47 protein-coding genes, 5 tRNA genes, 1 pseudogene and 2 riboswitches are annotated in these 52417 nt (G+C 58.8%); of the genes and pseudogenes, 23 read left to right on the plus strand and 30 right to left on the minus strand.

The genetic code is table 11. The features are described 5' to 3' along the window. Nucleotides 1-393: 393 nt before the first annotated feature. A complete protein-coding gene (gene murA / locus ADB08_RS10860; protein WP_224433880.1) occupies nt 394-1656 on the minus strand; it encodes a UDP-N-acetylglucosamine 1-carboxyvinyltransferase in 1263 nt (420 codons plus the stop codon). Nucleotides 1657-1703: 47 nt separating this feature from the next. Between murA and ADB08_RS10865 the strand changes: the two genes are divergently transcribed. Further along, complete coding sequence (locus ADB08_RS10865) at nt 1704-2303, plus strand: cob(I)yrinic acid a,c-diamide adenosyltransferase (protein ID WP_049173053.1); 600 nt, start codon at nt 1704-1706, stop codon at nt 2301-2303. Nucleotides 2304-2374: 71 nt separating this feature from the next. Here the strand turns inward: ADB08_RS10865 and ramA are convergent, their stop codons facing one another. From ramA to ADB08_RS10890, 5 genes are all read right to left on the minus strand, one after another. Further along, entirely contained in the window at nt 2375-3211 is an 837-nt protein-coding gene (gene ramA, locus ADB08_RS10870) for an acetate metabolism transcriptional regulator RamA (protein WP_005511953.1), read from the minus strand. Nucleotides 3212-3672: 461 nt separating this feature from the next. Then, nucleotides 3673-3943: riboswitch (cobalamin riboswitch) on the plus strand. A gap of 195 nt (nt 3944-4138) precedes the next feature. Further along, nucleotides 4139-4963 (minus strand): energy-coupling factor ABC transporter ATP-binding protein, encoded by an 825-nt coding sequence (locus ADB08_RS10875; RefSeq protein ID WP_049173055.1) that lies wholly within the window; start codon nt 4961-4963, stop codon nt 4139-4141. Nucleotides 4964-4965: 2 nt separating this feature from the next. Next, nucleotides 4966-5703: a cobalt ECF transporter T component CbiQ gene (gene cbiQ / locus ADB08_RS10880; protein WP_049173057.1), complete on the minus strand. Its 738-nt coding sequence runs from the start codon at nt 5701-5703 to the stop codon at nt 4966-4968. After that, on the minus strand, nt 5700-6077 hold the full coding sequence (locus ADB08_RS10885) for an energy-coupling factor ABC transporter substrate-binding protein (protein ID WP_049173058.1): 378 nt from the start codon (nt 6075-6077) through the stop codon (nt 5700-5702). Before ADB08_RS10885 ends, cbiQ begins: the two co-directional genes overlap by 4 nt. 38 nt (nt 6078-6115) lie before the next feature. Next, entirely contained in the window at nt 6116-6898 is a 783-nt protein-coding gene (locus ADB08_RS10890) for an energy-coupling factor ABC transporter permease (RefSeq protein ID WP_049173077.1), read from the minus strand. Between the two features lie 67 nt (nt 6899-6965). Next, a riboswitch (cobalamin riboswitch) is annotated at nt 6966-7234 on the minus strand. 303 nt (nt 7235-7537) lie between these two features. On the opposite strand from ADB08_RS10890, the gene cysK reads away from it, so the two are divergent. Continuing rightward, nucleotides 7538-8470 carry a cysteine synthase A gene (gene cysK, locus ADB08_RS10895; protein ID WP_049173059.1) on the plus strand — a complete coding sequence of 311 codons (933 nt, stop codon included), beginning with the start codon at nt 7538-7540 and terminating at the stop codon, nt 8468-8470. 115 nt (nt 8471-8585) lie between these two features. Continuing rightward, complete coding sequence (gene epsC / locus ADB08_RS10900; RefSeq protein WP_005511963.1) at nt 8586-9179, plus strand: serine O-acetyltransferase EpsC; 594 nt, start codon at nt 8586-8588, stop codon at nt 9177-9179. A 100-nt stretch (nt 9180-9279) separates the two neighbouring features. Here epsC and ADB08_RS10905 read toward each other — a convergent pair whose 3' ends face one another. The 6 genes from ADB08_RS10905 to ADB08_RS10930 all read right to left on the minus strand — a co-directional run bounded on the left by ADB08_RS10905 (nt 9280) and on the right by ADB08_RS10930 (nt 11095). Further along, nucleotides 9280-9561 carry a GNAT family N-acetyltransferase gene (locus ADB08_RS10905; protein WP_049173078.1) on the minus strand — a complete coding sequence of 94 codons (282 nt, stop codon included), beginning with the start codon at nt 9559-9561 and terminating at the stop codon, nt 9280-9282. Nucleotides 9562-9668: 107 nt separating this feature from the next. Continuing rightward, nucleotides 9669-10124 (minus strand): hypothetical protein, encoded by a 456-nt coding sequence (locus ADB08_RS10910; protein ID WP_048733759.1) that lies wholly within the window; start codon nt 10122-10124, stop codon nt 9669-9671. A 157-nt stretch (nt 10125-10281) separates the two neighbouring features. Next, nucleotides 10282-10354 (minus strand) — tRNA-Phe (locus ADB08_RS10915). 19 nt (nt 10355-10373) lie between these two features. Continuing rightward, nucleotides 10374-10450: transfer RNA gene (locus ADB08_RS10920), tRNA-Asp, on the minus strand. A 481-nt stretch (nt 10451-10931) separates the two neighbouring features. Beyond that, a tRNA-Asp gene (locus ADB08_RS10925) sits at nt 10932-11005 on the minus strand. 14 nt (nt 11006-11019) lie between these two features. Further along, a tRNA-Glu gene (locus ADB08_RS10930) sits at nt 11020-11095 on the minus strand. Nucleotides 11096-11295: 200 nt separating this feature from the next. On the opposite strand from ADB08_RS10930, the gene ADB08_RS10935 reads away from it, so the two are divergent. Next, nucleotides 11296-11826: an NUDIX hydrolase gene (locus tag ADB08_RS10935; protein WP_016421372.1), complete on the plus strand. Its 531-nt coding sequence runs from the start codon at nt 11296-11298 to the stop codon at nt 11824-11826. Between the two features lie 75 nt (nt 11827-11901). Here the strand turns inward: ADB08_RS10935 and ADB08_RS10940 are convergent. Beyond that, nucleotides 11902-11974 (minus strand) — tRNA-Lys (locus ADB08_RS10940). Nucleotides 11975-12190: 216 nt separating this feature from the next. Here ADB08_RS10940 and ADB08_RS10945 point away from each other — a divergent pair. The 6 genes and pseudogenes from ADB08_RS10945 (at nt 12191) to phoU (ending at nt 20249) form a co-directional block, all read left to right on the plus strand. Then, nucleotides 12191-13780, plus strand: a complete 1590-nt coding sequence (locus tag ADB08_RS10945) for a cytochrome ubiquinol oxidase subunit I (protein ID WP_016421373.1) — start codon at nt 12191-12193, stop codon at nt 13778-13780. Between the two features lie 19 nt (nt 13781-13799). After that, nucleotides 13800-14815, plus strand: a pseudogene (gene cydB / locus ADB08_RS10950) (cytochrome d ubiquinol oxidase subunit II). A 29-nt stretch (nt 14816-14844) separates the two neighbouring features. Beyond that, entirely contained in the window at nt 14845-16395 is a 1551-nt protein-coding gene (locus tag ADB08_RS10955) for an ABC transporter ATP-binding protein/permease (RefSeq protein ID WP_080969598.1), read from the plus strand. Further along, nucleotides 16392-18131, plus strand: coding sequence for a thiol reductant ABC exporter subunit CydC (gene cydC, locus ADB08_RS10960; protein WP_049173060.1), 1740 nt, complete (start codon nt 16392-16394; stop codon nt 18129-18131). Before ADB08_RS10955 ends, cydC begins: the two co-directional genes overlap by 4 nt. A 132-nt stretch (nt 18132-18263) precedes the next feature. Next, nucleotides 18264-19421, plus strand: a complete 1158-nt coding sequence (gene dusB, locus ADB08_RS10965; RefSeq protein ID WP_049173080.1) for a tRNA dihydrouridine synthase DusB — start codon at nt 18264-18266, stop codon at nt 19419-19421. A gap of 90 nt (nt 19422-19511) precedes the next feature. Beyond that, the gene (gene phoU / locus ADB08_RS10970) at nt 19512-20249 is read left to right on the plus strand and encodes a phosphate signaling complex protein PhoU (RefSeq protein ID WP_080969597.1); all 738 of its coding nucleotides are present in this window, start codon (nt 19512-19514) and stop codon (nt 20247-20249) included. A 444-nt stretch (nt 20250-20693) separates the two neighbouring features. On the opposite strand, the gene pstB is transcribed toward phoU, so the two are convergent. From pstB to mshD, 5 genes are all read right to left on the minus strand, one after another. Then, complete coding sequence (gene pstB, locus ADB08_RS10975) at nt 20694-21470, minus strand: phosphate ABC transporter ATP-binding protein PstB (protein ID WP_016421380.1); 777 nt, start codon at nt 21468-21470, stop codon at nt 20694-20696. 48 nt (nt 21471-21518) lie between these two features. Next, entirely contained in the window at nt 21519-22412 is an 894-nt protein-coding gene (pstA, locus tag ADB08_RS10980) for a phosphate ABC transporter permease PstA (RefSeq protein WP_049173081.1), read from the minus strand. A gap of 77 nt (nt 22413-22489) precedes the next feature. Then, complete coding sequence (pstC, locus tag ADB08_RS10985) at nt 22490-23533, minus strand: phosphate ABC transporter permease subunit PstC (protein WP_049173061.1); 1044 nt, start codon at nt 23531-23533, stop codon at nt 22490-22492. A gap of 237 nt (nt 23534-23770) precedes the next feature. Next, nucleotides 23771-24868, minus strand: coding sequence for a phosphate ABC transporter substrate-binding protein PstS (gene pstS / locus ADB08_RS10990; RefSeq protein WP_016421383.1), 1098 nt, complete (start codon nt 24866-24868; stop codon nt 23771-23773). 341 nt (nt 24869-25209) lie between these two features. Next, the gene (gene mshD / locus ADB08_RS10995; RefSeq protein ID WP_049173062.1) at nt 25210-26118 is read right to left on the minus strand and encodes a mycothiol synthase; all 909 of its coding nucleotides are present in this window, start codon (nt 26116-26118) and stop codon (nt 25210-25212) included. An 81-nt stretch (nt 26119-26199) separates the two neighbouring features. Here mshD and ADB08_RS11000 point away from each other — a divergent pair, with 81 nt between their 5' ends. After that, nucleotides 26200-27057, plus strand: a complete 858-nt coding sequence (locus ADB08_RS11000) for a DUF2993 domain-containing protein (RefSeq protein ID WP_049173063.1) — start codon at nt 26200-26202, stop codon at nt 27055-27057. Nucleotides 27058-27158: 101 nt separating this feature from the next. Then, nucleotides 27159-27839 carry an FABP family protein gene (locus ADB08_RS11005; protein ID WP_049173064.1) on the plus strand — a complete coding sequence of 227 codons (681 nt, stop codon included), beginning with the start codon at nt 27159-27161 and terminating at the stop codon, nt 27837-27839. 77 nt (nt 27840-27916) lie between these two features. On the opposite strand, the gene ADB08_RS11010 is transcribed toward ADB08_RS11005, so the two are convergent. Next, on the minus strand, nt 27917-28804 hold the full coding sequence (locus ADB08_RS11010; protein WP_049173065.1) for an aminodeoxychorismate lyase: 888 nt from the start codon (nt 28802-28804) through the stop codon (nt 27917-27919). An 80-nt stretch (nt 28805-28884) separates the two neighbouring features. Here ADB08_RS11010 and ADB08_RS11015 point away from each other — a divergent pair, with 80 nt between their 5' ends. Both ADB08_RS11015 and ADB08_RS11020 read left to right on the plus strand, forming a co-directional pair. Next, nucleotides 28885-30039 carry a YgfZ/GcvT domain-containing protein gene (locus ADB08_RS11015; protein ID WP_049173066.1) on the plus strand — a complete coding sequence of 385 codons (1155 nt, stop codon included), beginning with the start codon at nt 28885-28887 and terminating at the stop codon, nt 30037-30039. Between the two features lie 260 nt (nt 30040-30299). Continuing rightward, nucleotides 30300-30482 carry a DUF3073 domain-containing protein gene (locus ADB08_RS11020; protein ID WP_049173067.1) on the plus strand — a complete coding sequence of 61 codons (183 nt, stop codon included), beginning with the start codon at nt 30300-30302 and terminating at the stop codon, nt 30480-30482. Between the two features lie 370 nt (nt 30483-30852). Here ADB08_RS11020 and purM read toward each other — a convergent pair whose 3' ends face one another. The 3 genes from purM to ADB08_RS11035 all read right to left on the minus strand — a co-directional run bounded on the left by purM (nt 30853) and on the right by ADB08_RS11035 (nt 34135). Continuing rightward, the gene (gene purM / locus ADB08_RS11025; protein WP_016421389.1) at nt 30853-31917 is read right to left on the minus strand and encodes a phosphoribosylformylglycinamidine cyclo-ligase; all 1065 of its coding nucleotides are present in this window, start codon (nt 31915-31917) and stop codon (nt 30853-30855) included. Nucleotides 31918-32075: 158 nt separating this feature from the next. Further along, nucleotides 32076-33644 carry an amidophosphoribosyltransferase gene (gene purF / locus ADB08_RS11030; protein WP_049173068.1) on the minus strand — a complete coding sequence of 523 codons (1569 nt, stop codon included), beginning with the start codon at nt 33642-33644 and terminating at the stop codon, nt 32076-32078. 50 nt (nt 33645-33694) lie between these two features. Beyond that, nucleotides 33695-34135 carry a sterol carrier family protein gene (locus tag ADB08_RS11035; RefSeq protein ID WP_016421391.1) on the minus strand — a complete coding sequence of 147 codons (441 nt, stop codon included), beginning with the start codon at nt 34133-34135 and terminating at the stop codon, nt 33695-33697. Between the two features lie 29 nt (nt 34136-34164). Here ADB08_RS11035 and ADB08_RS11040 point away from each other — a divergent pair, with 29 nt between their 5' ends. Next, nucleotides 34165-35172, plus strand: coding sequence for an acyl-CoA thioesterase (locus ADB08_RS11040; RefSeq protein WP_016421392.1), 1008 nt, complete (start codon nt 34165-34167; stop codon nt 35170-35172). On the opposite strand, the gene ADB08_RS11045 is transcribed toward ADB08_RS11040, so the two are convergent. Then, complete coding sequence (locus ADB08_RS11045) at nt 35169-35876, minus strand: hypothetical protein (protein ID WP_048732105.1); 708 nt, start codon at nt 35874-35876, stop codon at nt 35169-35171. The two genes, ADB08_RS11040 and ADB08_RS11045, sit on opposite strands and share 4 nt — an antisense overlap. Nucleotides 35877-36010: 134 nt before the next feature. Between ADB08_RS11045 and ADB08_RS11050 the strand changes: the two genes are divergently transcribed. Further along, nucleotides 36011-36949 carry a hypothetical protein gene (locus ADB08_RS11050; RefSeq protein ID WP_224783816.1) on the plus strand — a complete coding sequence of 313 codons (939 nt, stop codon included), beginning with the start codon at nt 36011-36013 and terminating at the stop codon, nt 36947-36949. Nucleotides 36950-36955: 6 nt separating this feature from the next. Here the strand turns inward: ADB08_RS11050 and ADB08_RS11055 are convergent, their stop codons facing one another. The 5 genes from ADB08_RS11055 to ADB08_RS11075 form a co-directional block, all read right to left on the minus strand. Continuing rightward, on the minus strand, nt 36956-37447 hold the full coding sequence (locus ADB08_RS11055) for a glutathione peroxidase (RefSeq protein WP_049173070.1): 492 nt from the start codon (nt 37445-37447) through the stop codon (nt 36956-36958). 46 nt (nt 37448-37493) lie between these two features. Next, nucleotides 37494-38303: a polysaccharide deacetylase family protein gene (locus tag ADB08_RS11060; protein ID WP_222865562.1), complete on the minus strand. Its 810-nt coding sequence runs from the start codon at nt 38301-38303 to the stop codon at nt 37494-37496. A 133-nt stretch (nt 38304-38436) separates the two neighbouring features. After that, nucleotides 38437-39108: a 5,6-dimethylbenzimidazole synthase gene (gene bluB / locus ADB08_RS11065; RefSeq protein ID WP_049173072.1), complete on the minus strand. Its 672-nt coding sequence runs from the start codon at nt 39106-39108 to the stop codon at nt 38437-38439. Between the two features lie 4 nt (nt 39109-39112). Beyond that, on the minus strand, nt 39113-41344 hold the full coding sequence (locus ADB08_RS11070; protein ID WP_414630015.1) for a S9 family peptidase: 2232 nt from the start codon (nt 41342-41344) through the stop codon (nt 39113-39115). A gap of 5 nt (nt 41345-41349) precedes the next feature. Next, entirely contained in the window at nt 41350-42243 is an 894-nt protein-coding gene (locus ADB08_RS11075) for a phosphoribosylaminoimidazolesuccinocarboxamide synthase (RefSeq protein ID WP_049173073.1), read from the minus strand. 296 nt (nt 42244-42539) lie between these two features. On the opposite strand from ADB08_RS11075, the gene ADB08_RS11080 reads away from it, so the two are divergent. From ADB08_RS11080 to ADB08_RS11110, 7 genes are all read left to right on the plus strand, one after another. Further along, the gene (locus ADB08_RS11080; RefSeq protein WP_016421400.1) at nt 42540-43862 is read left to right on the plus strand and encodes an acetyl-CoA C-acetyltransferase; all 1323 of its coding nucleotides are present in this window, start codon (nt 42540-42542) and stop codon (nt 43860-43862) included. A 47-nt stretch (nt 43863-43909) separates the two neighbouring features. Further along, nucleotides 43910-45268 (plus strand): 3-oxoacyl-ACP reductase, encoded by a 1359-nt coding sequence (locus ADB08_RS11085; RefSeq protein WP_049173074.1) that lies wholly within the window; start codon nt 43910-43912, stop codon nt 45266-45268. Between the two features lie 53 nt (nt 45269-45321). Next, complete coding sequence (locus ADB08_RS11090; protein WP_016421402.1) at nt 45322-46284, plus strand: MaoC/PaaZ C-terminal domain-containing protein; 963 nt, start codon at nt 45322-45324, stop codon at nt 46282-46284. A gap of 351 nt (nt 46285-46635) precedes the next feature. Continuing rightward, a complete protein-coding gene (gene nrdI, locus ADB08_RS11095; RefSeq protein ID WP_080971522.1) occupies nt 46636-47100 on the plus strand; it encodes a class Ib ribonucleoside-diphosphate reductase assembly flavoprotein NrdI in 465 nt (154 codons plus the stop codon). After that, nucleotides 47097-48101 carry a class 1b ribonucleoside-diphosphate reductase subunit beta gene (gene nrdF, locus ADB08_RS11100; protein WP_080971523.1) on the plus strand — a complete coding sequence of 335 codons (1005 nt, stop codon included), beginning with the start codon at nt 47097-47099 and terminating at the stop codon, nt 48099-48101. Before nrdI ends, nrdF begins: the two co-directional genes overlap by 4 nt. A gap of 42 nt (nt 48102-48143) precedes the next feature. Beyond that, the gene (locus ADB08_RS11105; RefSeq protein ID WP_016421405.1) at nt 48144-48719 is read left to right on the plus strand and encodes an NADPH-dependent FMN reductase; all 576 of its coding nucleotides are present in this window, start codon (nt 48144-48146) and stop codon (nt 48717-48719) included. Between the two features lie 120 nt (nt 48720-48839). Then, complete coding sequence (locus ADB08_RS11110) at nt 48840-49535, plus strand: VOC family protein (RefSeq protein ID WP_049173075.1); 696 nt, start codon at nt 48840-48842, stop codon at nt 49533-49535. Nucleotides 49536-49537: 2 nt separating this feature from the next. On the opposite strand, the gene ADB08_RS11115 is transcribed toward ADB08_RS11110, so the two are convergent. Together ADB08_RS11115 and ADB08_RS11440 are read right to left on the minus strand one after the other, a co-directional pair. Next, on the minus strand, nt 49538-51514 hold the full coding sequence (locus tag ADB08_RS11115; protein WP_049173076.1) for a vWA domain-containing protein: 1977 nt from the start codon (nt 51512-51514) through the stop codon (nt 49538-49540). A 192-nt stretch (nt 51515-51706) separates the two neighbouring features. After that, nucleotides 51707-52417, minus strand: a 711-nt coding sequence (locus tag ADB08_RS11440) for an IS30 family transposase (protein WP_049170654.1), incomplete at its 5' end; no start/stop codon positions are given.

Raw genomic sequence — 52417 nt, forward strand, 5'->3', positions numbered from 1 at the left:
TTGAGTTCTCACACAACACACACCCACGAAGACAACCACCCCAACCAGGGCAACCACCACATGAGCAGCGAGAGAAAACATTAACAAACAATTAACCAGAAAGTCAAACCAACGACTCCCAGCGGCTAACCGCACGAAAACATTTCCCCCACATCAGCCAACCAAACACATAAACTGCCTAGCCACGCTGACCTCCAGATACATTACACACACCCCACCAAAGACACAAAACCCCAGGTAAAATAGCGAAAACCACCACAAGCCACCACTGGAGAATCACTCCCTACGGTTCTGAAGCATCCAGAACCGAAGACTTGCGATGGTTTTCCGCACCGCGTGTTTAACTAGCACCGTGCGCTTAGCCGTTAGCCATTGACCAGAGGCCAACAATCACTAGCTAACCCGTTCAACCGATGCGCCAAGAGAATTGAGTGTCTCTACGAAGCCCGGGTAACCACGGTCGATGTGATAGACATCGTGCACCTCAGTGACGTCACCTTCTTCAGTACACAGCCCAGCAAGCACTAGTCCCGCTCCGGCGCGAATGTCCGAAGACCACACAGGTGCGGAACTCAGCGTTTCCTTTCCGCGAATCATCACGTGGTGGCCATCGATAGTCGCGTCCGTGCCGAGGCGAATCATCTCGTCGACAAACCGGAAGCGCGATTCAAAAACGTTCTCGGTAAGCACTGACGTCCCTTCGGACACCGCGGACAGAGCAATGGCCATGGGCTGCATGTCCGTCGGAAAGCCTGGGTATGGCAGCGTTTGATAGTTCACACCCTGCGGACGCCCGTCCATACGCACGCGGAAGCCCTGCGGGTAGGTCTCGACCTGAGCGCCTGCGTTCTTCAGTTTTTCCAGAGGAAGGTGCAGGTACTTAGGGTTAATGCCAACGACCGTAATATCGCCGCCGGTCATCGCTGCAGCATAAGCCCAGGTCCCTGCGATAATTCGGTCGCCGACAACCTTGTGCTCAGTCGGGTGCAGCTTCTCTACGCCCTCAACCGTGATGGTGTTAGATCCCGCACCCGAAATCTTGGCGCCCATCTCCACGAGCATCTCGCACAGGTCGACAATTTCGGGCTCACGGGCGGCGTTATCCAGCACAGTCGTACCTTCCGCTAGTACGGCCGCGGTCAGAATATTCTCGGTCGCGCCGACGGACGGGAAGTCCAGCTTGATGTTCGCCCCCTTGAGACGCCCCGCCTCAGCCACCACGCAACCGTGGTGAATATAGGTGCGCGCGCCCAATTTCTCCAGGCCAGCCTGATGCATGTCCAGCGGGCGGGAACCAATAGCGTCACCACCGGGCAGTGCGACAATCGCGTTACGGGTACGCGCCGTCAGCGGCCCGAGCACACAGACCGAAGCGCGGAACTGGCGCACGGCATCGAAATCGGCGTGATGCGAGAGTTCTTCGGGCACCGTGATTTCAATCCGGTCGCCCTCGCGCGTCACGGAGCAGCCGAGCCCTTCGAGGACCTTTTGCATCAATGGCACGTCGTCAATTTCAGGGCAGTTCGTCAGTACTGTCGTGCCCTCGGCGAGAAGCGCCGCACCCATCAGTTTCAGAACCGAGTTCTTCGCCCCGGAAATCTGAACCTGACCATTTAGCGTCGCTCCGCCTTTAACCAGAAATCGCTCATTTCCCACTCCCCCAGCCAACCACATTTCGCAATATCGCGCTTAGGCTTGAAGCTATGAGCGTTCATCTAACTCGCATTTACACTCGCACCGGCGACGACGGCACCACTGGATTATCCGATTTCAGCCGCGTTCCCAAGGATGATTCTCGCCTTATCGCCTACGCCACGTGCGAGGAGGCCAACGCCGCACTCGGCCAGGCGCTCAGTTTCGGCACGCTTGACGACGAAATCTCGGCTGTCATTCGCTACGTGCAGAATGACCTATTTGATGCCGGAGCCGACCTGGCAACACCTATTGAAGAAAACCCGAAGTACCCGCCGTTGCGTATCGAGCCGGATTACATCGAGCGACTCGAGCACTGGTGCGACCAATTCAATGAACAACTGCCGAAACTGGATTCCTTCATCCTCCCGGGAGGCACACCAGCCGCAGCACTGCTACACACAGCTCGGGTGATTACTCGCCGAGCCGAGCGTGCAGCATGGGCTGCCTGCCGCGAATTTCCCGAAACCACCTCAGTCCTACCGGCGAAGTATCTCAATCGCCTGTCTGACCTGTTGTTTATTCTTTCGAGAGTGGCCAATGACGGAAACGACGTTAAGTGGATCCCCGGTGGTGAGCGCGAAGCCCAGCGGCAAGCAGGGGGTAAGTAGCGGAGCAAGTAGCAGAACTGACTACCCCAATACCCGCGGGTTTGGGCGCAAAGGAACCGTCGTCAAGCGGTTTACGGCAGTGCGCCGATGCGACGGGCCGCGTTGACGGCCTCGTAGCGAGTATGGGCGCCCAGCTTGCGCATTACGGAGCGGAGGTAGGACTTAACCGTCTCGGCACCGATGCCCATTTCCTCTGCGGCCTCGACGTTGGTGTGACCGAGGGCGACACAGGCGAGAACATCGAGCTCACGAGCCGACAGCTTGGTGGTCTGCTTGACGCGAACCGGGGTGACCATCTGGTCACAGAGCACCTCGAGTTCCTGGCGCAGCTTCTCGTCATCCACACGGTTAGCGAGCATGCGCAGCTTGGAGTGCGTGGAACGAACCTGCTCCCACTCAGCGCCATTCATGATGCGGCCGCCCTTACCGTTGCCAGAACGATCCATGTTGCGGCAGGCATCGACGACAGCGAGGTCCTGCTCCAGGCAACGGGCGGTCATTGTGACCTCTTCAAGAACCTTGTCCCCCAGGCGCACCGAGGAGTGCACGCCACCGTAGAGCACGCCACGGACAAGACGCGAAACGATCACCGGCACGGCGACCAGCGAGTGCAGGCCTTCGTCACGAATCTTGTCGTCATACTCATGGGTAATAACCTTGGCGCGCAGGTAGTCACTGACACCCACCGGGCGGCGCGTGGCCAACACGCGACCACCGACACCCGCACCCGATTCCACAGTCAGATTCTGCAGGGCCGGAGTACGCAGGCCAACCCAGTTGTTGATCTGCATCTTAGAGTTATCGGTGACTTCCGCATACATTGTGACCGGAATACCAGTCGCATTCTTTAGGGCGACCAAGGACGACTTAATAACCTCATTGTCGTCCAGAATGCGGTGGGGATCCATCTCGCGTCCTCCTGCGTAACGGGCAAATTGCTTCACTGGCACCCACAGAGGCACCATCAGCCTGTGACTTCGCGCCGACTTACACTCCTACGAAATGGCCAACTACCGCTCAGCGGCCACTGACCCTTTCGGGGGCTGTAAACCGTACAAAGTAGATAGTACCCTCCGAACGGGTACACCTGCATTAAGGCATCCGTCACACAATCTTAGGAAACAACTAGGTTTCTCTACAAGTACGTAAAGAAAATACCAGGATAAATCCTGTCATTAGCCCCGCCTCGGCCGAATAAATACAAGGCAGGGGGTAGCTATTTTTCCGCTAACAAACTGCGTGAATGTTAATAACAGAGGGTAATGAACGGCGTTTTACCCCCAATGCGGACATTTTCGAAAAAGACCTTCGCTTATTTTGCATCGTGCGCTATTGTCATACATGCAACAGGTTTTGTTGAGCTCCACTTTCAATGCTACGTCCTCCACGTGGTTGTCCGAAGGTGGTGCACAGCAAACGCAAGAGGGAATCCGGTGCAATTCCGGAACTGTCCCGCAGCGGTAATCTGGAACAAAATTCGCCAACGGCACTGAGGTTATTTCAACCTTGGGAAGCGGCGAAAAGTAGGAAAATTGATAATAAGGATCTGCACGTAAGCATTGAAGCTTGCGGCAGTCGTCATCCCCTTATTGTCGGTCACGCCAGAAAGTCCGAATACCTGCCTGATGCGCCGAGGGCACTGCAAAGTGTCACGGCCACGGAGATCGCCCGCGGACAGGTGTGACGTGAAATGGAAGCGAAGAAATGCGACAGCTTCGCCTATATTTCTAGGCCTATTTTCATAGGCATTACGCCCTGCCCGCGGGCGTTTTTCTCATTTTTAGCGCGGTTTAGCTGCACATATCGATGAGCTATTCACCAACCAAGCCACTCGCCTAAACATCCTCTGGATGGCACACATCTCGCCCAATCGCCTTGGAGACCACGGGCGCCCAGGGCAAAGCCAGTCGAGCATGTTCGACCAACCGTCGATCGGCCAAAATTTCTTCCTTGGCGCCGACGCGCAGTTTGCCGTCGGCAAGCACCGCTGCCCTATCGGCGAAATTCCACGCGAAGTCGATGTCGTGCGTGGCGACGACGACGGCAGTGCTCTGATCGCGCAATTGATTGAGCGTGTGTGCAAGCTTTCGGGTCGCCTGCGGATCGAGGCCGGCGGAGGGTTCGTCGAGAAGCAACACACGTGGGTGCATCGCCAGCGCGCCTGCGAGAGCGACGCGCTTGCGCTGACCATAGGAAAGCTGGTGCGGAACGCGTTCGGCGAGATCGGTGATTTCGGCGGTACCTAGGGCCTCCCGGACGCGCCGCTCGACTTCCTCGTTCTTAAGCCCCAGGTTGACGGGACCGAAAGAGACGTCTGCAAACACGCTAGCCGCGAAGATTTGCTCATCCGGATCCTGCGTGACCATCTGTACTGAGCGGCGGACCGTATTGCGGCCGTGCCGGGAGTACTTGTAGGCGGTGCCGTCAAGGCGAACCTCACCACTATTGGGCTTAGACGCTCCCGCGAGCATACGCAACAGCGTGGACTTGCCAGAACCGTTTGCCCCCAACAGCGCTAGGCGCTCGCCACCCGAAATTGCCAGATCCACGCCTTTCAGAACGTGGGTTTCGTCGTAAGCGTATGCAACTGCAGCCGCTTCGACAATGACACCGTTGGCACCATGTACGTGATCAGCGCGATTTTTCCTGCTGATCGACATCCCTATACACCCCATTTCAGCAGCGCCCAGGCCGCAATCAACGACAAAAGTAAGGCACTGGATACCGCGAGGAATTTCGGCTGCCTCGGCCGCGAAATCACCAGTACTTTCATTGCGCTCGGATTGGCGCGCAGCTCAATTCCCTCTTGCATCTTGCGGGCTCGAGTAAAAGCGATGACAAAGAGGCTGGCGGACTGCGCCGCGACATCCCGGATCATCGCTCGGCGCGTGGAGTGCCCAAGACGTCGTGCTTGAGCCTCTGTCATTGAGCGCGCGGAGTGAATCAGCACGCCAGTCATCCGATAAATCACCTCGGCGAGGTAAGTCAGGTACCGAGGCATGCCGTGCTTGTCGAGCCAGGCAATGAGCTCCGAAATCGGAGTGGTCAGCGCAAAGACCATCGTGCAGCTGATACCCGCAAACGAACGCATCACAACCTGCGTCATTCGCTGCGGGCCATCCGGCGACCACGCGAGACCGTCGGGAGTAAGCGCTACCAAAAGCGGAAACGCGCCGACGAGCACAAAAGCCGCCGGTGCCAGCACCATTGCCACATACAGCTTGCGGGGCACCCGGGCTATGTACGCAATAGACCAAGCAATGACCGCAATGACCGGCGCAAAGGGAATTGGCGGTAGCGCAACCGCCAGAATCAGCAGCCCACCGAGCAGCAGAATCTTTTCACCCACGTTGCGGCGTGCCCAAGCGCTGCGCGCCGCTGCAGCTTCTAGCGCATTCACTGCTCTTTCTCGCGCTTGTCCGAACGCGCAGCAGCCTTCCCTCGGTAGAAGCCAATAACGTAGAACAGGACGCCAGCACCGATAACGGCCTGGAGCGCGAACAGCCCCGACTCGACCTCACCCGGCAGCTCGCCGACGAGTGGCTCGAACCACGGCTCGTAGTTCGGGTCGATTTCCTGAATTGTCTCCGTAGCGGTGGCATCAGTGCCGGCGAACGGCTCCTCGGCGTCGTCGTCCCCGTAGTTGAAGAACAGCGGGAACATGGCAATTACGACTACCAGGACAATGAGACCGACGCTGACCCACACGGAGTTCTTCTTCGGCTGGCTAGCTGCCTGTGCGTCGACAATCTGCGCGTTGTTTTTTGCATTCATAATCGTGCTCTCTTTCGCTTCTTTTCGCTTGACGACGGCTACTGCTTCTGGCCGGATACGGATGCAGCTGAAGCATTCTGCGAAGTGGCAGACCCTGCAACAGCGTTGGTAGTGGTGTCTGCAGCTTTCGCCTCCAGCGCCGGTGCTGGCGCATCGCCGAAGCGGGACAGGAAGCCGAAATCGAGGAGCTCAGTGTGTGCTACTGCCAGCAGGGTGCGCATGAGAATGACGGTGACCAGAGCCTCGATGATTGCCAGCGGAATTTGCGTGATAGCGAACAGGCCGAGGAATGTAGCCAGCGCGCCGCCAACACCGCCCGGGTTTGCCGGGTGCGCAAGAGCGAGCTGCATGGAGGTCACGACGTAGGTGGAGAGGTCAGCGAAGAACGCTGCCATAAACACACCTGGCAGCAGGCCTCCACCGAGCTTTCGAGTCAATACGTAGAAGGCGTAGCCGACCCACGGGCCGACGATTGCCATGGAGAAGATGTTCGCACCGAGCGTCGTAATGCCGCCGTGAGCGAGCAAGATTGCTTGGAAGAGCAACACGATGGAGCCAAGCAGCGCCATCACCGGAGGTTTGAAGATTACAGCACCAAAACCTGTACCTGTCGGGTGCGAAGTGGAACCCGTCACAGATGGAATCTTGATTGCGGAGAGCACGAAGGTAAACGCACCAGCAGCACCGAGCAGCATGCCGCTACCGGGATGTTCTTTCATAGTGCGCTTGACTTGAATTGCGCCGTGAATGACAAAGGGAGCGGCAGCTACACCCCACCCAATGCAATGAGTGACTGGGAGAAATCCCTCAGCAATATGCATGATGTAAATCATCTTTCTACGGCGCTATTCACCTCGACAGCACCGCTCGACCGCCAATCCGCGGACGCGAATTGGATGATTTACAGTCGGTCTCCTGGCTGATGGGCTGAGGAAAGCTTCACACTTCTATTAATGCCTCGCCTCCTTCCCCAAAGGTTTGAGTCCCTCTGAGTGGCTTCGACGAAGCACCGCAATCGCTGAGTCCATTGTCTGCGTTTTTCGGTTATCACATATAACCGCTGTGCAGATAAGGGCCGCAATCGCACCCAATCACAGTGGCGAGGGCCGCTGCCTATTCACAAGGCATTCCCGTGCACTGTAAATCACGTCTCAGAATAGTGGATTCTAAGAAACTTTAATGCTCTTTACCCTCACAATGGAGGTAAGGACGAGCGAGGCAATGAGACAGCGTTAACGTGGCAATAGCAGGGGCATTGCGAAAATAGCGGTGCGACTGCGACGGCGCCGGCCGCGGCGACTATGACGGTGGCGGCACCGGAACTGACAGCTTCCACTTCCCTACGCAAGCCATAAAATAGACGAACTGGTCTGTACTAATTGCAGGATCAGGCGTACACTACGGCTACACGCGAAAACTCATTAGGAAGTCCTCTGTGATTTCCGGAATGGATAAGATTAATGACTATTTATAACGATGTCACTGAACTGATCGGCAACACCCCGCTGGTTAAGCTCAACCGTGTTACCGAGGGCCTGCCGGGCAACGTGATTGCCAAGCTGGAGTTTTACAACCCTGCCAACTCGGTCAAGGACCGCATCGGCAACGCAATTATCGATGCCGCCGAGCGCTCTGGCGAGCTCAAGCCGGGCGGAACCATCGTCGAGGGTACCTCGGGCAACACCGGTATCGCGCTGGCAATGGTCGGCGCAGCCCGCGGTTACAAGGTCATTCTCACTATGCCGGACACCATGAGCCAGGAGCGCCGCGTCGTTCTGCGCGCATTTGGCGCTGAGCTTGTACTCACCCCGGGCGCGGATGGCATGCGCGGCGCTGTCGATAAGGCCAACGAAATCGTGGCTAACACCGACAATGCAATCCTGGCTTCCCAGTTCGCCAACCCGGCCAACCCGGCTATCCACGAGGCAACCACTGGTGAAGAAATCTGGGAAGCTACCGACGGCAAGGTTGATTACTTCGTGGCTGGTGTCGGCACCGGCGGCACCATTACCGGTGCTGGTCGCACGCTGAAGAAGCACAACTCGGACATCAAGCTGGTTGCCGTTGAGCCGAAGGCCTCCCCGCTGCTGACCGAGGGCACCGCCGGCCCGCACAAGATTCAGGGTCTGGGCGCAAACTTCGTCCCAGAGGTTCTCGATCAGGAGCTTCTCGACGAGATCATTGCGGTTACCAACGAGGACGCTATTGAGGTCTCCCGCAAGGTCGCTGCAGCCGAGGGCATCCTCGGCGGCATTTCTGCCGGTGCAAACATCAAGGCTGCTCTCGAGATTGCAGCCCGCCCGGAGTCCGAGGGCAAGAACATCGTCGTGATTGTTCCTGACTTCGGCGAGCGCTACGTCTCCTCCATCCTGTACGAGGATCTGCGCGACTAAAGCCGAGCACTATAAGCGCCCGTAACCTTCTCTGCAGAGCCCGCTAGCTGGCACTTTCCGTCGGCAAGCGGGTTTTTGCATTGCCCACACCTCCGACCAGATAGAATTGACGCCCATGAGTGACTTTTTCCGAATCCTCAAAGAGGATCTGGACAATGCCCGTGCGCATGACCCAGCTGCGCGCAGTGATGTAGAAAATGCCATTGTCTACTCCGGCCTACACGCAATCTGGATTCACCGATTCTCGCACCGCCTCTGGAAACGAGGCGGGATTTTCAAGGGCATTGCACGAGTACTCGCACAGTTTTCCCGTTGGCTGACTGGTATTGAGATTCACCCGGGCGCTCAAATTGGCCGAAGGTTCTTCATCGACCACGGTATGGGCATCGTCATTGGCGAAACCGCAGAAATCGGTGACGGCTGCATGCTCTACCACGGCGTGACGCTTGGCGGCCGCTCACTGGAGAAGGTAAAACGCCACCCCACCCTGGAGGACAACGTCACCGTCGGAGCAGGTGCGAAAGTCCTTGGCCCCATCACAATTGGTGCAGGCTCATCAATCGGCGCCAACTCCGTGGTCACCCACAGCTGCCCACCCGATTCCATCGTGATAGGAATTCCGGGCCGCGTACGCCCTGCCAAGCCCGAAGAGCACAAGCCGTTGTGCGATCCGGCGGTGTACGTCCAGGGTGACGGAGACTTCATCTAGCCCCGCCCTAAAACTAGCTCTACATACAAAAGCCGACCGGCTGCTCTTCCTATCGTGAGCAGCCGGCCGGCTTCTTTGTGCGTTCTTCGCCCTTCAGCGACTAGTCAGCCAGTAGATCCTGGTAGTCCGGGTTTTTCTCCACGAAGTTGGCAACAGCGGAGCAGCTGGTGCGAATCTTTCGGTTGTTCTTCCGAACATCATCCAGCGCGCCTGCGATAAGCGGCTTGGACAGGCCTTGTCCACGGAATTTGCCATCTACAACCGTGTGGTCAAAGTCCAGGGCACCTTCCACCGGGGTGTAAGCGGCAAAGCCGGCCTCTTCTCCCTCTACGGTGAGAACGTAGCGCTGACCGGCCTCATCATGCGAAATAGTGTGTGCCATTTTCGGAATCACTTCCCTCTCATGGTTGTGAAGCGTCGTCATTGCAAACGACTCTTAGGATGTAACCCAGATAACAGCTCTCGCTTCGGATTAATTCCGAATTCTGGTTAATTCTGCACTAGCGGGGGTTCGCCCGGGTGCTCGTCGGCACGCCCGACAGCGACACGGCACGGGACATCGCCCTTCGCGACCTTGGTCGCAGCCTCCCCCTCTGCCCACCCCGGGCTGACGGCCTCAGCGAGCGGGCCTGCCAGGTCCGCCATTTCGCAGTGAGACAGCCCCGGAGCCACCACACTGATGCGGTAACGCTTCCGATCCCCCGGATCCATGCCCGGGTTGGCCTCCGCCCACAAATCAGCGAGAGAGGAAGTGCGCCCCACATCGGGCATGACATCCTCGTAGACGTTGACTTCCTGATCCGGAATCAGTTCCGCGAGCACCCCACGAACCTTCTCAGCAGCCGATTGGCTGCCCTCAGCATCCGTGTAGACGAAGATGCGCACGACCCACGGCAGCGTCTTATCGTCGGACAGCGTTCCTGCTGAGGCGAATTCCTTACTCATGCACAACATCCTATCCGCTAGGGTGTGTACGCGGTTTATTTTCCCCCACTTTAAGGTTTTCGCACGGCTCGATGCACTGTGCTTTACGACGATCCCCGCGACAAACACCTGGTAAAACAAAGAATCCCCAGCCCGTTTCCGGACTGGGGATTAATTGTGGCCAGAAGCGGGATCGAACCGCTGACCTTCCACTTTTCAGGCGGACGCTCTACCGACTGAGCTATCTGGCCAGACTTGAAATTAATCAAGTGGCGACCCTGACGGGACTTGAACCCGCGACCTCCGCCGTGACAGGGCGGCGCGCTAACCAACTGCGCCACAGGGCCTTAAATGCCGTGCTCAACTTTCTGGATTACCAGCGCTGTGCACGAGTTGTTACTCTACAGAACAGCGTTGAACATAAGCAAATCGCCAGTTCATGGCGGATATTTTAAGTTGAAAACTGACATCCAGCCCCGGGTCTCGGGACAACCTAGACTGTGGCAAAAGCTCTCCCCACCAAACCCGGGTAAAGCCCCCCTCTCCCCCAGTGACACCGATGCGAGTTACTGACTACGTTTATGACTGGCGGCGTTGGGGCGATGCAAGTTACTGACTACGTTTATGACAAAAATGGCTCGAAAAATGGCCTGAAAGTGTCATAAACTCATACAGTTTCACATTTGCAGCCCGTAGTTTTTGGCTTCTCACCAGTCACCATCTTGAGAATCAGACACACTTTTTGTCCATTACCCACGCCGACGCCCAGCGCACCACTAACCAAAAGCAAAAAACGCCAGCTCCAACCGGAACTGGCGTTTAGAATTGCGACCCTGACGGGACTTGAACCCGCGACCTCCGCCGTGACAGGGCGGCGCGCTAACCAACTGCGCCACAGGGCCATCATGATTTTTAGTGGTACTCCCAACGGGATTCGAACCCGTGTTGCCGCCGTGAAAGGGCGGAGTCCTAGGCCTCTAGACGATGGGAGCCCGACTTAACGCTGCAAAGAGTTGGCCACTCAATGGCATATTCCGCGTACATCTGCAGTGTATGAACATTGCAATTGCGCGCGCTCTTGGCAACGTAAAGAACTATAGAGGATAAGTACCCTTTTCCCAAAATCCACGGTTGAACTGGAGTTTCTTACTATTTCCGCGGACGCTACTAGTACTCAGATAAGCTCGCAATTATGGCAATTCCGGATTTCATTGTTCAGCTCCGCGAAAAAGTGGGCCACGCTCCGCTCTGGCTCCCCGGTGTCACGGCTATCGTCATTCGCGATGTTCCGCCGAATGCACCAATGTACGCCTTGCCCGAGGTCTTGCTGGTTCGTCGCTCCGATAATGGTGAATGGACCCCAGTCACCGGAATTATCGACCCGGACGAGCAGCCTCACGACGCCGCCGTGCGAGAGGTAAAGGAAGAAACGGGACTCGATGTCACAGTTGAGGCCCTGCTTGGAACTGGCGCCGTTGGCCCTATCGAACACCTCAACGGCGATGTTGCCTCATATCTGGATATCTCCATGCGCTGCAGTGTTGTTGGCGACGACGTCCCCTATGTCGCTGATGATGAATCCACTGATGTCGGATGGTTCCAGATCTCACAGATGCCACCGATGAAGCCACGCTTCCGCTTGATAGTCGCCGATGCAGTGGCGCAGCTCAAGCACCCGGCGGGCTTCAAGCCACGGATGGGCTACCACAAGCGGGAGAAGTAGGTGCCACAGAGGGCAAATACAGGCAAGATACGACAAAACCCCAGGCCGTTGATGACCTGGGGTTTTTCGTGCTTGTGGGCCCTGCGGGGCTCGAACCCGCGACCTGCGGATTAAAAGTCCGTAGCTCTACCAGCTGAGCTAAAGGCCCGCGCAACAAAATAGCCTAGCAATTACGCGCTTGTTTTTAATAATTGCCCTCCGGAGTTTTGCCCTGCCCGCGTCGATAAGTTCACGCCCCGGAACTTTTTACCCCTCCTGTCCGACTGAATTAATAAGCAGGAATACTGCGGACACTTGATGCAGGCTTCGACAAATCCGTCGGAGTACACGCATCGTTTATGTCTACTTTTTCAGTCGAGGAAACATGGATGTCGTCGATATATCTCGTTGGCAATTTGGCATAACCACCGTCTACCACTTCATTTTTGTCCCGCTGACAATTGGTCTAGCTCCGCTCGTCGCGCTCATGCAGACACTGTGGGCCACGACGAAAAATGACCTCTGGTACCGAGCGACACGATTTTTCGGCACCATCTTCATTATTAACTTCGCCATGGGCGTAGCCACGGGTATCGTCCAGGAATTCCAGTTCGGTATGAACTGGTCGGAGTACTCCCGCATGATCGGTGATGTCTTCGGCGGCCCGCTGGCTCTTGAAGGACTCATCGCGTTCTTCCTGGAATCCACCTTCCTGGGCCTATGGATTTTCGGCTGGGGGCGTATCCCCACCTGGATGCACACGCTCTCGATTTGGATTGTCGCTATTGCGGTGAATATCTCGGCGTATTTCATCATCGTCGCCAATTCGTTCATGCAGCATCCTGTAGGCGCGGTCTACAACCCGGAAACCGGCCGCGCAGAGCTTACAGACTTTGGCGCACTGTTGACCAACTCCACTGCCTTGGCAGCTTTCCCGCATGCCGTGGCCAGCTCTTTCCTTACCGCCGGCACGCTCGTTGTCGGCGTCAGTGGCTGGTGGCTGGTTCAGAGCCGCCGCGGTGGCCAGAGCAATACTGTTCACGAACGGACGTTTCACAAGTCCATGAAGGTCGGGCTCTGGACAACTGTGCTCAGCTCGCTGGCGGTGTTTATCACCGGCGATATCCAGGCCAAGCTTATGTTCGAGCAGCAGCCGATGAAGATGGCATCGGCCGAGTCCCTGTGCCACACGCAGACAGATCCAATGTTCTCGATTCTGACCGTCGGTACGCACAACAATTGCGACTCGGTGCTGCATCTCATCGAGGTGCCATGGGTGCTGCCTTTCCTGGCCGAGGGCAAGTTCAGTGGCGTCACGCTCCAGGGCGTGCAGGACCTGCAAGAAAAAGCTGAGGCGGTCTTCGGCCCAGGCAATTACTCTCCGAATCTGTTCGTCACATACTGGTCTTTCCGCGCCATGATTGGGCTCATGGTCGGTTCTCTGGCTATCGCGTTTTTCGCTTGGCTATTTACTCGCAAGGGGCGCGTGCCGACGGGCAAGCGAGCCCGCATTTTCGCCGCTTGCAGTATCCTCGCGATTCCGTTCCCGTTCTTGGCCAGCAGCGCTGGCTGGATCTTTACGGAGATGGGCCGTCAGCCCTGGATTGTGCACCCGAACCCGGATCACGCGGGCGACCCGCGCACCGAGCTGATTCGCATGACCGTCGATATGGGTGTGTCCGACCACGCACCGGCCACGGTGATTATCACCCTGGTGGGCTTTACCCTGCTCTACCTGATTTTGGCAGTGGTGTGGTTCTGGTTGATTCGCCGCGCAGTTATTGCCGGACCTCCGACCGAATCCGCTGAGGCTATCAACGCCATCGGCAATGACCCCGAGCACGCTGGCCCGTCGTCACCAATCGCTACCAATCTGGGCGCGATCATCTCGTCTCCGGTTCGATTCAACAAGGTCCATGCCCAGTCCGCTGCCAGCCCCGACTCCGAAGTCTCCGCGACTGAGGACACAAAGTAGATAAGGATGTATCTCTGACATGTTCGGATTAGATCTTCCCGTTTTGTGGTTTGTCCTGATCGCGTTCCTGTTCGCCGGCTACTTCCTTCTCGAGGGCTTTGACTTCGGCGTCGGAATGCTGCTGCCGTTCGTTGGCCGCGATGAACCGCGTCGTAAAGCGATGCTCGGAACTATCGGGCCGGTATGGGACGGCAACGAAGTGTGGCTAATTACCGCTGGCGGCGCGCTCTTCGCGGCGTTTCCGGAATGGTATGCGTCTATGTTTTCCGGCTTCTACCTGCCGCTCTTCCTGATTCTGGTGGCGTTGATTGTCCGTATCGTCGGGCTGGAATGGCGCTTCAAAGTCAACGATGAGCACTGGCGCGCCTGGTGCGACCGCGCGATTATCTTCGGCTCCTGGCTGCCTCCAATTCTGTGGGGCGTAGCGGTCGCGAACCTGGTGCGCGGTGTCCCGCTGAATGCCGACAAGAACTTGGACTCCGGCTTTAGTACCCTGCTCGGGTTGCTGAACCCGTACACCCTGGTCGGCGGGATTGCGTTTGCGGCTGTGTTCGCTCTTCACGCAGTTACGTTCCTGCGGCTGAAGACCGCCGGCAAGCTACGCGACGAGGTCGGCAACGCCGCTCGAATTCCGGCACTGTCGGCGCTGATATTTGGCGGCGTGTTCCTCATCTGGACACAGCTGGGCTACGGAAAGACCTGGCTGTGGGCTGTTGTCGTCATCGCCGTCGCGGGGTTGGTCATTGCCATCTCCGCAACCGTAGGCAACCGCGATGGCATCGCTTTTCCGCAACCGCCGTCACCGTGACTGCCGTCACCACCGTTGTCTTCGGCGCCATGTACCCGTACCTGATGCCGACGACGCTTGCCGACGGAGTCTCCCTCGATATCTGGAATTCCGCCTCTAACCCCTACACGCTGAAAATCATGACCTGGACCGCGCTGGTGATTACCCCACTGGTGATTGCCTACCAGGCGTGGACATACTGGGTATTCCGCAAGCGGTTGATGGCTGAACGTAAGGTCTCACAGTAGACCGTCCGTTGGAGGTTAGTTTCTAAAAAGTGGCACCTGTCGATCCGAAACTATTCAAGCTGTCGGCCCCAGCCTGGCGTTGGGTCATTTTCGCGGGCGCACTGACCGCCGCGAGCACAGGTGCCACAATCGCGTTGGGGCTGGCAATCGGCACTATTACGGCGCAGGTTCTGGGTGAGGCAACTCCTAATTGGACATTATTCGCGCTGATAGCCACGGCCGCTGTACTCGTTCGGGTGGCCTGCTCCTACGCGCTCGTGCGTTTCGGCCAATCTGCGGGTGCACGCGTGGCCACAGACCTGCGCAGCCGGGCACTGCGAGCCCTGGCTCTGCGCGATCCTCGCACTGTCGACACCGCGCACTGGCGCGCATTGCTTTCGGTCGGGCTCGATGGTGTGGCCGTCTACGTGGCGGAATTCCTCCCCGCACTGGTGGCCGCAGCGCTGGCTACCCCGATGGCACTGGTCGCAGTCGCATGGTTGGACCTCCCATCGGTTGCCATCGCGGTTGTCACGCTGCCACTCATTCCACTGTTCATGTGGCTGGTAGGTCGCCTCACTGAGGGCCGCACAGAACGCCGTCTGGCCGACATCGGCACGGTGCGTGGTCAGATTCTCGACCTGGTCATCGGCCTGCCAACGCTCAAAGCGCACAACATGGCCGACACCCCCAGCGAGGAAATCAAGCGCCTGTCGACCCGCCACCGGAAATCCACCATGGAGGTCCTGCGCATCGCTTTCCTATCCGCGTCGGTCCTGGAATTCCTCACCACCCTGTCAATCGCCCTCATCGCCGTCGGCATCGGTTTCCGACTTCTGGGAGGCCACATGACGCTGGCAACCGGCCTGGCAGTGCTCATCATCGCCCCAGAAATCTATGGCCCGGTGCGCCAGGTTGGCCAGAAATTCCACGCCGCCCAGGACGGTGTGGTCGCTGCCACCGAAGTCACGGAACTGTTAGACAAGGACGCTGGCCAGACTCCAAACTCCACAGACACCACCTCTGAAACTGTGGAAGAGGTGGCCGAAGGAACGTCGTCAAGCAGTGTCCACAGCGCCCCCACGGTCGTGTTCGAACGCCTTTCCGCGCCGGGGCGAGACGGCGTGCGGCCAAGTGAATTAAGCGCCATCGCGCAGCCAGGCACAGTGACGGTGCTGGCGGGGCCGAACGGCGTGGGCAAGACGACAGCGCTGCTTGCGGTCGCCGGCATCGTGCACGAGGGGTTGGAAGGCTCCGTAACTATTCGCGACGGCCAGCGCATTCTCCGTGACCAGGATCTGCTGCGGCGCATCGCGTGGCTGCCCCAGCGCCCAGTGTTGGACGCAGCGACGGTGGGAGACAATTCGCGGCGCTCGCTCGGGCAACGTCAGCGGGAGGCGCTTCGGCGCGAGCTTGCCGACGACACCCGCGACCTCGTCCTCCTCGATGAACCGACAGCTCACCTGGATACCGACAGTGCGCAGTCCGTGATTAGGCTCCTGCACGCACGTGCCCGGCGCGGAGCCACAGTGATTGCCACCAGCCATGATCCGCTGTTGATTGCGGCCGCCGACGGCGTGGTGGAGGTGCAGTCGCGATGACTACTCTGCAAGCGCTTCGTCGCCTGGTGAAACCCCGCGACCTGGTTTGGCCGGTGTTGGCGGGCACCATCACGCTGCTGTCCGCGCTGAGTCTGACCGTGGTGTCGGCGTGGCTGATTACGCGTTCTTGGCAGATGCCACCGCTGATGGACATCACCTTGGCGGTGACGTCTGTGCGCGCGCTGGGTATTTCGCGAGCTGCGTTTCGATACCTCGACCGGTTGGTCTCCCACGATGTGGCGTTGCGCACCGCCGAGCGCTCGCGCGTGAAGCTATGGGAGCATTTCGTGGCCGACCGTACGCTGGCGCTGCGTGAGCGTTCCGATATTGTCACAGCGCTTGGGGCGAATATTGACGCACTTGCCGATGCCGTCGTGCGATCAATAGTGCCCGCATTGGTGGCGCTGATGACCTCTCTCATCGCCGTCATTTTTGTGGCTCTACTCTCGCCTGCCGCTACGGTTCTCCTGGCGGTGGGACTGCTTCTGGCCGGCGGTGTTGCTCCTTACCTGACGTATCGCACCACTGCGCGCTCAAGTCAGCGTCGCGCGGCCGCGCTTCAGTCGCATGCCGCTGCCGTCGAAGCGCTGCTTTCCGACGCCGCCGGCCTGCGTATCCACGGCCAGTTGGATGAGGCAGTCTCTGCCGCGTCATCCTCCAGCAAAACGGTTGCGGCCATCGATGACGCCGCAGGTCGAGCAAATGCCCGCGCCTCCGCACTGAGCACCGCGGCTAGCGTGTTGACCGCTGTCCTGACCGTGGTCGTAGCGTCGTGGTTAGTGACGGATTCGGCCGGGGGCGCTGGAGGCGGTTTACTGCACTCCCCCGAGTGGCTGACAGTTCTGGTTCTGGTGCCGCTAGCTGCTTTTGAAGCGGTTGGTCCGCTGCCAGCTGCTGCGCAAACACTGGCGCAATCGAGGGAAGCCTTGCTGACGCTTGCGTCGAATGCGGGCGAATCAGAGGAAGCGGATGTCATGCGCTCGTCCCCAGCCCCCACAGCGCCAATTCACACGTCCACGCTCCCTCAGAACCACCTGGCAGTTCGGCCAACTCTGCAGGTTCAAGACTTGATCGTGGGCTACCCCGACGACAACAGTTCGAATACTGCGGAAGAGCCCGCTGCCCAGCCAGCTCAACTGCCGATGCAAAACTTCGAGGTCACCTTTGGCGACTACCGGGAGATCACGGCGCCGTCGGGAAGCGGAAAGACCACGCTGCTGAAGACAATCGCCGGACTAATCCCGCCGGTTGCGGGCACGGTGACTATCACTGACGGAGACGGACGTGAGCTGTGGCGCAGTGCGGCAAGTGCCGGAGAGCCCCACGTAAACACGGAGCAGTGCGACTTGGTGCGTTTTATCGCCGAGGATGAGCACATTTTCGCCACGACGGTGCGGGACAACATCTCTATTGGTAACCCGCAGGTCAGCGACGATGACATCTACTCCGTACTGGACGCCGTGGGCCTGCGCAATTGGGTCGATGCCGCACCCGACGGCCTGGACACGATTCTGGACAGCGGCGCGGACAGTCTCTCGGGTGGTCAGCGGCGCAGGCTCATTCTCACCCGTGCGCTTGTCAGCACAGCGCCAATCCTGCTTCTCGACGAACCCACCGAACACCTCGACGAAGAGTCGAACCACATCCTGGAAATTCTCCGCAATACCACCGACCTGCCCGGTGGGAGGGGTCGCCGAACGGTGATCGTCGTCAGGCATCCGCGGACGCAGCGCTAACCGGGGCGATCCGATCCGCCAGATAAAACAGATTCGAAAACGGCAGTTCAGCGTGACACAATACTGTACGTGTTAGATACCTCCTCGAGTCCGCTCAGCGCCGCCAAGCCCGCCGATGCCACGTCCGCGCACATGCACATCGGCCCCTTTGAGCTCGCTTCCCCCGTGGTACTCGCTCCGATGGCCGGTGTCACCAACGTGGCATTCCGCACGCTGTGCCGCGAGCAGGAGCTGCAGCGTACAGGCACGGTCTCGGGCCTCTATGTCTGCGAGATGGTCACCGCCCGCGCATTGGTCGAACGCAATGAAAAGACCATGCACATGACCACCTTCGCGCCCGACGAGAACCCCCGCAGCCTGCAGCTCTACACCACTGACCCGAAGTGGACCTACGAGGCCGCGAAGATGATCGTCGACGAAAACCTCGCCGACCACATCGACATGAACTTCGGTTGCCCGGTACCAAAGGTCACCCGCAAGGGCGGCGGCTCGGCGCTGCCATATAAGCGTCGCCTCTTCGGCAACATCGTCGCCGCAGCGGTCAAGGCCACGGAGGGCACGGACATCCCGGTGACCGTGAAGTTCCGCGTCGGCATCGATGACGAGCACCACACGCACCTCGACGCCGGCCGCATCGCCGCCGAGATGGGCGCCCAGGCTGTGGCTCTGCACGCCCGCACTGCAGCGCAGCGCTACTCCGGCCACGCTGACTGGTCACAGATCGCGCGGCTGAAGGAGCACATGGTCGACTCCGGCTTCAGCGATATCCCAGTGCTTGGCAACGGCGATATCTTCGCCTCCACCGATGCCCGCAAAATGCTCGACGAGACCGGCTGCGACGGTGTCGTCGTCGGTCGCGGCTGCCTTGGCCGCCCGTGGCTGTTCGCGCAGTTGTCCGCCGAGCTGCGTGGCGAAGAAGTGCCGCCGGCACCAACATTTGGTGAGGTCGCGGGGATTATCCGTCGTCACGCGGAACTGCTCGTGGAGCACGAGGGCGAGCGTAAGGGCTGCCGCGACCTGCGCAAGCACATTGCCTGGTACCTGCGGGGATACCCTGCCGGCAGTGAGGTGCGGAAGTCTCTTGCGCGCGTCGATTCGCTGGCAACGCTCGACGAGATTCTCGCACCGCTTTACGACGGCCCCAGCGCCCACGCCCGCCCGGAGGACGCCGACGGCGCCCGCGGCCGACAGGGGTCCCCTGCAAAGGTGGTCTTGCCGGAGGGCTGGCTGGACGACCCGGAGGACGACACCGTGCCCGAGGGCGCGGAGATTATGCACTCCGGTGGCTAAGCTTCGGTTCTGAGCGAGTGTTTACATAACTTTACGAGGGGTAATTGGGGGCTCCCCACTAACGCGCGACGTTGTTGAGGATTGCCTACTATGGAACGCATGCGCACTGTCTACCGAGAACAAATGGACAACTTGGCTCACAGCCTGATTGTGATGTGTGACCGAGTTGGCTCCATGCACAAGCTTGCGAACAAGGCCCTCTTCGAGGCTGATTTGGTCTCGGCTGAAACAGTTCTTTCCCAGATTGATTCTCTCGAGGACCTGCGCCAGGATGCGGAGCAGCGAGCCTTCGAGCTGTTGGCCCGCGAAGCTCCTGTGGCTGGTGACCTCCGACAGATTGTCAGTGGCCTCTACATTGTCGAGGACATCTCCCGCATGGGCGCATTGAGTGTGCATATTGCCAACGTTGCCCGGCGTCGCCACCCGAACAAGGCACTACCGGAGCCCGTGGAGGGGTTCTTCCGCGAGATGGCCTCCGTATCTGAACAGATGACGCACGAAACCCGTCAGGTGCTTATCGACTACGACGTCGACCAGGCATTGGCCTTGGATAAGACCGATGACAGCATCGATGACATTCACCAGCACCTGTTTACGCTGACCAACGACGATAATTGGCCTCACTCCCCTGCGCAGACAGTGGATGTCACTCTGCTGAGCCGCTTCTACGAGCGTTACGCGGATCACGCTGTCGAGGTTGCCGCCCGGATTATTTACCTGGCCACCGGTTACAAGCGCGATGTCTACCTGGACAAGCTTGAGGACGAACGCGACCAGCGCAGCTTTAACCAACGCCTGCAGGCCTTGGAGCGTCACCTGCGGATGTAGGTCCGTGAAGCTGCAGGCTGTTGGGGGGGGCTGTTGGGCTGCTCGGCGGGCTGGGTGTTGGGCTGAGCTGTAGGGATGTCGGGGTGGCTGCTGGCCTGGGGCGCGGGTTTTTAGGCCGGAGTGGAGCCGTTTTTAAGCCACACTGGGCTAAACACCTCCCCAGCCAAACACTGTCTCAAACCGAGAAACTGACTAGGTTTATGACACTTTACTGCGAGTAAACGCTATTCATCTGACATAAACCTAGTCAGTAACTGCTTGATCCCGCCACAAAAACTGTTTTCCCCGGCACAAATCACCTCCGCGGTTAGACAATCAGGTGGCAAAACATGTGCGCGACATAGCAATCTCATAAACTGCAACAACAATAAGAACCCCGTACCTCGCGTGAACACGCGTGAAGTACGGGGCTCTTATTGGCTTATTACGGCATACGCAAAGCGTTTAGCCGAAGCGACCGGAGATGTAGTCCTCGGTTTCCTTCTTGTCTGGATTCTCGAAGATCTTCTTGGTCGGGCCAACCTCAACCAGGCGACCCGGCTTACCGGTTGCCTCGAGGGAGAAGAATGCGGTCTGATCGGACACACGAGCTGCCTGCTGCATGTTGTGGGTCACGATGACGATGGTGAATTCTTCCTTCAGCTCATGAATCAGGTCCTCGATTGCCAGGGTGGAAATCGGGTCCAGTGCGGAACACGGCTCGTCCATCAGCAGAACTTCCGGCTCAACTGCAATTGCACGTGCGATGCATAGACGCTGCTGCTGACCACCGGAGAGGCCGCCACCCGGCTTGTCCAGGCGGTCCTTGACCTCATCCCAGAGGTTGGCGCCGCGCAGGGACTTCTCGGCAACCTCCTGGAGATGAGCCTTGTTTTTAACACCGGCCAACTTCAGGCCAGCCACGACGTTGTCCTCGATGGACATGGTCGGGAACGGGTTCGGACGCTGGAACACCATACCGATGGTGTTACGAACGGAGACCGGATCGATCTTCGGGCCATAGATGTTTTCGCCGTCGAGAAGCACCTCGCCAGTGACGTAGGCACCCGGGATGACCTCGTGCATACGGTTCAGCGAACGGAGCACGGTGGACTTACCACAGCCGGACGGGCCAATGAATGCGGTAACGGAACGCGGCGGGACGTGCAGGTCGACGTTCTGCACAGCGTGGAAATCGCCGTAGTAGATGTTGACATCGTTAAGGTCTAGGCGCTTAGCCATGGTCTTTCAAAAACCTTCCTTGAAATAGCGGACGTTAGGCGCCCAGCATTAACTGCTCTTGACGGAGAACTTGGCGGATACGAAGCGCGCCAGGATATTGATGAGGGCAATGATGAGAACCAGCGTGAGCGCTGCGCCCCACATCTTGTCGAATGCCGCACCGGTATTACCGGCCTTGTACATGTCCAGCATGAACAGCGGCAGCGAGGACTGCGACTGGCCGAACGGGTTATAGGTGATGATTCGCGAGGTTGCAACCAGGATCAGCATCGGTGCGGACTCACCCATGACGCGGGCGACGGCCAGCATGACGCCGGTGACGATGCCCGACAGTGCGGTCGGGAGCACAATCTTCAAAATGGTCTTCCACTTCGGAACACCCAGAGCGTAAGAGGCTTCACGCAACTCGTGCGGAACGATGCGCAGCATTTCCTCGGTGTTGCGCACAACGATCGGCAGCATCAGCAGAACCAGCGCCAGCGAGACAGCGAAACCGGAACGGCTCATGCCGAACATGACCACCCACATCGAGTAGATGAACAGCGACGCGACGATCGACGGCACACCGGAGAGGATGTCGACCATGAAGGTGGTGACCTTGCCCAGACGGGAGTTACCTGCATACTCGACCAAGTAGATGGCGACGAAGATACCGAACGGCACGGTCATGAGAGTCGTGACCAGAGCCTGAACCAAGGTACCGACGATTGCGTGAGCAACACCACCGGCAGACGCACCAACAGTGACACCACGCTGGGATGCAGTCCACCACTCACCACTCAGCAGTGACGGGGTGCCTCGGACGACAAGCTCGAAGAGAACCCACACCAGCGGGATCAGGGCAAGAGCCATGCAGCAGTAAATGAGGACCGTGGAGACGTTGTCTGCCACCTTGCGGGAACCCTTAATTTGGGTGAAAGCCGACTCCGTGGTGGGGACCATGTCTGCAGGGCCGTGAGGCGAAGAATCAGTAGTTGAACTAGTCATTGTTACTTCTCGTTTCTTTTCCTACGACCTTGCTACTTCTTCGCAATCATTCGGGCTGCGGAGTTGACCACGAAGGTCAGCAAGAACAGCACCAAACCTGCGGACATGTATGCGCCGGCCTTGAGGTTGTCATTGAACTCTGGTGCCGCATTAGCAATTGCGGTTGCGAAGGTGGTACCACCGTCGAAAAGCGAGCCACGGAATGCCGAGGACGGGGAGATCACGAGGTAGAGAGCCATCGTCTCACCGAGAGCACGTCCCAGACCCAGCATCGAGCCGGAGATAAAGCCAGAACGACCGAATGGCAGAATAGCCAGCTTGACCATCTCCCAACGGGTCGCACCGAGAGCCAGCGATGCCTCAATGTGACCACGCGGGGTCTGAACAAAGACCTCACGGGTGGTAGCCGCGATAACCGGCAGAATCATAATTGCCAGCACAATGCCACCGGTGAAGAGGTTTCGACCGGTCTCGAATGCCGGCGAGTTTGGGTACAGGGCAAACATCGGGATAAAGCCCAGTGTCTTAGCCAACCACCCGTACAGACCAGCCAAGGCCGGACCGAGAGCCATAAAGCCCCACAGACCGTAAACAATCGACGGCACTGCGGCCAGCAAATCCACGAGGTAACCCAGCGGCTTGACCATCTTCTTTGGAGCATAGGCAGTCAGGAAGATGGCAATACCCAGCGCAACCGGCATAGCCAGAATCAGCGCCAGGATGGAAACCGCGACGGTCACCAGAAACATGTTCGGAATACCGAAGTACATGGCGGAGGTATCCGCCAGGTTCCATCGTTCGGTGTAGGTGAAGAAGTTCGCTTCGTTACGGGACATTGCCGGAACTGCGCGCAGGAGCAGGAACACTGCAATTGCGATGATGGCAGCAGTCACCAATGCGGAAGATCCTACCGCCAGAATCTTGAAGATTCGGTCACCAGGACGAACAACGCCGGTCTGAATGGCTTGCTCTTCCGAGCTCTCGTCGCCGGAGGAATCCACCTGCGGTGCTGAGGACTGCAACAGACTGCTGTCTACAGCCTCCTGCTTCCCTTCAATGGGAGTCGAGGAACTCATGATCTCATTTCCTAAGTAGAAGTGATTTGTGCTTCAACGCACATGAAGACCGATTGGCCTCAGTACCCCTCTACGAGCGGTACCCAATCAACTGAGGTGTCGATATATAAAGCCAACCGGTCTACGTCAGGTTTTCGGCCTACAGCTCAAATCTGCGTGGCCGGCTGAAGTGACCCTCGCGCCAACTGGGGTAACGACAGAGCTCACTCTGCTTTCACCCGCGTTGCACGCAAAGAATTACTTGATAGCGTCAACCGCTGCGGACAGCTTGTCCTTGAACTCACCTTGAACCGGGATGTAACCCAGCTCTTCGAGCTCTGGGCCCTGGCCCTCTTCCAGAACAACCTTCAGGAAGTTCTTAACCAGGTCACGAGTCTGCTCGTCGTAACCAGCGGAGCAGACGATTTCGTAAGTGGTCAGAACCAGCGGGTAAGCGCCTTCCTCATCCATTGCGAACAGAGCGTCGGTGTCAACAACCATGTTGTGACCCTCAGTCTTGAACGTGACGGAATCCAGAGCCTTACCGACGGTGTCGTTGTTCAGCTCAACCGGACCATGACCGAAGTCCATCTTGGCGATGCCCAGGTCCTTGTCCTCAGCGAAGCCAGCCTCGACGTAGGTGATAGCACCGTCGATGTTGGCGACCTCGTTGACAACACCAGCCGAGCCGTTAGCACCCTGGCCAGTAGCAGTCGGGAAGGACTTGGAAGCCTCGTGCTGCCACTGCTCCGGAGCAGCTGCGCTCAGGAACTTCATGAAGTTATCAGTAGTACCGGACTCCTCAGAGCGGTAGACAACCTTGATGTCCTTCTCCGGAAGATCGACACCCTCGTTGACCTCAGCGATCTTCGGGTCGTTCCACTTGGTGATCTTGCCGTCGAAGATTTCAGCAACCAGAGCCGGGGTCAGAGCGACGTCAACACCCTCGAGGTTGTAGGCAACGGCAACCGGACCGATAACCATCGGCAGGTGCCATGCTTCATTGCCGTCGCAGCGCTTCTTAGCCTCTGCGACCTGGTCCTTGCCGTCCTTCTCCTTCAGCGGGGAGTCAGAGCCAGCGAAAGCAACGGTGCCGGCAATGAACTGAGTCTGACCGGAACCAGAGCCAGATGCGTTGTACGACAGGGTCGAGCCGGTCTCTTCAAACTTGGTGGCAAACAAATCCATGGCGCGCTGCTGCGAGGTAGCGCCCTCGCCCTGCAGCTCACCGGTGACGTCAGCCAGACCCTCAACGTTAGAAGCGCCTTCGCCGCCCTCTTCAGAGCAAGCAGCCAAGGTAAGGCTTGCAACAGCGGCCAAACCAATGACAGATGCCGCACGGTTCTTCTTCAGCACAGTAAATCCTCCGGGGTTTTACACAATGAGTGAAACAGTTCACGTGGAACCGCCACACTCCGGTCCACTGCGCTGAACCTATCTACCGATAGTAACCGGAACCTGTTCAGAACATTAACAATTGGTGAACGGCGCAAGTAATTCTTTATTTATCCTCATTTTCCCTGTAAGAGGCCCTAAAATGCGCCCCTGAAACACTGAGGATTGGACAGCATCTCCTCAAAAACACAAGAATCATTGCCCCCGCGCCAGAGGAAAACCACCTAAAACTGAGATAAAGCTAAGCTCCCCCTTCAACAACTCGCCTTCAATAACTCCCCCAATAAACCGAACCGTCGCATCTACGCGCCGTACATCACATCACGGCGGGCCACCTCGAAACCGACCGCACGGTACGTGCGCACTGCCGGCGCATTGTCGCCTTCCACATAGAGAATTACCTTTTCCGCTCCCCGGTTCCGGAGATAGGAAAGCCCAACATTGGTCAGCCATCGCCCCAGGCCACGTCCGCGTGCCTTCGAGCTCAGCCCGATCACATACACCTCACCAGTTGGCACAGACTCCTCGGCGTGCCACTTCGTCCAGTGGAAACCGCAAATCTCCTCCGCACTGTCGCGCGCCCCGGCCACATCCGCAGCAAAGAAAACGCCCTCCGGGTCGAACCACTGCACGTTTCGAGCTCGATCGAGTTGTGGCTGCGACCAACCACCCTGCTCCGGATGCCAGTCAAACGCCTCGTTATTCACAGCCAACCACGCCCGATCCACGGCCGCCTCACCCCACTTCGCACGTGCCGCAGTCAGGGTTAGCGCTTCAACATCATCACGCTTATCGACGTCCCCCGCCGCCTTCTCCAACGCTGAGCCCGAAATGGACATCTGCAACAGCTCGCGGACGACCTTGCGTCCCGTCAACTCTGCCAAACGGCTGGCACCGGCAACATCACCGTGAGCCCAGATAGGCAGGCGCTCGCCAACCTCAGCATCGATGTGCGCAAGCAGCTTCGCCCCGACTCCTTGCTTACGAAACTCCGGATCAACAACCATCTCCACTGCATCCGGCGCAACGGCTGCCAGGCCCAAGTAACGGTCGTTCTCAATAATCGCAAAGTGTCGATGCCCGAAAGAGTCGTCGTCAAGCCCTCGGACGAAAGCCTCGCCGAACGCCTCCACGCCGTCGGTGGAGTGGGCGTGCTGCAGCAGCGTACTGGCGACGGTGGTGTCTACGTCAAGCAGTTCGGTTACGTTCATACGCCCCACCCTATACACAGCAGCGAATTCAACACTTCCCCGATGTCGTCTGAGCCAAAAGCGATGGGGTACTAATAGAGTGTGTCCATTTCCCGACGACAGAAGAAGATCGGTGGCTCTATCCTCGCCGTTGCCGCGCTGGTAGTCGCCACCGACATGGGCTTCGCCAGCCATGCGGAGTACAAGCTCTCCGAGCATATTCAGGAGACTGCTCAGCTGGAGATGACCCCATACGTCGCCATTGGTGGCAAGGCCTACTTGTCTTCCTTTGTTACGGGTAAGTGGAGCTCCGTAACCTCGCGCATCCGCGATGTCGAGGTGCCCGACTTCGGCTTGGTATCTCTGGAGTACGGAGCTTCCAACGTTAAGATCCCGGCATCGGCAGTGCTCAGCGGTAATTTCCCAGAATCGCCGACGAAGCAGTACTTCACTAAGCTCTCGCTCGACGGAGTCTCTCTGGGAAACAAGCTGGGACTGACCGATTTGAGCATCCAGAGCCTGAAGGACTCCTCCCCCACCGGCGGCTGGGAGACCGAGGCTATCTTCGAGGCCACGCCAGCCGGATGGCAGGGAAAAACCCAGGTTACGGCGAAGTTGCGCATTGTCAGCCGCGACGTGGTCATTACGCCGATGGAGATTATTTCTGCGCCCTCGTCCCCAACGGATTCTAAGAACCACGTCAAACCTGAGCTGTCTGAGGCTGATACGCAGCACATTATGGACACCTTCGCTCTGACACTGCGGGATTCAGATATACCGATGGGCATGCCGGCGACTCGCGTGTACGTGTCGGGCGGTTCTATCACCATCGAAGGCGAACAGATTCTGTGCACCGTGTCGCCAACAAACTTCATGCCGCCGACATCCCAGCAGGATGCCGAGGCGTCAGCTCAATCCACGGAGAAGCTGCCGGAGAAGAACTGTCGGGTGCGTCGCTAAGGCCGTCGTCAAGCATCGCCGTTAAGCGTCGGTGCAGCGTTAGCACCATGCGACAACAGCCCATACATGGCCACAAGAGCTTCAGCGGTAGAGTGTGAAGCATGACCGAGAAGAATGGCAGCAACCAGACAGACGCCGCTGCACAGGAGCCTGCAGCTGCGGAAGCCCCTCGCCTCGACGGCAACGAGGCCATCAACCGCGCGGCCGAACAGGCCAAGAGCACCGCTACGCGCAACATCACTGAGCTTGAGGGGCTCCCGATCCCCGACGAGACCGCGAATCTGCGCTTCGGCCCGAATATTCACGACGGCCTGCTGGCACTACTGCCGCTGGTCGGCGTGTGGCGCGGTGAGGGGCAAGCGAACACTGTCGTCGACGGTGAGTACAACTTCGGCCAGCAGCTCATTTTCAGCCATGATGGCGAGAACTACCTGAAGTATGAGTCGCGCATCTGGAAGCTGGACGAAGAAGGCGAGCCGACCGGCCCTGACCAGCGCGAAACAGGATTTTGGCGCATTAACAACGAGGACGAGATTGAGTTCATCTGCGTCCACTCCACCGGCGTCACTGAGATTTACTACGGCAAGCCGGTCTCCGAGCGCGCATGGGAGCTGCAAGCAGCCTCCACAATGGTCACTGCTACCGGTCCTGCATCCCTTGGCCCGGGCAAGCGCCTCTACGGGCTGATGCCGAACAACGATCTCGGGTGGGTAGACGAGCGCCTGCGGGATGAGGAGTTCGCTCCCCGCATGTCCGCGCAGCTCAAGCGCTACGCGGGCTAGGTTCTCCCCGCTTTACGACGGGCGTTGTGTGGCCTTACTGCGGCGCCCAACTGCATCAAGCCCTACTGTTTGGGGCCCTACTGCGTCGCCAGCGCCTTGTCACACAGGTCGCGGAATTCCTTTTCCGCGATTGCATCCGGCTGCCGGATGGGTTCACCATCGATGGACTTAACCACGACCGCGATACGCACCGAAGACACTAGCCACACCGCATCGGCGGTGAATAGGTCCCCGGGCACCAGGACCGTCGGGGTGACTTTCCAGCCGCAGTTGGCGGCTGTTTCAAACAGCGCTGCCTGAGTTGTGCCCGGCAGCACTCCTTCACCGGGGTTGGGAGTCAGCAGTTCATTGCCGCGCTGAACGATGATGGTCGATGTTGGGCCTTCCAAGAGCTTGCCCTCTGCGGACGTGAAGATGACATCGTCAAAACCCTTGGACTTGGCATAGCGCAAAGCGGCCATATTAGCTGCGTATGACAACGTTTTCGCGCCGATGAGCGCCCACGGTGCACGGGAGCCAAGGTCGAGCGAGAAACCGCGCTCTGCAAGCATGACCGATACCGGCTTCAGGCGATTTTCCGCGACTTTTTCCGCGGAGCTAGCCAAAACGTAGCCAGTCGACTCTCCGGTGGACTCGCGACCACGCGAGTACACCCACCGCAACGTCGCATCCCCCTCAATTGACCTATCGCGCAACTCCTGTAGTGCGACCTCGGTAGCCGCCCGCCACTGCTGCAGATCTGGGGTTGGCAAATCCAGCATTAGCGCTGACGATGCGAATCGCTTCTCGTGCCGGTCAGTATTACAGGTATGACCACCCCTGACCAGGAGTGTTTCAAAAACTCCGTCGCCGCGAATAGCTCCGAGATCATCCGCGTAGAGGAACGGCTGTCCTGCCTCGACAGCAACCGGGCCGCCGTCTGCGAAGACGTCGATAAGCACTAGAGAAGAAAGCGAATCCGTCATACACACAAGCTTAATCCATGCTTAATTTGAGGATTTCTGGTTAACATGAGGGAGTGAGTGTTGAGTATGTAAGTCCTTTGATGTCTCACGTGGCTGGCGCCGCTGCCCTCGAACTGGGCGGACAGATGGAAGGTTTGGAGAAGGCCTCAGAGAACGCCCCAGACGGAAACTCAGCGAAAAACGTTGAGCAAACCGCAGGGCAAGCTAGCGTGGCATGGCACTACGGCCGTCCGCTGGTAGAGCAACGTCATCTGCAGGAGGACTGCGGCGTAGTAGATCGCTCGTACTACCGCGTTATTGAGGTCACTGGCGAGGATCGCCTGACCTACCTCAACACACTTTTTTCGCAGAAGGTCGACGAAGCCGCTCCCGGCACTGTCACTGAAGCACTGAACCTGGATGCAAACGGTCACGTTCTCCATCACATGACGTTGACTGTTTTGGACGATTCCGTGCTTATCGACGTGCCCCCTGCTGGCTTCGACTCCCTGTTGAAGTACCTGAACATGATGGTGTTCTGGTCCAAGGTGGAAATTGCTGAAGTAGAACGGGCGATTATTTCCGTCATGGGGCCGAATGCCCCTGAGGTACTGGTAGCCGCTGGCCTCGCATTCCCGCAGGTGGGCAAAGCTACGACTGTGGGACATTCCTACGTCCGGCACCTGCCGTGGCCACGCGGCGGGCGTGTGGATGTGCTCGTGCGCCGACAGGATGTAGTCGGCGCTTGGGACGCGTTGGTAGCTGCTGGCGCTTCCCCCGTTGGTCTGATGGGCTGGGAGGCCGAACGCGTAGTCTCCTTGCGCCCAGAGCTGGGAATCGACGTAGACGAGAAGATGATTCCGCATGAGGCTCCGCGCTGGATCGCCTCTGAATTCGACACGGCTGCCGTGCACTTGGACAAGGGCTGCTATCGCGGCCAAGAGACGGTATCACGTGTCCACAATGTTGGTCGCTCCCCACGAGTTTTGGTGATGCTGCAGCTCGACGGCTCGGCCACGCTGCCGGAAACCGGCGATCCAGTGATGATGGGCAAGCGCGCCGTGGGCCGCGTGGGCACCGTCGTGCAACATGCCGATTACGGCCCGATTGCATTGGCGCTGCTTAAACGCTCAGCTCAGGAGCGCGAGGGCCTTGTGGTGGGTGACTGCGCCGTGGCCGTCGACCCCTCCTCCATCGACCGCGTTGAGCAGCTGCCGCCGGGCCGTGTGGCCATCAACCGCCTGCGAGGGAAATAGGTAACAGGAAATAGGTAAAGCCACCAGACAGAGTGGTGAAAAAATAACTTTTTCCATTCTTTTTCAGAAAGGATATTTCCCCAGGTCACTACACATATTGAGTTGCCTGAGCGCGAGGACACAACCCACTATGGGCCTCCCCGCGTAACCCCTTCGTCTAAAAATCGGCTATGGTGTCTTACAGGAATTAACGCAATAAGACATAAGTGGGTCGGCCGTATCCCCGTGCCGTCCCACGGATTACACAAGGGGGTCAGGCCATGGGTCGCGGCCGTGCGAAAGCAAAGCAGGCGAAGGTTGCCCGTCAGCTCAAGTACGATTCACCAGAAATGGATTTGGAACGTCTGCAGCGGGAACTCGTCGGCAAGTCGAACGAGTCCGATCGAGACGACTATTACTCTGACTGGGAGGAATGGGTCTCAGGCGCTGGTCGCGACAGCTAGCGCAAGCTAACCGCTGTCGTATTTTCCGCAAAGCGTTTCTATTTCAATAAAGCAAGCACCCACCAACGATTCCGTTGGTGGGTGCTTGCTTTTGCTTAGTCGACTGCGTTTATGTTCCGCCGATTATGTTCGGCGGTGGCGGATCAATCCGAGTTACTGACTGCGTTTATGACAAAAATCGCCCGAAAAACGGCTCGAAAGTGTCATAAACTCATACAGTTTCACATTTGCAGCCCGTGGTTTTCTGGGATCTCCGTTGTGCAACCCAGAATCTAGACCGCCCCGTCGCATCAGTAGGCCGCCCTCCACGGCAGACCAGCCGGCCCAGTCCCCGGCCGCCCGTCGCAGTAAACCGACGGCCGGCCGACGCTTAGAAGCGCGGGTGGCTGCCGCGCAAAACAGCCCCGTCCTCGCCCGCCTCGCTCTTGCGGACAGTACCCAGCTCCCAAGCGTTGATGTGGCGGGCAGTCAGCAGAGCCAGTGCACGATCGCGGTCCTCTGCAGAAACAATCGCAACCATACCAACACCCATGTTGAAGGTCTTCTCCATCTCCTCGCGGGAGACGTTGCCGAGCTCAGCAATGGTCTTGAAGATCGGCCCCGGGGTCCATGTTGCGCGGCTCATGTCGGCGGTCAGGCCTTCCGGCATGATGCGAACCATGTTGCCAGCCAATCCACCACCGGTGACGTGGCAGAAAGTGCGGACCTCGGCCTCGTTCATGAGAGCCAGGCAGTCCTTCGCATAAATCTTGGTTGGCTCCAGCAGCTCCTCACCGAGGGTGCGCCCGAAGTCCTCGACATAACCGTCGAGCTCCAGACCGGCCTTCTCCAGGAGAACGTAGCGAGCCAGCGAGTAGCCATTGGAGTGAAGTCCAGAGGACTCCATGGCGATAATGACATCGCCCTCACGCACGCGGTCCGGGCCGAGAAGCTTGTCCTCTTCCACGACACCGACGCCGGTAGCGGAGACATCGTACTCACCCGGTTCCATCACACCCGGGTGCTCTGCAGTCTCGCCACCCAGGAGTGCGCAACCCGCCTGGACGCATCCCTCGGCGATGCCGGAAACGATCTCGGCGACGTGCTCCGGCACGACCTTGCCAATTGCAATGTAGTCCTGCAGGAACAGCGGCTCGGCACCGCACACGACCAGATCATCGACGACCATGGCGACCAGGTCCAGGCCAATGGTGTCGTGCTTGCCGACGGCCTGCGCCACGGCCAACTTGGTCCCCACACCATCGGAGGATGCGGCCAGCAGCGGCTTTTCGTAGTTGCCCAGTGCAAACAGGCCGGCAAAACCACCGAGCCCGCCACGGACCTCTGGGCGAGTGGCCTTCTTGGCAATCGGGGCGAATAGTTCAACAGCGCGGTCGCCGGCTTCGATGTCGACACCGGCTGCAGCGTAGGAAGCACCAGAAACGTTCTCGGTCATTAGAGGCTCTCGCTTTAAACTTTCTCCCCCGGGCGGCGTTACTGCCGTATCCGGGAGTATTGGCGGACCAGGAACAAAGCAACGGCTGCACTCCACGGCACCGCTTGCGCTTCGTTCTCGGTTCAGTTCTCGTAGTTCATTCTAAGGAGGTTTCGAGGCTAATTGCTCGTTGCGGCTTTGGCAGCCTGGGCTGCCTGCATCCTCTCCACAGCTGCCGCATTCGGATTGCCCTCCGGCAGCCCCAGTGGGTATTTGCCATCGAAGCAGGCACAGCACACTTCGCTCTTTGCCTGTTCGGAAGCGGCGACCATGCCATCGATGGAGACAAATCCCAGGCTGTCGGCGCCAATCGCGGTTGCGATACCGGCGACGATGTCATTCTCATCTACGCCGTTGGCCAACAGCTCGCCCGGAGAGGCGAAGTCAATGCCGTAGAAGCACGGCCATTTCACCGGCGGCGCGGCGATGCGCACGTGCACTTCCTTTGCACCGGCCTCACGCAGCATGCGAATCAGGGCACGCTGAGTGTTGCCGCGGACGATGGAGTCATCGACCACGACCAAGCGCTTACCGGCGATAACTTCCTTCAGCGGGTTCAGCTTCAGTCGGATGCCCAGCTGACGAATCGTCTGCGAAGGCTGAATGAAGGTACGCCCCACGTAGCCGTTTTTGGTCAGCCCCTGTCCAAACGGGATGCCCGATTCCTGGGCGTAGCCAACAGCGGCCGGGGTACCGGATTCCGGCACCGGCATCACCAGGTCACCGTCAGCCGGGAACTCGCGGGCCAACTGGCGACCCAGCTCAAGACGCACCGCGTTGACGGAGCGACCACGGATGTTGGAGTCCGGGCGCGCCAGGTAGACGTACTCAAAAATGCATCCAGCGTGGGTGGTCTCGGCAAAACGCTGCGAACGCACACCGGAAGCATCAATGGTCACCATCTCGCCTGGCTCGATCTCGCGGACGAACGATGCACCGACGATATCCAGCGCGCAAGTCTCGGATGCGACTACCCAGCCACCGGACAGGCGCCCCAGGCACAGCGGGCGCACACCGTATGGGTCACGCGCGGCGTACAGCGTCTCGCCATCGGTGAAAGTAAGACAGAAAGCGCCCTTCAAACGCGGCAGCAGTGCCATCGCGGCCGCTTCTACATTGGTGCTGCAGCCGTAATCTTCGGGGTGGTCAATCTTGCCGGTTTCGTCGGCAAGCAAAGTGGTCATGATTGCGGAGTCACTGGGCAGCTCGCCCTCTTCACGCAGCAGGCCCTTGTCGACCGCCTCATGGAACAGCGTGAGGTGGTTGGTCAGGTTGCCGTTGTGCCCCAGCGCGATGTCCGTGCCGTCGGAGGCCATCTGGAACATCGGCTGTGCATTCTCCCACGCAGGAGCGCCAGCGGTGGTGTAGCGCGTGTGCCCCACCGCTACGTGCCCCTTCAGAGCGTCGAGCGTCTGCTCATCAAAAACCTGGGAAACAAGGCCCAGGTCCTTGAATACGAGAATTTGGTCGCCGTCGCCGACTGCGATACCGGCGGCTTCCTGGCCGCGATGCTGCAGGGCAAACAGGCCATAGTAGGTGAGTTTGGACACGTCTTCGCCAGGTGCCCAAACGCCAAAAACGCCACATTCTTCGCGCGGGGATGTCTCCCCCAAATCGTCGTATGGCGAAATTGGCAAAAGTTTGGTCTTTGGTGCACCTGAAATGTTGGTATCGGCCACGACATTCACACTAATAGCCCCACCCGCCTGGGCACCAATTCAGCATCCCCCCACGGGCTTTAAGAAATGCGCGCCACCGGCAGATGATTCCCAATTTCCGCCGCGCGCGTTCCCGACATATCGATGTGCGCCTGCACCTGCTCTAACGTGATCATTCCGCACGCGAGTCCCAGCCAAATCTCCGGCGACATCTCCACGACATTGGGCGGCGTACCGCGCGTGTGCCTGGGGCCCTCAATGCACTGGACCGCGACGAAGGGCGGCACGCGCACCTCGACGCTATGCCCTGGAGCCTCTTGGGCGAGCATCCGCACGGACAGACGCACCGCTTTGGCAAGGCTCGCACGGCTTAACGACGACCCCTGCGCCCCATCCGGCCCGATGAAGGAGGCAGCCTCTTGGTCAGATAGCAATTCGCGGCCGAGAAGCCGTTGCGCCGCCCAGGGTGCGGCGGTGGAAAGAGCGCTGCGAACGTCGAAAGGCGAGATTTTGGATACCATAACCTCATCCTAGAGTTATGCTTTCATATATGGATACGCAGTCAACTGAAAAAGCTGAACAGGTGCATGCTCCAGCGTCACCATCTCTTGTACTCCGTTTTATGGCATCGCCGACCGATGTCATTATGGCCGGAACCAATTCTGTCCACGGCGGCCGTGTGTTGCAGTGGATTGACAAGGCCGCTTACGCCTGCGCGACCGGCTGGTCGGGACGCTACTGCGTGACTGCGTACTTCGGTCACATTCACTTCACTCGCCCGATTCCCAGTGGCCACATTGTCGAGGTGCGCTCCAAGATTGCGCATACCGGCCGCAGTTCCATGCACATCGTCAACGAAGTGCTCTCGGCTGATCCGCGCGAGGGCAAGTTCACCCGCGCAGCTGACTGCCTGGTGATCTTCGTGGCCATGGATGAAAACGGTAAGTCGACTCCGGTGCCGAAGTGGGTGCCGCAAACAGAGGAAGAAGAGCGCGTTGAGAAAGCCGCTCTTTCCCGTTTTGAGCTCCGCCGCGACATCGAAGCCAGCATGCGCGCGCAGACCTACTCCGCGGACTCTTCCGCACCCGAACTGACCACACGTTTCCTGGCAAAGCCGACCGATGTTAACTGGGGCGGAAACGTCCACGGCGGCACCGCCATGGAGTGGATCGACGAGGCTGCGACGGCAGTTACCACCAACTGGGCAGGGCGCCAGACCATTTCTGTCTACGCAGGTGGTATTCGCTTCTACAGCCCAATCCACATTGGCGACCTGGTTGAGGTGCGCGCACGCATCCTGCGTACAGGCACGACCTCGATGCACCTGTCGGTGCAGGTCTACTGCTGTGAGCCCCGCAAGGGTGTCGGTGGACTGCGCAAGGCACTGCACTCGACCATGACGTATGTCGCCATTGATGACGATTTCAACCCGCAGCCCGTACCGCACTTCCAGCCGACGACGGATGAGGACAAGCGCCTGCACGCTCACGATCTGTCACTGAAGGCGTTGCGTGACAAGTACAGCCCACTGCCGCTGATTGAGCGCGAACAGGACTAAGCCGCCTGGCTACCCGGCTTCCTGTTTTTCCACCAGATGGATAGGAACATCCAGCCAATCAGCGCGAAGGTGATGTAGGTGACGTACCGGTCAATCGTCTGCAGGGAGCCCTGGATGCTTGGGCCAAACTTCAGGCCCAAGTACAGGTAGAAGCACTTGAGCATTGCGGCACAGAGGAAGAGGTACACGCCTACTACCCAGCCGCGCACCTTCGCAATACCACCGATGGCCACGACAATCGTGGCCGGAATCGGCGAGAATGGCACAAACGATGCCAGCACACTCAGCCCGATGCGTTCATAGATGAAGTTCTCCATCTTCTTAAACCATCGCGGTGGGTGTCCGCCGAAACTCATCGTGATGAATTCCGTGCCCCACTTCTTGCCCATCCAGTAGAAGAACGGCATGAACTTGATTGTCGAAAGCGCCGCAATCACTACAACAGCGAAGAGGAAGAGCGGCCGGTCCTCGTTTTCCGACGCGAGAATCAGCACCGACAGATTCGATCCTGTCAGCCATGTGTGCAAGAACGTGTACTTGAGCAGCAAAACCGCACGGAACGGGATGATTGCAAAGCCATACACGGCAACCAGCATCAGCGATGCATAGAGAAGCTTGTCTATTTTGTCCGGCTCACGCAGGAAGCTCGGCAGATCCTCACGAGGGTCGTGCTCGGCCTCGTTACGCATGTCGGGTGAAGTCATGAACCACAGTTTAACTGCACGCCCTCTTCTGCAGCAGGAGCCGCAGACTAGGCCATTACGTACGGCGCCATTACGTACGGCTCAGACGCACTCGCCAAGGACGAGCGCAGCGCCGCCTACTATCCTGAGAAGATATGACCACCGATTCACCCGCGCCTGTGCCCGCACAGCAGCCTCACGCAGCACGGTCTGAGTCTTCCTCACCATCGCTTGACGACGGCCAGGAGAACGCATCCTCACCGAGCATGCTGCAACGTGTTCGCGCCGCTATCCCGCCTGTTTCCATCCTGGTACTGACGGCGGTATTCCTCTTCGCCGGGTGGTTCACGCTCTTCGGTCCTATCAATGTTCTGGCGTGGCGTGGTGGCACGTTCCCCCGCACCGAGGCAGACCGCCCTTACTATCAGCAGGCTCTGAAGGATGTTGCGCGCTATCAGTACGAGGAGCAGCCCTCCCCTGAGGTTTACTTCGGCCTGGCGTGTGGCGCTACTGATGACGACATCCGCAGCGTTATCCCCAAGGTCGGCGAGCACCCGAATTCAGACGCAGACCCAACTGCTGATGCAGATGCCGTCGCCGCCGCTGCTGCCACCAGGCCGGGTTCTGCACCCACAGCTGCGAACCAGACCGCGAAGCTGAATCCAAACCTTGACGCATTCGGCAACACGGTCGACTGCTCCGGTTCCTGGACTGCGCCATTCTTGTCATTCCTGCTCGCGTCCGCGGGTGTTCCGGTCTTTGATACGCCCGAGGATTCGGCTGCCGCAGCCGAGAACCCATGGCTGGTTACGGATGTCGAACAGCTCATGGATGCCTACAAGGCACATGATGCTTTCGTCACCGACAAGGACTTCTCTCCTCAAGTGGGTGACATCATTTTCTACCGCTACCCCGCAGGCCTTGGGGTGCACGCCAACATGGTTGTCGCGGTTCAGGGTGACTGGGTCACCATCGGTGGCGATGAGCTTGGCAAGGTCGGTCTAGCTAGCATGACCCTGCGCAACCGAGGTGGCATCGTGGGCTACGGTGCCACGGGCTACTTCGAGCAGGCACCGCTGGACGCCACCAAATAGCCAAGTTTAAATAGGCAAGTTTTCCTCGATGAGGTCGCGCAGAGCATCGTCGTCAGGCGAGACCTTGGAGCGGAAACGGCCGATGACCTCACCCTCGGGCGAGACAACGAACTTTTCGAAGTTCCACTTCACATCCCCAGCCTCGCCGTCGGCGTCCGGGGTTTCCTTCAACAGCTTGTACAGTGGGTGCGCGCCATGGCCGTTGACCTTCGTCTTTTGGAAGAGCGGGAAGGTAACGCCGAATTCGCGCTGGCAGAACTGCTTGATTTCCTCGGCGTTGCCGGGCTCTTGCCCACCGAACTGATTGCAGGGGAAGCCGAGGACGAAGAAGCCACGGGGTGCGAATTCGTCGAAAAGTCCTTGCAGATCGTCGTACTGATCCGTGAAACCGCACTCCGAGGCGGTGTTGACGATAAGCAGAACGTGGCCTGCCCAGTCATTCATCGTTGCTTCGTTGCCGTCGATGGTGGTCACTGGGATGTCGAAGAGATTGCTCATAAACCCCACACTAGGGCAGTCCCCCGATAGCCGTCAGAGGTAGCGACTAGCCGACCTGCTCCATGCCTTCAAAGAGCTCGCGGCCCAGCGGCACCGAAGAGTGGTTGACCGGCTGCGCACCCCCATCGACCGCCTGGTCAATGATGCCGACAACATCCTGGCGCAGCTTGTGCTCCCGCAGTTTCGAAGCGTTAACGGAGATGCGCACCGCGCGGCCCTTCTCCAGCGAGCGCTGCACCGAGGAGCGCACCGCACGGCGCCACCAACCGGCGCCGCCGAAGCCCTCGCCGATAGCCAGCACGCGAGTCGGATCAACAGCACCAGTGGTCAGGTCGCGGACACCATTTCGGTCCGCTGCCACTCGGAAGCCCAGCTCCGGCAGCACGTTCATGGTCTCGGGCGACATGGTCCACTTCGGTGGTGCAAAGACGTCCGTCTCAAAACCCATCGCACGCATCTGGCGCGTTGCGGCGGTCAGGCGCAAACGCGCTTCATGTTCGCTTAACGACGCAAATTCCGCGCCTCGGCCTCGAACTGACTGATCGAACCCCGCGAGAACAATCTCGATGCCGTCATCGCTACGACGGCGGAGCCAATCCAGCACCGCCGGAGCTTCCCGCAACGACCAGTTTTTACCCGCATGCGGCGCTACCAGCAGAGACGGTGTAATACCGCGCTGTTCCATCGCTGCCACGAAACGAGCGACGTCGAGCAATGTGCCATCGCGCAAACCCGACACCGACACCAAAAGCGGCGAACCGACCACACCACCGTCAACAGTTACGAGCTCTTTGCCCGCTGGACGAATGACCTGGTCGGTCGTCCGAATCTGTTCTTGCACCCCACTGCCTGCCATGGATTCAACAAAAACAGGCGTATGTAAATTTTTGGTAACGGAGAGGACAAGGCTTGGAGAATACTCAGAAGCCTTTCAAATAAGAGTTCAAAAAGCGCCATCGCAGCACATCAATGTGCGTCTGCAGCGCGGATTATCCCCAATGCACAACCTCATCGAGCGCCAGTCCCTTGCGCCAACCGAACTTCTCCAAGTCACGCTCCTCGGCCAGGTGCGTTACTGGACCAATGCACAGCCAGGCCACCGGGCGCACGGGTGCCTCGACACCGACAAAGTCAGCCAGGAAATCCTCATGGTAGAAACTGACCCAGCCGACGCCGAGCCCCTCTGCCGTAGCAGCCAGCCACAGATTCTGAATAGCCAGCGCGACTGACATGAGGCCGGTGTCATCGACGGTGTCGCGGCCGAGAATGTTCTTGCCGCCACGGGTCGGGTCATAGGTGACGACGATGCCCGTTCCCGAGTCCACGATTCCTTCAATCTGAATCGGATTGAAGGTCTCACGCCGCTCGCCTTCGAGCTTGGCCGCGAATTCAGCGCGACGTCCGGCTACGTGGTCGGCAAACTGCTGCAGGCGGTCCGGATTCTGAATGATATGAAAGTCCCACGGTTGGGACAGCCCCACCGACGGGGCTGCATGGGCCGCCGCCAACACGCGCATCAATCGCTCCCTGTCCACCACTTCTCCGGCGAATTCGCGGCGCACATCCCGCCGCCGAAAAAGGGTGTGGTAGACGGCCAACTGATCGTCGGAAAGCGAATCGGTGTCAAAACCCTGCGCGGACAGCAGCGTGCGCATATCCATGCCGTTACTCCACCGCACCAGCAGTGTGGACAATCCAGGCGTACTCGAAGGCAGTCTGACGCCAGCGTTCGTAACGACCGGAAACACCACCATGACCTGCGGACATCTCGGTCTTGAGCAGGAACTGCCCCGGCTGACCTCCGACAACCTCGCGCAGCTTGGCGATCCACTTTGCCGGCTCCACGTAGAGCACGCGGGTGTCGTTCAAACTAGTAATCGCGAGAATCTTCGGGTACTTCGCATCGGCCGAGATGTTCTCGTACGGCGCGTAGGAGGCCATGTAGTCGTAGACCTCCGGGTCGTGGTAGGGATCGCCCCACTCATCCCACTCCACCACGGTCAGCGGCAGCTCTGGCATCAGCATGGATGTCAGGCAGTCGACAAACGGGACCACGGCCTGAATGCCCGCGAACCTATCGCCAGCAATGTTCGCGACCACGCCCATCAGCATGCCGCCCGCCGAACCGCCGAGTGCTACCAGCTGCTCGCGTGTGGTCCACCCAGAATCCAGCAGGTAGTCAGCGACGGCGACGAAGTCAGTGAATGTGTTCTTCTTCGTGGTTGCGCGACCGTTCTCCCACCAGCCGCGGCCCATTTCGCCACCACCGCGGACGTGTGCAATGACAAAAATCATCCCACGATCCAGCAGCGACAGTCGCGCGATGGAAAAGCCAGGATCCATCGAGGCTTCATAGGAACCGTAGCCGTAGAGCAGCGTCGGATTCGGCTTGCTCAGGTCCAGGTCCGCGCGGTGGATAATCGATACCGGAATCTGGGCACCGTCGGCTGCACTCACCCATTCACGCTTGGCGACGTAATCACCGCGATTAAACTTCCCGCGAATCTTCTGCTCCTTGAGCAGCACCCGCTTGCCCGAGGCAATATCAATCTGCCAAAGCTGCGACGGCGTGGTGAAGGAGCCGTAAGCGTAGCGCAACACCGGGGTGTCCCATTCAGCATTGCCGGTAGTGCCTGCGGAATAGAGCTCTTCGTCGAAGTCGAGCTCGACGAAGTTCACAGCGGACGCTGGCACTGGACCAGCAGCATGGCTTGTATCAGAGGAATCACCAGCGGAGCCAGCACCATCCTCATCCTGATCCAATACCGCCAGCGCCACACGGCCAATACCGCCACGACGGTAACCAAACGCGATGTGCCCAGCGAAGCAGTCGACGCCCTCAACGCGGACGTCATCGCGGTGGGCAACCAGCTCAGTGAGATCCGAAATGCTGTCGAAAGACCCCGCCGGCACCATGGCCAGTGCGAAGTTCGAACCAGTCATATTGTGTGTAATCAGCCACATATCCCGGCCGCTAATGACGGCGTGATCGATGTCGTATTCAACACCGGCCTCACGCGGGCGCACGCAGGTGAACTCACCGGTCGGGTCACTGGCGTCCAGGTACCAAACCTCGGAAGTAATCTTCGAGGAGCTCTCAATAATCAGGTACTTTTCGCTGCGTACCGTGCCGACTCCAACCCAGTAGGCCTCATCGGGCTCATGGAAGACACAGACATCATCCTCGGTGGAGGTGCCCACGCGGTGACGCCACACGGAATCCGGCCGCCAGGCTTCGTCGACCTTCTGGTAGAAGATCCACTCGGAGCCGACCCAGGTAGCACCTGCGGCGATGCCCGCAATTTCGTCATCAAGCAGTTCACCCGTGCGCAGATCCTTTACGCGCAGCGTGTAGCGTTCGTCGCCTGTGACGTCGGTGGAATAGGCCAGCAGATTGCCGTCCGCGGAGACGCTCGCTGCGCCGAGGGCGAAGAAATCATGGCCTTCGGCCAGCTCGTTGGCATCCAGGATGACCTGTTCTCCTGGTGCTGGGGCATCGTCGGCGATGGTCGGCGGCGTCCACGCGGCAAGACCGTCACCGGCCTCCGCACGCACGCGACAGCTCATCCCGTAGGACTTGCCCTCCTGCGTGCGCGAGTAGTACCACCAGCCGTTAAGGCGAGTTGGGACCGACATGTCGGTCTCCTGCACGCGCGACTTGATCTCCTTAAAAATCGCGTCCGCGGTGCCGTCAAGATCGGAGGTAAAAGCCTCCGTATAGGCATTTTCAGCCTCTAGGTAGTCGATAACCTCGGAGTTTTCCTTATCGCGGAGCCACTCGAAGTTATCGGTGAAGTCCCTTCCGTGGAAGGACCGAGTCACCGGCTTCCGTTGTGCACGGGGTGCGGGCAAATCCTTTTTTGCAGGCTTGCCGACGGATGCCGAGTCCAAGGTCACTTCGCTCACGCAGGTTCTCCAATCCAGTCCGAGAAGCGGCGGCCCGACAGTCGTTCGTAGGCCTCGACGTACCGCTCGCGAGTTGCTTCCACAACACTACCCGGCAGCGCCGGCGGCGGAGTGCCCTCGTCCTTCTTCCAGCCGGACTTGGAGCAGGTCAGCCAGTTTCGGACGTACTGCTTGTCGAAGCTCGGGTTAACCGAACCCTCCTGGTAGGAGTCGGCTGGCCAGTAGCGGGAGGAGTCCGGGGTGAGAACCTCGTCGGCCAGCACCAGGTTGCCGTCGGAGTCGAGGCCGAACTCAAACTTGGTGTCGGCCAGGATGATGCCGCGCTTAGCAGCCAGTTCAGCAGCCTGGGAGTAGATGCGCAGGGTGGCATCGCGAAGCTCTTCGGCGCGCTTCTGCCCCAGGGACTCCACAACGGCGTCGAAGGAGACATTCTCGTCGTGCTCGCCCAGCTCAGCCTTGGTGGCCGGGGTAAAAATCGGTTCTGGCAACTTGGAGCCCTCGACGAGGCCCTCTGGCAGCTCAATGCCACAGACAGTGCCGTTTTCCTTGTACTCGACCAGGCCAGAGCCTGTCAGGTAGCCACGTGCGACGCACTCGAATGGCAGCATGTCCAGCTTCTTGCACACCAGCGCACGACCTAGGCACTCCTCCGGAATGCGCTCATCGTCAGCCGGGCCAGCCATGTGGTTCGGGAAGTCAATCTCATCGAAGAAGAACACGCTCATCGCGGTGAGCACTCGACCCTTGTCAGGAATCGGGGTCTCCAGAATGTGGTCGAAGGCAGAAATACGGTCACTGACCACAAGCAGCAGAGTCTCAGGGTCAATCTCGTAGATTTCCCGGACCTTGCCCGCGGAAAGATGGTTATACGAGGAAAGTTCAGGTCGCATGGCGATAAAGTCTAAACCCCTATACGCCTTTGCACTCTATTGATACCTCCGGCCGCCACCCCAACTAGTGGGGATTGACGCAATTACCGTCGTCAAGCGGGAAAACTTTTGAGATTCCGGAGTGCTGCCCATCGAATTTTTCACAGGTGGACGACGGTGTTTGCCCCTCACCTCCCCCGCTCGGTAGATGACTGGACAAAAATATTTCTAAAAACGTGACAGAAAACACCGATACCAGTATTGTCTAAATTTAGTAATTCACGTCACACTTCAAGGATTTTGAAGGGAACAATCACATGGCAGCTCAGGCCAACAATAACTCTCTGCGCCGCGCAGTCGTCGTCGGTGGTAACCGCATTCCGTTCGCTCGTTCTAATAAGGAATACGCTAACGAGTCGAACCAGGACATGCTGACCGCTGCAATCGACGGTCTCGTCGCCCGCTTCGGTATCGGCGGCGAGCGCCTCGGCGCAGTCTCCGCCGGCGCTGTGCTGAAGCACTCCCGTGACTTTAACCTCACCCGTGAGTGTGTCCTCGGCTCCGCACTGGCGCCGGACACCCCGGCTTTCGACATTCAGATGGCATGTGCCACCGGCATGGAAGCCCTCAACTCTGTCTCCAACATGATCAAGCTGGGCCAGATTGACTCCGCCATCGCCGGCGGCGTGGACACCACCTCCGACGCTCCGATTGCTGTCAACGACCGTCTGCGCAAGATCCTGCTGGAGGCCAGCCGCCAGAAGTCCACTCTTGACATGGCAAAGGTTTTCCTGAAGGCTCGTCCATCCGACCTGGCTCCGGACACCCCGTCGACCGGTGAGCCACGCACTGGCCTGTCCATGGGTGAGCACCAGGCAATCACCACCGCCAAGTGGGGCGTTACCCGCGCCGAGCAGGACGAGCTCGCCGCCGCTTCCCACCAGAACATGGCAAACGCTTACGACGAGGGCTTCTTCACTGACCTCGTCACCCCGTACAAGGGCGTTTCCCGCGACACCAACATGCGCCCGGACTCCACCCCGGAGAAGCTGGCCAAGCTCAAGCCAGTCTTCGGCCGCGGCCTGGAAGCAGAGCCGACCATGACCGCCGGTAACTCCACTCCGCTTACCGACGGCGCCTCCGCCGTCCTCGTCTCCACCCCGGAGTGGGCCGCTGAGCGCGGTCTGCCGGTGCTTGCCGACGTCGTCGATTCCGAGGCGGCCGCAGTTGACTTCGTCCACGGCGACGAGGGCCTGCTGATGGCTCCGGCTTACGCCACCCCGCGCCTGCTGGCCCGCAACGGCTGGACCTTCGACGACTTCGACTTCTTCGAGATCCACGAGGCCTTCGCCGGCACTGTCCTGTCCACCATGAAGGCATGGGAGGACGAGGAGTTCTGCCGCACCAAGCTCGGACTGGAAGGCCCGCTGGGCTCCATCCCGCGCGAGAAGCTCAACGTCAAGGGCTCTTCTCTGGCAGCCGGCCACCCATTCGCCGCTACCGGCGGCCGCATTGTGGCAGCCCTCGCCAAGATGCTGCGCCAGAAGGCAGACGAGACCGGCAAGACCACTCGCGGCCTGATCTCCGTTTGTGCTGCGGGCGGCCAGGGTGTTGTCGCAGTTCTCGAGGCTCGCGTCTAAAAGCGCACCACCGATAAAGACACTTTTACTTTCAAGGAGAATTTTCCATGACCGATAAGTACCAGGAACTCGTCAACGGTGGTCCGCTCACTGGACTGGCTAAGGCCGCTGGCCTGCCGCAGCCACCGTTCCTGCGCCGCCACAAGCCGGGCGGTCCGCTGCTGAACAACGACAAGGTGCTCGTCACCGGCGAGGGTGCAGATGCAGACGCAGTTGCAGCTCAGCTGGCTGAGTGGGGTCTGCAGGTCCGTCGTGGCAACGCCGCTGACGACAAGATTGGTGCCATTGTCCTCGTCGCCACTGAGGCCAAGCGTCCGGCAGAGCTGCAGGGCCCAGTGCTCGCTGCTGCAAAGCACATGCGCAAGCTGGACAAGGGTGGTCGCATCGTCACCGTCTCCCGCGCCAAGGATGCTCACCACAACGCAACCCCGGCCGAGATCGCTGAGAACGCTGTCGCCGGTGGTATCGAGGGCCTGATTCGCTCCCTCGGCCACGAGGTTCGTGGCGGCTCCACCGCCAACGGCATCCTCGTTGCTCCGGGGGTCTCGGTCACCGCGCCATCCGTGATTTCCTCCCTGCACTTCTTCCTCTCCGGCCGCTCGGCCTTCATCGACGGCCAGTTCCTCCGCGTCACCTCCGACGCGGGCGAGATCCCGTCCGACTGGGATAAGCCGCTGGCTGGCAAGGTTGCCGCTGTCACCGGTTCCGCCCGTGGTATCGGTGCCGCTATCGCTCGCCAGCTCAAGGCTGACGGCGCAGAGGTCATCGTCATCGACGTTCCACAGGCGGGCGAGGCTCTGTCCAAGGTTGCCAACGAGCTCGGTGGCCTGGCTCTGCAGCAGGACATCACTGCCGACGACGCCGGCAACGCCATTGCCGATGCCGCTGTGGCCCGCTACGGTCGCCTGGACATCGTCATCCACAACGCAGGCATCACCCGCGACAAGATGTTCGCCAACATGGACGACGCCAAGTGGGGCTCGGTCATCGCCGTCAACATCGAGTCTCAGCTGAAGATGAACGAGCAGCTGCTGAACCACAAGGCCTTCGAGAAGGCTCCGCGTATTGCCACCATGGCTTCCACCTCCGGTATCGCAGGTAACCGCGGCCAGACCAACTACGCCACCTCCAAGGCCGGCGTTATCGCAATGGTCGAGGCTTACGCTGAGGAGTTTGCTAAGCGCGGCGGCAACATCAACGCTGTTGCTCCGGGCTTCATCGAGACCGACATGACCGCTGCTATTCCGTTCGTCAACCGCCAGGTTGCTCGACGCGTGAACTCGCTGCAGCAGGGTGGCCAGCCGGGCGATGTCGCCCAGGCAATCGCCTTCCTGGTCTCCGACCGCGCTCTCGGCGTCAATGGTCACGTCCTGCGCGTCTGCGGTCAGAACATCGTCGGCGCCTAAGCGAAGTCGCGGCTTCCGCATAGGCTCCCGATAAGGAGGAAAGAGGAAAACTTATGGCTAAGACCCTGGATGCCATTCCCAATCTGGTTCCGCTCTACGCCAAGGCAGCTGCTGGTTCGGCGAAGAAACGCCCGAACTCCACCGAAATCAAGGTCGATGAACTAGTGGTCAAGGGCGTCACTGTCGATGCCGACCGTGACCAGGACTTCCGCGACGTCGTTGGCGCCCCGAAGTCTGAACAGGCTTTCTTCGGCCACATCCACGCCCTAATCATGCCCATCCAGATGGAGCTAATGGCTGCGGATGATTTCCCGCTGCCGATGATGGGCCTGGTCCACACCGAGAACACCTACCGCGAAATCTCGCCTGTCACACTCGGTGGCAAAGTTGATATCGCGGTGAAGGTTGCCGCATTCCGCGCTCACCGCTCGGGCACTGAGGTTGTTCTGGAGTCAACTGTTACATCGTCCACATCCGGCGCCACCTTGGTCGAGGAGCAGTCGGTGTATCTGGCCAAGGGCGTTCGCCTGAAGGATGCCGAGGGCTTCGAAGAGGTCCAGGCACAGCGTGAGGCCATCAAGTCCGGCGCCGAGACCATCAAACGCGAGCAGTTCAAGGTTCCCTTCCCCACCGCTCAGTGGAAGCTGGCTGGCAACACCGGCCGCAAGTGGGCCAAGGTTTCCGGTGACTGGAACCCGATTCACATCACCTCTGTCTCCGCGAAGGCTCTGGGCATGCCAGCAGCGATTGCACACGGCATGTACACCGCCTCCCGCGCGCTGGCTGAGGCACAGGTTCTGCCGGGTCAGTCGTACGAGTTCCAGATTTCCTTCGGTGCGCCGGTCGTTCTGCCGACCACCATCAATGTCGCACTCACCCACACCGGTGACGGTGCAGGTGCTGCTCACAACCTGACTGAGGGCAGCTCCAACATCGGCCGCGCAGTCAACATTGTCGCGTGGGATCGCAAGAAGAAGCGTCCGCACTTCACCGGAAGTGTTCGTCCGCTGAAGTAGTTGATGCGAAAGCGCTGTAGAAAACGCCGCGCTTTGGAAAACCAGTCTCCTCATCGACTGGGCCTTTCCAAAGCGCGGCGGTTTTGTTTCCCTGTTGTGCTTTTGCCCGGGGCACGACTGGAGCCCCCTCCGAGAGACACCACCTCCTCCCTCTCCCCCCGGCCGGCAACCCCGCCACTTTCCCGCCTTGAAGATCAGCTGCTGGGTTTTTCCGCCGTTAATGAAGAGTCGCGGCTTTACTTCGCAATTGCGTGACTAAGCACTTTTCAACCGCATGTAGGCAACGCCTTGTTGACACCCCATTCACTCCTCTATTTTATGTTCAATCCATTGAACATAGGAGGTAATCGAGTGTCTTCATCATCGAAGACGCCGCTGACTTTCACGGAACTCCCACCGGAGGAGTCACCCCGAATCGTGTACTTCTCCAGTGCTTCTGAAAACACTCACCGGTTCGTCCAAAAGCTGGCTCAACCAGCAGCACGCATCCCGTTACATCCGCGAAAAGACGGAATGATTCGCGTTTGCAGCCCATTTGTCCTGATCACACCGACTTATGGTGGCGGATGTCGGCGCCGCGCGGTACCTAAGCAAGTCATCGCTTTTCTCAACGACGAAACCAACAGGAGTTTCATCCGCGGTGTCATCACCTCGGGCAACACAAATTTCGGCACCGACTTTTGCATAGCCGGAGCCATCATTTCTGCAAAATGCCAGGTTCCGGAGCTATACCACTATGAGCTACTGGGGACAGACCACGATGTGGAGAACGTCAAAGAGGGCCTGGAAAAATTCTGGAGGAGCGCTACTTCTTGAACATCTACAGCTATTCAACTACGCCACCGTCTTTTCGAAAGGACCCAGCTGCCCGCCTTCGGCCAATCAACTGGAACCGAGTGCAAGATGACAAAGATCTCGAAGTGTGGAATCGCCTAACAGCAAATTTTTGGCTGCCCGAAAAAGTTCCGCTGTCCAATGACCTTGCAGACTGGCGACGTCTCACCGATCTAGAACGCGAGCTGACCATGAAGGTCTTCACCGGACTGACCATGCTCGACACAGTCCAGGCGTCTGTCGGGGAGATTTCCCAAATTCAAGATGCCCGCACCGAACATGAAGAGGCCGTCTACACGAATATCGCTTTCATGCAAGCAGTGCATGCAAAGTCTTATTCTTCAGTATTTTCTACGCTATCCAATACCCCTGACATCGACGCTGCCTACCAATGGGCAGTCGCCAATGACATCCTGCAGGCTCGGTCAAAAGCTGTGCTCAAACACTATTACGGCGACGTTCCACTCAAGCGAAAGGCGGCAGCAACGCTTCTTTCGTCCTTCTCGCTCTACGCCGGCTTCTACCTCCCGCTGCACTTCGCATCACGTGGCATCCTGACCAATACCGCCGACATGGTGCGCCTGATTCTGCGTGACAAAGCTGTTCACGGCTATTACTCCGGCTACAAATTCCAGCGAGGCGTAGAAACCTACGACACCGCCACGCAAACGCAGATGAAGGCTTTCGTCTTCGAACTTCTCGATGATCTATACCAGCTCGAACTGAGGTACTCCGAAGCCCTATACCAACCACTCGGGCTCTACGACGACGTTGCCAACTTCATTCGATACAACGCCAACAAAGCGCTCATGAACTTGGGATACCCGCAGCGGTTTAACCATGAAGAGACCGCCTTCAAGCCCGAAATTCTCGCCGCCCTCACCCCGGGGTCAGATGAAAACCACGACTTTTTCTCCGGTTCCGGCTCCGCATATGTCATCGGAAAAGCCGAAGACACCGCAGATGAAGACTGGGATTTCTAAATCCACGTCTTTCCCCATACATCCTAAGAAAGGAACATTCGCATGACTGCACAGATTTCTATCCTGGTAGGAAGCTTGCGTCGAGCCTCCTATGCACGAAAGATTGCACTCAAGGCAGCCACGTACTTCCCCGATGACTTCAAAGTCGACATCGTCGAGATTCGTGACCTCCCTCTCTACAACTTCGACTACGACGACCCCGCAGTGTCCGATATTGCGACTCCCGCGGAATACACCAGTTTCCGGGAAACCATTAAAGCCAGCGATGGCATCCTATTTGTCACCCCAGAAAACAACCGCACAATTCCTGCAGCTCTGAAGAATGCCGTTGACATCGGATCTAAGCCCAACGGTGATGTGGCATGGAAGAACCTGCCCGCGGGAATTATCAGCCACTCCGTCGGCCGTATGGGCGGTTATAGCTCTCAGAAGAACTTGCGACTCGCGCTGTCGTACTTCGACATGCCGATGCTCGGTCAGCCAGAGGTCTTCCTGGGACAATCGCCAACACTCATTGACGAACAAGGAGAATTCACGTCGTCAAGCACTGAGGACTTTGTTCGCGACTACATCAACAGATTTGCAGACCTAGTTCGCGAGCAGAGCCCACGCCACTAACTGAAATCCCCTAATCAGCGCAGCGTTACTGGGGATATCGCCGTATGAAGATTCTTCACTGACTAGGATCAAACGCTGCGTTCTCTGCGCGGTTAGGCGCTCGTCGTTAGGCTCATTTTCATGACTGTTTCTATCTCGGCCGTGATCGCGCTTAACGACGACCCCCGCGCCGCTGCGCGGTTTTACGCCGAAGGTTTTCACTCCAACATCAAGCCCAACTCCACCACGCTCACCATCGGCGGGATGGACTTTGAACTCATTGAGAACGGGAACCGCCGATTAACCCCCGCTGTGTCTTTTATGGTGCGATTTGCCCCTGGTCAGGAAAACCAGCTGCGCAGACTGTGGGAGCATCTGATGGCGGGTGATGAAACCATCAGCGGTGGTGCTACGCTCATGCCCCTGACCAGCTACGATTTCTCGCCGCTCTTTGGCTGGTTGGTCGACGGCAATGGGGTCAACTGGCAACTGATGATTGATTCCTTAACCAGCGGGGCTGCAAGCACGGACGCTGCCGCAAAGACAGCGAATCCCGCCGTTATTCCCTACTTCATGTGGACAGGCGACGAACCACAGGCTGCCGCCGCCACCGAGGTATACAACCGGCTTTTCGGGTCAGGGAATTTCATGACGCTCGACTCGCCGGGCATGCACAATTTCACCTTCGGCGACGGTGTGGCGATGCGCCTCTCCAGCGATTCGGCCGAAGAGGTCGAAAGCGCCTGCCAAGCGCTTGGCCTAACAGGCGCTGAGGTTGCCGAGGGCACGGAAGCCGTCGTCAAGCCTGACCGATTCGGCGTGTACTGGACGCTCTAGCGTTACTTACGGGTCAACGCGATTGCCGCGCCGACGACGGCTAACAGAACTGCACCAATAGAGAACCACATCATGTTGGAAGAGCCGTCATCCTCGTTTTCTTCGGTGCCCTTCGGATTCTGCTGGCTACTAGTCGGGGCCTCGCTACTTGGCGACTTGTGCGCGACCTGTTCAAAAGCTGGGCCCGGAATCTTCTCGCCGACCAACTCCGTGGTCAGCTGGTAAGTCACCGGGACGTTTTGAACACCCGCGACATCGTGGGATTGACCGGCACCCCAGCTGTTGTTGAAGAAGACAACGATGTACTGGTCGCCATCCAACCAGGCTCTTTCAGCCTCGTAATCGCCCGACTTTTCACTATCTTCGCCGATCCGATTGCGATAGTTAATCCGGGCCGAGTTACCAAATGTAGTCTCTTCACCGATCTGGTGTTCATTGGCCGGACGGTTTTCCTCGCTGCCGGCGAGCTGGCGTGCCGAGTTCAGCGTCTTGATATCCAGGCCGGAGATCTGTGCAAGCTTGTCCGCTTCTGGGGCGTCAATGAGTTTGACGGCGCCGCGGAGCTGCTGCCCATACTCGGACTTGATCTTGTACACGTGCGTCTCACCAGGAACAATGTCGGCCGTGACGCTGCTGATGTTGTCGGCAGTAAGTTCCGTGGCGTCATCGAACCACGAACCTGGGGTGACCTTCTTAGCCTGATCTGCTTCCGGTGTCGCGGGCGGAGGGTTCAAGCTCTCCTTGTCGGACGGGAACGCCTCCGGCACATCAATCAGGTTTTCGTTGGCGAAACGCTTGATGGTTACTTCTGCAGGAATGTCCTGGCCCTCGAAGGAGCCGCCTTTCCGAGCCACGGAGAACACCACATTGCCCGGCTTACAGTCCCCCTCAGCTCCCCCGGACTGCTTGGTTGTTATCGATGCGAAAAAGGGGCCATTGGAGTCGATGATGCCATTGCCGAAATCATTGGCCAGGAAGCAACTGCTGTCATCCAAATGCATAGTGAGCGCGAAGTTACGAACATCTAGGTCCATCAACGTCGCGCCTGACGACGCTCCCGGCACGGTAGCCGCACTAATTGCAAGCCGCTCTCCCTCAGCGACCGGGACGGAGAAGTACTCAGCACCGTCGCCTTCCTGATTACTGATGCTGCGCTCGGACTCAGGAGTCTTTTCCCGCAGCTTGGTCGAGAACGTTTCCACGTCGGCAGGCACCTGGGGAGCGCTCGTAGGAGCGTCGCCGCCCTGTATCTCTTGCGCGCTGGACTTCGCGGTGCGTGCGGTGCGGGTCGCCAGCGTCTTCATGGACTCAGCCAGCGAATCGGAGTCCTGGGCGTCCAGGTACTCACCGCCAGTGGCCTCAGCAATGCACTCCAGTTCAGCACGTGCACCTGCATCAACAAGGAAACCAACTGTGTTGATGACCAGGTCAATGCCCTGCTGCTTGAGTTCCTTGGCTACCTCGCACACCGGTGGCGGAGCACAGGTGTCCTCACCATCGGAGACCAACACAATCGAACGTTGCCCTTCTTTCGGCAACTCATCGGCAGCCTGACGCAGCGCAGGCCCCATCGGGGTGTGGCCGGAGGCTTGGACCTTTCCTACTTCAGCAGGAATCTTCGCCGAGTTACCCGCCTGCACGGGCAGCAGCGTGGTGATGTCCTGACAGCCAGCTTCCCGCTCCTCCGGCGAATTGCCAACTTCCGTGCCGTAGACCATGAACCCAATTTCGGAGTCCTCTGACACCGATCCCGCGAACTTACTCGTGGCAGTCTTCGCTGCCTCCATTCGGGTCTGGCCGCCCGCGTCGTCGGCAAGCATTGACCCTGAAGCATCCAGGATCACCATGGTTGGCGAGATAGTACTCGCGGCCTCTTGCGCCTGTGCACGCCCTGTTGTGATTCCCGCAAAAGAGCCTACGAGCACCAGCAGCATGGAGATGGAGAGCACGACCGCTGAGAGTTGTCTTCTTCTGATCATGTGGTCGGTTCCTTTTCTTCAAGCGTAAATCTTCAAGCGTAAAAAGAACGTTACATGACAAAAGTATGTCTGATTCTCAAGATAATGACTGGGCAGACCCCAAAAATTACGGGCGCCAAATATGATTACGGGCTGCAAATGTGAAACTGTATGAGTTTATGACACTTTCAGGCAATTTTTCAGGCGGTAGGGTCAGGCGGTCATTGCATCATGGATAACACCAGAGATTACCTCCCGGGGAGTTAACCCGTCGAGCACTACCCGTGGCCGGTTATTCAGCAATGCTTCCGCCTCGGCGACCTCTTGGTCGGTGACATCGGTAAAGTTGGTGCCTTTGGGGAAATAAAACCGGATATCCCGGTTCATCCGCTCATTGCTACCTCGCTGCCACGGCGAATGCGGATCGGCGAAAAACACCTGGATATTCTCCGCGACAGAAAACTCGGTGTGTTTGGCAAACTCCACTCCCTGATCCCAGGTCAACGTCGAAATCGTGGTGTCCATCGACTCTTTGAGCCGACGAATCATCCGTACCATCACCTCATTGACACTGGCGGCAGTATGGTCAGTGCCGAGTCTGCCGAGCAGCACAAACCTGCTGCGGCGTTCCACCAACGTCGCTAAAGCACTGGTGCCATCTGCGCCAATAATCAAATCGCCTTCCCAATGACCGGGTACCGCACGATCATTGGCTTCGGCTGGGCGAAGTGAAATATTGGCATCATGAGTCCAGCGTTTTCCACGTGGCTTGGGCACCCCGGCTAAAAGCGAGCGGGGTTTACGCCCTGGCCGGGTAGTCCGGCAGGACTTTTCAAACACAAGTTCTTTGCGCAAGCTGCCTGCCCCTTGTACGTAAAGGGCCTGGTAAATCGACTCGTGGCTAATAGTCATGGACGTATTATC

Origin of the sequence: Corynebacterium sp. 239_CJEI, from assembly GCF_001055995.1 — a bacterium.
Classification (GTDB): domain Bacteria; phylum Actinomycetota; class Actinomycetes; order Mycobacteriales; family Mycobacteriaceae; genus Corynebacterium; species Corynebacterium jeikeium_D.

Excerpts from the sequence above, each read along its gene's own strand:
- ADB08_RS11015 (WP_049173066.1), top strand. The coding sequence starts at position 28,885 with ATGTCTCACGTGGCTGGCGCCGCTGCCCTCGAACTGGGCGGACAGATG.
- ADB08_RS11115 (WP_049173076.1), bottom strand. The coding sequence starts at position 51,514 with ATGATCAGAAGAAGACAACTCTCAGCGGTCGTGCTCTCCATCTCCATG.
- ADB08_RS10905 (WP_049173078.1), bottom strand. The coding sequence starts at position 9,561 with ATGGCACACACTATTTCGCATGATGAGGCCGGTCAGCGCTACGTTCTC.
- phoU (WP_080969597.1), top strand. The coding sequence starts at position 19,512 with ATGGAACGCATGCGCACTGTCTACCGAGAACAAATGGACAACTTGGCT.
- ADB08_RS11075 (WP_049173073.1), bottom strand. The coding sequence starts at position 42,243 with ATGCGACCTGAACTTTCCTCGTATAACCATCTTTCCGCGGGCAAGGTC.
- ADB08_RS10945 (WP_016421373.1), top strand. The coding sequence starts at position 12,191 with ATGGATGTCGTCGATATATCTCGTTGGCAATTTGGCATAACCACCGTC.
- ADB08_RS11085 (WP_049173074.1), top strand. The coding sequence starts at position 43,910 with ATGACCGATAAGTACCAGGAACTCGTCAACGGTGGTCCGCTCACTGGA.
- ADB08_RS11110 (WP_049173075.1), top strand. The coding sequence starts at position 48,840 with ATGACTGTTTCTATCTCGGCCGTGATCGCGCTTAACGACGACCCCCGC.
- ADB08_RS10885 (WP_049173058.1), bottom strand. The coding sequence starts at position 6,077 with ATGAATGCAAAAAACAACGCGCAGATTGTCGACGCACAGGCAGCTAGC.
- ADB08_RS11005 (WP_049173064.1), top strand. The coding sequence starts at position 27,159 with ATGACCGAGAAGAATGGCAGCAACCAGACAGACGCCGCTGCACAGGAG.
- pstB (WP_016421380.1), bottom strand. The coding sequence starts at position 21,470 with ATGGCTAAGCGCCTAGACCTTAACGATGTCAACATCTACTACGGCGAT.
- mshD (WP_049173062.1), bottom strand. The coding sequence starts at position 26,118 with ATGAACGTAACCGAACTGCTTGACGTAGACACCACCGTCGCCAGTACG.
- ramA (WP_005511953.1), bottom strand. The coding sequence starts at position 3,211 with ATGGATCCCCACCGCATTCTGGACGACAATGAGGTTATTAAGTCGTCC.
- ADB08_RS10890 (WP_049173077.1), bottom strand. The coding sequence starts at position 6,898 with ATGCATATTGCTGAGGGATTTCTCCCAGTCACTCATTGCATTGGGTGG.
- ADB08_RS11090 (WP_016421402.1), top strand. The coding sequence starts at position 45,322 with ATGGCTAAGACCCTGGATGCCATTCCCAATCTGGTTCCGCTCTACGCC.
- pstA (WP_049173081.1), bottom strand. The coding sequence starts at position 22,412 with ATGGTCCCCACCACGGAGTCGGCTTTCACCCAAATTAAGGGTTCCCGC.
- ADB08_RS11050 (WP_224783816.1), top strand. The coding sequence starts at position 36,011 with ATGACCACCGATTCACCCGCGCCTGTGCCCGCACAGCAGCCTCACGCA.
- ADB08_RS11010 (WP_049173065.1), bottom strand. The coding sequence starts at position 28,804 with ATGACGGATTCGCTTTCTTCTCTAGTGCTTATCGACGTCTTCGCAGAC.
- ADB08_RS11045 (WP_048732105.1), bottom strand. The coding sequence starts at position 35,876 with ATGACTTCACCCGACATGCGTAACGAGGCCGAGCACGACCCTCGTGAG.
- bluB (WP_049173072.1), bottom strand. The coding sequence starts at position 39,108 with ATGGATATGCGCACGCTGCTGTCCGCGCAGGGTTTTGACACCGATTCG.
- ADB08_RS11080 (WP_016421400.1), top strand. The coding sequence starts at position 42,540 with ATGGCAGCTCAGGCCAACAATAACTCTCTGCGCCGCGCAGTCGTCGTC.
- ADB08_RS11035 (WP_016421391.1), bottom strand. The coding sequence starts at position 34,135 with ATGGTATCCAAAATCTCGCCTTTCGACGTTCGCAGCGCTCTTTCCACC.
- cysK (WP_049173059.1), top strand. The coding sequence starts at position 7,538 with ATGACTATTTATAACGATGTCACTGAACTGATCGGCAACACCCCGCTG.
- epsC (WP_005511963.1), top strand. The coding sequence starts at position 8,586 with ATGAGTGACTTTTTCCGAATCCTCAAAGAGGATCTGGACAATGCCCGT.
- ADB08_RS11060 (WP_222865562.1), bottom strand. The coding sequence starts at position 38,303 with ATGGCAGGCAGTGGGGTGCAAGAACAGATTCGGACGACCGACCAGGTC.
- purM (WP_016421389.1), bottom strand. The coding sequence starts at position 31,917 with ATGACCGAGAACGTTTCTGGTGCTTCCTACGCTGCAGCCGGTGTCGAC.
- ADB08_RS10875 (WP_049173055.1), bottom strand. The coding sequence starts at position 4,963 with ATGTCGATCAGCAGGAAAAATCGCGCTGATCACGTACATGGTGCCAAC.
- ADB08_RS11105 (WP_016421405.1), top strand. The coding sequence starts at position 48,144 with ATGACTGCACAGATTTCTATCCTGGTAGGAAGCTTGCGTCGAGCCTCC.
- dusB (WP_049173080.1), top strand. The coding sequence starts at position 18,264 with ATGCACATCGGCCCCTTTGAGCTCGCTTCCCCCGTGGTACTCGCTCCG.
- cydC (WP_049173060.1), top strand. The coding sequence starts at position 16,392 with ATGACTACTCTGCAAGCGCTTCGTCGCCTGGTGAAACCCCGCGACCTG.
- pstC (WP_049173061.1), bottom strand. The coding sequence starts at position 23,533 with ATGAGTTCCTCGACTCCCATTGAAGGGAAGCAGGAGGCTGTAGACAGC.
- ADB08_RS10865 (WP_049173053.1), top strand. The coding sequence starts at position 1,704 with ATGAGCGTTCATCTAACTCGCATTTACACTCGCACCGGCGACGACGGC.
- ADB08_RS11055 (WP_049173070.1), bottom strand. The coding sequence starts at position 37,447 with ATGAGCAATCTCTTCGACATCCCAGTGACCACCATCGACGGCAACGAA.
- ADB08_RS10910 (WP_048733759.1), bottom strand. The coding sequence starts at position 10,124 with ATGAGTAAGGAATTCGCCTCAGCAGGAACGCTGTCCGACGATAAGACG.
- ADB08_RS11040 (WP_016421392.1), top strand. The coding sequence starts at position 34,165 with ATGGATACGCAGTCAACTGAAAAAGCTGAACAGGTGCATGCTCCAGCG.
- ADB08_RS11020 (WP_049173067.1), top strand. The coding sequence starts at position 30,300 with ATGGGTCGCGGCCGTGCGAAAGCAAAGCAGGCGAAGGTTGCCCGTCAG.
- ADB08_RS10935 (WP_016421372.1), top strand. The coding sequence starts at position 11,296 with ATGGCAATTCCGGATTTCATTGTTCAGCTCCGCGAAAAAGTGGGCCAC.